Raw genomic sequence first — 55,703 nt, 5'->3', positions numbered from 1 at the left:
GCGCTCTTCGTCCGTGTCCTCAGGGAAGTTTTCGATCACGAACCATGGGTCGATGTCGAGCCTTGCGCGCGCCGCGCCTGGACGCAGATTGCCCAGATCAACGGCGTCCAGTGGGAGCATGTCCATGACAGCGTCCGGCGCAGCTGGCAATTGCATTGAGCGATCTGCCCTTCAAGGGGCCATCCGGACATTTCCCCGCGAGGCCGATTGCCGCTGCGACATTGCCGTGCTCCGCGCGGCTCAACGGGCCGTGTAGCCCCCGTCTATGACCAATCCGGCGCCCGTCATGAACTTCGACTCGTCCGATGCCAGGTACACGATGCCCCAGGCGATGTCGTCCGGTTCGCCCATGTGGCCCAGCGGGTGGAGTGCGCCGACCTCCTTCCGGGCGGCCGCCAGGTCCGTCGCGCCCGAGTCGCGCAGGTGGTGCTCGACCATGGGCGTCCAGATGTAGCCGGGGTGGACGGAATTGACGCGAATCCGATCGGCGGCATACAGCAGCGCATCGGTGCGGGTCATCAGCGTGACCGCGCCCTTGGACGCGTGATACGGGGGCACGTCCGGTGCGCCGACGAGGCCGTAGATCGACGAGAGATTGACGATGCTGCCAGCACCGGCGCGGCGCATGTGGCCGATGGCATGCTTGGTGCAGAAGAACACGCCCTTCACGTTGACGGCCTGCACGGCATCCCATTCGGCTTCGGTCAGCTCATGCGTGGGTTTGTTGGCGCCGGCGACCCCTGCGTTGTTCACGAGCACATCGAGCGAACCCCAAGTGTCCGCGACGCCGTCCAGGGCCTGTTTGACGCTGGCTTCGTTGGTGACATCCACGCGCCAGTACCGTGCGTCGGCGCCGCTCGAGCGCAATGTGTCGGCCAGCCTGCGCCCATCGTCGTCGCGAAGGTCGAACAGGGCGACGCGCGCGCCTTCTTCCGCGAACCGGCGTGCGGTCGCCGCGCCGATGCCGAGCGCCGCGCCCGTCACCACGCATGTCTTTCCCTTGAGCCGGTTCATGGTCGCGCTCCTGCGTGGGCGATGCGTCATTGGAGCCTGCTGGGAGCGTCACGATGTTGACGCAGGTCAATCGCGCACCAACCAGGGCCGCAACGCCGCGGCAGTTGCGAACGGCGCGAGCAACGCGACCAACCACCATGCGATTGCCGGCGGCGCGAAGTCGAGCCAGCGTGAGACAGGCGCGACACGCGTAGCCAGCACGAGCAGCAGGAGCGTCGCGATGGCAGCGATCCTGAATTGGCGGCTTCTGCCAACGACCGCGTCGAGCAGGGACTTGCCGGGCCGATAGGTCGCCATCAGCGCGATGTTGCCGGCGACCAGCACGGTGAAGTCGAGTGCGGCCACCTGCACGGTCGGAAAGCCGACCCGGCGCGCGAATTGGTCGATCGCCAGCAGCGGCGCGAACATGGCGAGCCCTTGCGCCGCGGTCGCCGCGAAATCGCGCAAGCCGAGGATGGGTTGCGAGGCAGGGCGAGGCGGTCGCCGCATCAGATCCGGACGAGCGGGCTCGGCTTCGAACACGATCGAGCACGCCGGATCGATGATCAACTCCATCAGCACCACGTGGATCGGGAACAGGACGGGCGGCACCCCAAGGAACACCGGCAACAGCGCCAGCAGGGTGATCGGCACGTGCACCGCCATGATGTAGCGCACGGCACGGCGGAGGTTGTCGTAGATGCGTCGGCCTTCGGCGACCGCGCGCACGAGCGAAGTGAAATCATCGTCGACGAGCACGATCGATGCGGCTTCGCGCGCGACGTCGGTGCCGCGCTTGCCCATCGCCACGCCAACGTGCGCCGCCGCCAGCGCGGGCGCATCGTTGATCCCGTCGCCGGTCATCGCGACAATTTCGCCTTGCTGCTGCAGCCGTTCGACCAGGCGCAACTTGTCCTCGGGCTTGACCCGCGCGAACACGTCCGTCCGCGCGATCCCGGCCTGCGCCGCGATGGCCTGCGCGGTGCCTTCGTGATCGCCCGTCAACATCACCACGCGCATTCCTGCCGCGCGCGCTTGCGCGACTGCATCGGGCGCGCCATCGCGCAGCGGATCGATGAAAGCCACCAATCCGCGCCATTGCAGGGCTGCGGCCTCCGGCATATCGGGTAGCGCCTCCACCGGCGCGGCGGCCACGCCCAACACGCGGAGCCCGCGTCCTGCCATTCGCTCCACGCGCGCGTCGATACCGACGGCGATTCGCTCCGGAAGTCGACAGGCCAGGGCGACCGCCTCCGGCGCGCCCTTGACGAACAGCATCGATCGGCCCGCGCGGCGCCATGCCATGCCAACGCTCCGTCGTGCCGCCGAAAACGGGTATTCGCGCAAGGGCGTCCACTCCGCGAGTTCCGCCGACAGCGATTCCCGCAAGGCCAAGTCCATCGGGTCCAGGGAATCCACGGGTGCGGCGAGCGCCGCGGCCTCCAGGATCTGCACCTGCGCGTCGGCGAAGTCGTCGCTGACCTCCGCGACGCGCATGCGGTTTTCGGTGAGCGTCCCGGTCTTGTCCGTGCACAACACGGTGACCGAACCGAGCGCTTCGATGGCGGCCGGGCGGCGCACCAGCACCGATCGACGCGACATGCGCCAAGCGCCAAGGGCCAGGTACACCGTCACGATCACGGGGAATTCTTCGGGAATGTTGGCGATGGCGAGCGTCACGCCACTCAACAACGCCTTGAGCGCGCCGGCGCCGCGCGCGTACATGGCCGTCGCCACGACCAGGCACGACAGCAGCGACAGCGACGCGAACAAGCGGACCAACCGCCGCAACTGCCGTTGCAGCGGCGTCGGCGGGGCGCGCACCTCGCGCAGCGCCACGCCGATCCTGCCGTATTCGGTGCGTGTGCCGGTGGCGGTGACCTCGGCTCGTCCGGTTCCGCGTACCACCAGGGTGCCGGCACGAAGACCACTTGCTTCGGTGGACCCACCGACCGACTTGGATATCGGCATCGATTCCCCGGTCAGCAACGACTCGTCGACCATCAAATCCGCAGCGCCGACGACCGTCGCGTCTGCGGCCAGGCGGTCGCCCGCGGTCACGAGCAGGACATCTCCCACGACGACATCGCGCGAGGGAATCACCATCGGGGCGCCGTCGCGAAGGACGCTGGCCGTCGGGCTGGCTTGTTCCCGGAGCGCGCGCAACGCATGTTCGGCGCGATATTCCTGCGCGATGGTCAACGCCACCACCGCCACGATCGACAGCAGCAACAGCACCGCATCGCGCGGTTCCCCGAGCGCGAGATAGATGGCGCCGGCGGCGATCAACAGCAGCAGCATGGGCTCGCGCAGAGCCTGGAACACGATGCGCAGCGGCGAGCGCTCCTCCGGATCGGGCAGGGCATTCGGCCCGTCGAGGGCGAGCCGGCGACGCGCTTGTTCGCCCGAAAGGCCGAGCTCCCGCACGTGGTTTCTCCCCCGGAGGATGCCACGTGAATCCGACGCCCAAACACGAGGCGAAGCGTTGACCTGGGTCAATCCGGATCAAATGCTTCGTTGACTTCGATCAACCTCGCTCGCCGGGGCCGCTGGAATGATCGAGGCTTGCCCGGGAGCGTGCGAGGGCTGCGTCGGCGCTGATCGTTACGCGCTGTTACAAATCGTTGCGGTGGTGACATCGGCGGATCGCCGGTCGCGTGCAGGATCGCGGCAACTGCCCCGGAGCTGCCGCGATGATCCCGCACGAACTGCCGGCCCCGCTGTCTTCGCTGCCCTTCACGCGCATCCACGTTCCGACGCGCGGCTGGGTCTTCCATGCCGGGCAACCGCATCCCGGCGTGTACTTCGTGCATGGGGGCTTCCTGAAGACTGTCGTCGGCAGCGAAGACGGACGCGAGCGCATTTGCTCGTTCGCGATGCACGGGCAATGGTTGGGCCTTGAGTCGCTGGGAAGTGCTTGCCACGTTTCCGACTGCATGGCGCTGGACGCGAGCGAAGTCTGGCTCCTGCCGCAATCTTCCATGGACGCGCCGATCGTTGCAGCGACGCTCGCAAGGCTGTGCGCGCAACAGTTGCGCGAACAACAGGCGTGGACGCTGGCGATCACGTCGCTTTGCGCCGAGCATCGCGTCATCGCGTTCCTGCACGAAGTCGGCAACCGTCACGCGCGCCTGGGCTGCAGCGCGCGCCGCTTCCGATTGCGCATGACGCGCGCGGAAATGGGGAACTTCCTGGGGTTGAAAATCGAAACGGTGACGCGCGCATTGACCAAGTTGCAGGCGTGCGGCGTGTTGTCCGTGGATCGCCGTGAAGTCACGCTGCTGGACCCGGCCGCGCGCGACACCGCGCAAAGGCCGCCGCGAGTTGCGCGAGATCGTAGGGCTTGTGCAGGATCTCGAATGCGGTCGAGCGGGCCTCCAGCCCGTGCGCATGCCCCGATGTGATCACCACGCCGATGCCGGGCCACTGTTGGTGAACGCGCGCGGCGAGATCGGCACCGTCCGCGCCACCGCCGAGCATCAGGTCGCTGAAGACGACGTCGTAACCGCCATCGGCGTCGGACAGTCGCGCGATGGCGGCATCGTGATCGGCCACGGCAACGACGTCATAGCCCAATGCGCGGACGAACGCGGATGCGATGGTCCGCACTTCCTCGTCGTCCTCGACGATCAGCGCCTTCCCGGAGTGCGCGACCTCGATGTCTGCATCCGCCGACCGGGCCAGCGTCGTCGCCTGGCTGGCGACTGGCAGGTAGAGGGACACGCGCGTGCCCGCGTCTGGCGCGCTGTCGATCGCCATGCCGCCGCCGCTTTGCTGGACGAAGCCATACACCATGCTCAGGCCCAGGCCGCTGCCGCGTCCCCCCTTCGTGGTGAAAAACGGTTCGACCGCGTGCGCCCTGACATCGGGCCGCATGCCCGCGCCGGTATCGGTCACCGAGTAGACGACGTAATGGCCTGGCAAGACGCCCGCCGGAACCCGGTCGGCGGCGCACCATTGTTCCTCGACGGAGAAGGTGATCGCACCGCCGTCGGGCATGGCATCGCGTGCGTTCAAGGCAAGGTTGACCAGGGCCGCGTCCAGTTGCGCGACGTCCGCGAACGCGTGGGGCAGCCCGTCGGGCACTTCGAGATTCAACGCGATATTGTGCGAGAGCGTGCGCTGCAACAGCGCCTTGATGTCGCCGAGCAATCGCGCCGCGTCGATCGGTGCGGGCCGCAATTGCTTGCGTCGGCCGAAGGACAGCAGCTTGTCCGTCAGGTCCGCACCGCGTCGAACCGCGCGCAGCGCGCTTTCGATCAATGCGTTCGCACCGGGATCGCCTTCCTGTTCGGCGGCCAGCAATTGCAGCGATCCGGACATGATCGTCAACAGGTTGTTGAAGTCGTGCGCGATGCCGCCGGTCAACTGGCCCAGCGAATCCAGGCGCTGCGCGTGCGCGAGTTGGGCCTCGGTTCGGGATCGCTGCAGGACCGCGGCGATGAGCGTCGCGCAGGACTGCAGGAGGTGTTGCGCGTCGTGGTCGAAGCGGGAAGGCTGCGGCGACCAGGCGATCAATGCGCCGGTCGAAGCGCCACGATCCACCAGCGGGGCCAGCGCCAGCGTGTTGCAATCGGGGATCGCGCGCATCAGGTCGACGGCGCGCGCGTCGCCGCTGTCCGTGCTGAAGACGCGGAACTCCTGCGTGACATAGCGTGCAGGCAATTGGGCAGGGATCGTGCGCACGACGTTGTCGGAGGTACTCGTCCAGCGTGGTCCGTCGGTTGCATCCCGTAACCAGAAGGCGACGTGCACGTCGCTCCCCATGGTTGTGGCGAGCCGCATGGGAAGCGCGTCGACGAAGGCGTCCGGCGATCGCGCTTCGAGCGCTTCCTGCCCGAGGTCGGCGATGACGCGGTCGTAGCGCGCGCGCTCCAGCGCCTGTTGCGCGCGCAAGGTTTCCGATATATCGCGCACCGACGCCAGGAATTGTTTTACGCCGGTCTGGGTGGGCAATGGCGCCAATGCGATTTCCACCGGGAACTGTTCGCCATCCCGCCGCTGGCCGACCAGCGCCATGCCGCCGGCGCCCATCGGCCGCACACGCGGCGCGTTTGCGTAAGCGGTGCGGTGGTCGCGATGCCGCGTCCTGACGGACTCGGGCATCAGCGCCTCGATGTCCAGTCCCACCAGGTTTCCGGTTGCGTGGCCGAACATGCGGTGCGCATTCGCGTTTGCGCGCAGGATCCGGCCGTGCGTATCGACGATGAGCAGTGCGTCGGGTAGTGCGTCGAACAGGCCGGTGTCCATCGCTCAGCCCGCGCGTGTCACCGGCGCCGCAAGCACGTAGCCGACGCCGCGGATCGACTTGATGATGCGCGGGTTCTCCGGATCGACCTCGATCTTCCGCCGCAACCGACCGACTTGCACGTCGATCGAGCGGTCGAAGGGGCCCGCGTCGTGCCCGTGGAGGAGTTGCACCAGCGAGTCGCGGGAGAAGACATGTCCCGGCTTGTCCGCGAGGGCCGCCAACAGATCGAATTCGCCGGAAGACAAGGGGATGTCTTCGCCATCGGCCCGCAGCAGCCGGCGCGTGCCACGCTCCAATCGAAGGGTGTCGATGCGAATCGCTTCGATACCCTGGTCCGGCATGTCGGCGGAAGTGCGCTGGATACGTCGCATGACCGATCGGATGCGCGCGAGCAGCTCGCGGAAGTCGAAGGGCTTGGTGACATAGTCGTCGGCCCCGAGCTCCAGCCCGACGACCCGTTCGACCGCGTCGCCGCGTCCGCTGACGATGATGACCGGGCCACCCCATTGCGCTTTCAATTTGCGCAGGATCGTGAGGCCGTCTTCACCAGGCAGGCCCAGGTCGAGCAACACGACGTTTACGAAGTCGCGCTCGATGGCGGCCATCGCCTCACCGCCATTGGCTGCCTGGGTGACGCGCAGTCCCTGGCCCGTGAGGTAGCGGTCGACGAGCGACGCAATCTCCGGGTCGTCCTCGATGACGAGCACGTGTGGGGATGTCGCATTGGAAACGGGTGCGTCGTGCACGTCGACTCCCGGAGCGTCCGGCCCGCGCCGGTCCGCCCGGGAGTCTACCCCTCAATCGATGGGCAACCGCCACGCCGATCCCCCCGGCGTGCTTCGGGAGGCTTCAATGGGAGTTGCGGCAGTGTGCGGCCTGCGCACGCCGCCTTGTGTTGACCTAAATCAACATCGCCGCGCGAACGTGCGCATCCAATGCGAACGACAGGCATGGACTTTCGACCGACATGCAGGACCTCCTCGTTCATGCGACCCACTATTCGCCCTGGAGCCACGCGACCGTCTTCGCTGCGCGGCTGGCTGCCCGACTGCAGGCGAATCTGACCGGGTTGTGGTGCGAACCACCGATACCCGCCGTCCTGGTCGGCGAAACGCCGCCGATGGTGATGCTGGAGCGGGAGGCGGAACGCAAACTGCGGAAGGCCCGTGCGCTGGCCACGCCCTTCCGCAACTGGACCTCGTCGAACGGCGTCGCCGACAGCGACTGGATCGCCTGCATGGCGACACCCTCGCGTGCGATTCGACACGTCAGCCAATGGCACGACCTGCTCGTGCTCGGAAGGGGGGCCGATACGCCGTGGGGCGAGGAAGGCGCGCTCGCGGACGTCATCGTCCATGTTCGCCGCCCCGCGTTGATCGTTCCCGAATCGCGCCGGCAGGACCCTCGACTGGATCGGATCGCAGTCGCATGGGATGGATCGACCGCGGCAATGCGCGCGCTGCATTCGGCGTTGCCATTGTTGCTTCGCGCGAGCCATGTCGTCTTCCTGCACGACGCCACGCCGGTGCAACCACCGCTCGGGCTGCCGGCATTCGACCTGGATCGATTCGCGAAGCGGCACCGCTTGCCGATCGAGCGTGCGATGTTCGCGACTGATCGCGACACGACGGGCGGGGCATTGCTGGGCGCGGCGATGGCGGCGAACGTCGATTTGCTGGTGATGGGAGCCTTTGGGCATTCGCGCGCGCGCGAATGGATCATCGGCGGCGTTTCCCGCCACATGCTCGGACACAGCCCGATTCCGTTGCTGATGCACCACTGATCGCCTTCACGCGATCCAGAAGATGGCCGGATGGGCGGTCGCGAACGAAAGCGCGTACGCCATTTCGCCCAGGCTCTGGGCGTGCAGGTCGAACAACGCCTCGCCCGACGCCACGGCATCGCCGATGCGCACGCGCAGGAATACGCCCGCGCGACGCGCGAGCGGTGCGCCGGCGAGCTTGGCGACTTTCGCGAGCCGGCGATTGTCGATGGCGCGCACGACCCCGGATCGTTGCGCCGATACCGTGCGCACGTGCTCGGCGACGCCAGGTTCGGTGAAGCCACCTTGCGCCTCGCAAATGGCCAGGAATTTCCGGTAGGCCGCGCCACTGTCGAGGAGATCGCGCGCCTGGTCGCTGGCCCCGGGCCCTTCGACGCCCGGTGCGAGTTCCAGCAGTGTGCTGGCCAACGCCAGGACGCGTTCGCGCAGGTCTGCAGGCGCGTCGGGCGCTCCTCGCAACACGGCGAGGACGTCCCGTGCTTCGAGCGATGGGCCGATTCCGCGCCCCACCGGCTGCGACCCGTCGGTGCGCACGATGCGCAACTCCAGGCCGAAGGCGGCCGCGGTCGCGCGCAATCGCCGTTCGATCGCGTCGGCATGCGCGTCCGATCGGATCTTCGCGGTGGGCCCGATGGGCATGTCGATCACCACGTGCGTCGCGCCGGCCGCGATCTTCTTGGACAGCACGCTCGCGACCAATTGGCCTTCGCTGTCGAAATCCAGGGGACGCTCGACGCGGATCAGGATGTCGTCCGCGGGGCTCAGGCGCACGCTGCCGCCCCAGACGATGCATCCCCCCTCGCGCTCGACCACGCGCTGCATCGCCGGCAGATCCAGGTCCACGGGCGCCATGACCTCCATCGTGTCCGCGGTCCCCGCAGGCGAGGTGATCGCGCGCGAGGATGTCTTGGGAATGCAGCGGCCCGCGGCGGCAAGGATCGCGACCACGAGCGGCGTGGTGCGGTTGCCGGGCAATCCGCCGACGCAATGCTTGTCCAGGATGACGTCGCGCTGCCACCGGATGCGTTGTCCCGCCTCGACCATGGCATGCGTCAGGGCGATCGTCTCGTCGTGATCGAGGTGATCCCCGGCGCACGCCGTCACGAATGCGGCGAGTTCGATGTCCGAGAGCCGCGCATTGACGGTGTCCTGCACGAGCGCGCGCATCGCGTCGATGGAAAGGCGGTGGCCGAAGACTTTCGCGCGCAGCGCCGATGCAGAAGCAGGCGGCTCGGCGTGCCGGATCTCCGCGACCGCGCCTTCGGGCGGCGCCAGTGCGTGCCAGGCCACTTCCGAGAGCGCCGCCACGTCGACATCGATTTGCGCGTCGATGACCACATTCAGGGTGGCGAGCAACTCCCGGCCGCCGCAACGGATGGACACGCGCGACAAGGCGCTGAAGCCCTCCGCGCGACACACGGGGCAGTCGCGATGCATGTAGACGACGGGCTGCTGGTACGTGTCGATCCACGCGCGCACCAGGCGCAGTGTCGATGGATGCGCAGCCATGCTTCGACACCTCCGATGACAGTGCAGGGAGGTTGCGGTGGCCCGATGCGGCGGTCGTTGACCTAAATCAATACGCCGGCACGGCAGGGGATCGATGCTGCATTGGAGGTAGCAAACCCCCGCGACGATCTCCGCCTGGACCTCACTCCGCGCGAACGCGAGCCTGCTCGGGCGAAACCGGCGCGCCCTCGTACGCGTCGATGCGCAGCCGCAGACCGACGCCCGGTTCGGTCAGCACCCACCGCGGCGCCGTCGCGTCGTCTCCCAGCTTTTGCCGCAGCTTCGCGACGAGGATGCGAAGGTAATGCGTGTCCTGCTCATACGTGGGTCCCCAGAGTTCGCGCAGCAAGCGCGACTGGGTGACGACGCCGCCGGCGTTGCGTGCCAACACGGCGAGCAGTGCATATTCCTTTGGAGTGAGCGTCACCGGTTCGTTGCCGAGCGTCACGATGCGGTTCGCCAGGTCGATGCGCAGGTAGCCATCGTCCAGGAACGAGCGTTGCACCAGCGGGTGCCTCGCACGCAGGTTCGCACGGATGCGCGCGAGCAATTCCTGGACGCCGAAAGGCTTGGTGACGTAATCGTCGGCGCCGCCGTCGAGAACCGCGACTTTCTCAGCCTCCTCCGCGCGCACGCTCAGCACGATGACGGGCGTCGAACTGTCGTGCCGGATGCAGGCGAGTACCTCCAGACCGTTCGCGTCGGGAAGGCCGATGTCGAGCAGTACCAATGCCGCGCCGCGCGATCGGAACGTCTCCAGCCCCTGGCGGGCGGTCGCTGCCGTATCCACGGTGTAGCCGTGCGAACGCAGCACCCGGGCGAGGAAGGCGCGCAGTTCGGGCTCGTCCTCGATGACGAGAATCTTGGCGGGGCGTTCGCTCATCGCGCGCCCAGCCCTGTCGCCTCCGTCGCCGGCAGTGTCAGCCGCAGGCGCGCACCCGTTGCGCCTTCCCGCGGCGCCTCGGCGACGACGTCGCCGCCATGTGCGCGCAGGATGCCGCGGCTGATCGCCAGGCCCAGTCCCGATCCACCGCGGCCGCGCGATTGCGGATCGTCGCTCACGAACACGCCGAAAACGTGTTCGCGCTTGTCCGCCGCGATGCCGGGGCCCGCGTCGACCACCTCGATCTCCGTGTTGACGGTCGCGTCCTGGCGGATGCGCAGCTGCACGGCAGCGTCGGTGGGGGAAAACTTCGCAGCGTTGTCGAGCACGTTCAACAAGGCTTGTTCGACGAGCGCGCCATGGACGCGGACGGGCTGCAGCGTCGAGTCGATGTCGATCGAAACCCTCGCACCTTCGCGATATCGGACAAGGCGCTCCACCGCCGATCCAACGAGCTCATCGATGCCGATCCAGTCGCGGACCAGTCGCGCGCTTCCACCAATCAGCAGGCGCGTGGCGTTGAACAGACCCTGGATGTACTCGTCCATGCGAACGCATTCGCGACGAATCGCGCGCAGATAAGCGTGTCGATCCTCATCGGCCAGATGCGCGAATCCGTCGTGCAGCACTTCGGAAGCGCCGAGGATCACCGAGAGCGGCCCGCGCAGATCGTGCGACACCGACGCCAGCAGCGCTGACGGCAGTGCAAGCGACTCCGCGACGTGGTGCGTCGCGGGCGCTTCGACCTGCATTCGGTTGTGCGTGACATCCATCCGCATGGGGCGTGGGTGTGTCCGGTTTTGGGGGCGCGGATTTTTTAACCACGAGCGACTGACCCGCAACGGAACGGCATGAATTTTTACGGCATTTTTACGCGGTTTCACGCGGCTTTTACTTCACCTTTCATGCCCGTTCGTGAAGACTGCGCGACCGTGCCGCGAACGACAGGGGATGTCATCGCGCGCATCACCACAGGGGCGCAACGCAATGCTCGCAACTCCCATCAGCTCCGGCATCGCCGGGCTGGATACCGTGCTTGCCGGGGGCTACACGCCCCGGAGGCTCTATCTCATCGAAGGGCTTCCCGGGTCGGGCAAGACGACCTTGTCGATGCAGTTCCTCATGGCCGGTCGCGATCGGGGCGAGCGCGTGCTGTATGTGTCGCTCTCGGAAACCGTGGCCGAACTGCGTGAGATGGCGGCCTCCCATGGTTGGTCGCTCGACGGCATCGACCTCTACGAGCCATTGGCCGGCGCGGACAGCATGGCGGCAGACGCGCAGTACACGATGTTCCATCCTTCCGAAGTGGAGCTTGGCGACACGACGCAACGCATCCTGCGGCACATCGAAGAAATACGGCCCGATCGACTGGTGTTCGATTCGCTGGGCGAGCTCCGCCTGCTGTCGGGCTCGCCCCTGCGATATCGCCGCCAGGTGCTGGCTCTGAAGCAGTACTTCTCCCAGCTTTCCTGCACGACGTTGTTGCTCGACGACATCGGCCCGGCAGAGCAGGGCATGCACGTGCACACCATCGTGCACGGGGTGCTTCGCCTGGAATCGGTGGACGCGGCGTTCGGCGGCGATCGGCGTCGCCTTCGCGTGGGCAAGTTCAGGGGCCGTCGCTTCATCGGCGGCTACCACGACTATCGCATCGAGACCGGCGGGCTCCTTGTGTTCCCACGACTGGTCGCATCGGACTATCGCCGCAAATTGCCGCAGGAACGCATCGCCACGGGAATGGAACAATTCGACGCGTTGCTTGGTGGCGGGTTGTCGCGCGGCACCAGCACGTTGCTGATCGGCGCGGCCGGGACAGGGAAATCGTCGCTTGCGACGTTGATCGCATGCGCGGCGGCCGATCGCGGCGAGAGAGCGGCGATCTTCGCCTTCGACGAAAGCGTGCGCGCCTTCGTCACGCGCTCGGAGGGATTGGGCTTCCCGTTGGCCGAACGCATGGATGAGGGCCTGATCAGGCTGCAGGCGGTCGACCCGGCAGAATTGTCGTCCGGCGAGTTCACGCAGGTGATTCGCTCGGCGGTGGAAGACGACGACGTGCGCGTCGTGGTGATCGACAGCCTCAACGGCTATCTCAACGCGATGCCCGGTGAGCAACACATGCTGTTGCAGTTGCACGATCTGTTGGCCTACCTCGGCTCGCTCGGCGTGATCACGCTCCTGATCAGCGCGCAGCTCGGGCTCATCGGCACGATGAGCAATCGCGTCGACGTGAGCTACCTGGCCGATGGCGTCGTCCTGCTGCGGTATTACGAGGCCGATGGCGAGGTGCGGCAAGCAATCTCGGTACTGAAGCAGCGCACCGGGTGGCACGAGCGCACGATCCGCCCCTTCAGGATGTCCTCGCACGGGTTCGAGATCGGCGCGCCGCTCCGCGAGCTCCGGGGCGTACTGACCGGCGTGCCGCAAGAGCGCACGCCGTCCCCGGATTCGCTGCGGAGTTGACCACCGTGCAGAGCGGCGAGGCCAGCTCGCGAACCGATGCCCCCGGCCTGCGCGTCCTGTTCTTGCTGCCGACGCCGCGCGACACGCAACTGGCCGCGCTGGTGCTGCGTGACGAAGGCATGGTCGCGTTCGAGTGTGGTGACGCAGATGCGTTGCAGGATGCACTCCGCGATCCGGCTGGCGCGGTGTTCATCGCCGAAGAATGGTTGGCGCACGGTGCCAACGCGATCCTGGCCGACGTACTGGCGCGTCAGCCGTCGTGGTCGGACTTGCCCGTGGTCGTGGTGGCGCGCACCAACAGCGATTCGGCGCATCTGGCGCGCCTGTTGGAATCCCTCGGCAACGCCTCGTTGCTCGAACGCCCCGCACGAGTCGCTGCCCTGACCAGCGCGGCGCGCACCGCATTGCGCGCGCGCCAACGGCAATACCAGATCCGTGCGCAACTCGAAGATCTGGAGAAAGCACGCACCGAACTCGACGCAGCCGCCAAGCGGAAGGATGAATTCCTCGCGATGCTCGGCCACGAATTGCGCAACCCCCTCGCGCCGATTCGCAACGCAATCGAGGTCCTGTTGCCCGGCGCCGAGCGCCCGAGGGATCGCTCGATGCTGTCCATGATGCGCCGCCAGGTCGACCACATGGTCCGGCTCGTTGAAGATCTGGTGGACGTCGCGCGGCTGACCCAGGGCACCATCGAGCTCCGCCTCCAGCCGACGTCGATTCCCGAGGTGCTGCACTCGGCGATCGCACTGAGCCGACCGCTGGTGGAATCGGGCGGCCACGCGCTCGACCTGGACGTGCCCGAGGAGGCGTTCGTTGCGATGGCCGATGCCACGCGCCTGACGCAGGTCTTCAGCAACCTGGTCAACAACGCGGCCAAGTATTCGGCGCCCAACGGGGCGATCCGCATCTCGTTGCGCCGCGAAGGCCGCGACGCGGTCGTGCGCGTCGCCGATCGCGGCATCGGGATCGAGAGAGGCATGCTGCCGAGGATCTTCGAGATGTTCACCCAGGGCCGGCACTTGCCGCAGCACTCGCGCGGCGGTCTCGGCATCGGGCTTACGCTCGTTCGCAGTCTTGTGCGCATGCATGACGGCGACATCGAGGTGCACAGCGACGGCCCCGGGCACGGATCGGAGTTTACGGTGCGCCTGCCGTTGTCTCGCAGCGCGGTCGCGGCCAGTCCATCGGCCGGCGCGGCGGATCTCGCCGTGCCGCGCGACATGCGCGTCGTGGTGGTCGACGACAACGTCGACGCGGCGGAAACGATGGGACTGCTGCTTGCCGCACTCGGTGTAGAGCATCGCGTCGCATTCAATGGCGCCGAAGCGTTGCGACGCGTCGAGGAGTCCATGCCACACGCAGTCCTGCTCGACCTGGGCATGCCGGGCATGGATGGGTTCGAGGTTGCGCGGCGTATCCGCGCGCGACACCCCGGTATCGCACTTGTCGCGTTGACGGGGTGGAGCCAGGTCGAGGACGTCGCGCGGACCCGCGCCGCGGGATTTTCGGAGCACCTGAGCAAGCCGGTCGGCCCTGAAACCCTGATCGCATTGCTGCGCCGGCTTGACGCGAAAATGACGTGAAAACGCGGATCCGCGATATGGCGCCCCGTCACGTTCGGGTGGGTAACATCCTGAGGATGCAGACCGAACCGCTCGCGCCGGCGCTCAGGATCGTCGAGATCGTGCAGAAGCTCGCGTCGTGCGACGCCGTGAGCGACGTGGTGCGCGTGTTGGCCGCGACAACGCGTCATCACGTCGGCGCAGACGGCGCGACGGTGGTGATGCGGGACGGCGATCGCGCCCGATATCTGCACGAAGATGCGATCGGCGTCTTGTGGCAGGGGCGCGACTTTCCGGCGGACGAGTGCATCTCCGGTTGGGCGATGAAGCACGATGAGCAGGTCGTCATTCCCGATATCCGCGAGGATGCCCGCATCCCGCAACGCCTCTATGAGGCGACGTTCGTCCGGAGTCTGGTGATGACGCCGATCGAATGCGCAGGCGAGGTGATCGGTGCCCTCGGGGCTTACTGGCGCGAGCCGCGCACGCCATCGGATGCGGAGTGCGCTGCACTGGACGCGATCGCCAACTCCGCCGCACTCGCCCTGGTCAACGTTCGCTTGCTCGCGGAGATCAAGTTGGACGCGCATCGCAAGGAACGTTTCCTCGACGGACTGGCGAACGAACTGGGTGCGCTCGTCGGTCCGTTGCGCACGTCCTTGCACACGCAACGCCACTCGACGGATGCCGCGGCGCTACGGCGCGCGGGCGAGGTGATCGCGCGCCAGCTCGCGGGCCACGCGCGACTGATCGATCACCTGCGCGATGGCAGCGCGCTGTTGTCTGGCAAGGAGGAGCCTTCGTTCTGGCCGATCGACCTGGCCGACCCCCTCAGCCGCGCGCTCGGCGCACGGTGTGCCGCGGCCGCTGCGGCAGAAATCGAACTCGACTTCCGGAAGCCGACGACACCGCTGCCGATCCTGGGCGACGAGCGGCGGCTCACGCAAGCCTTCGGCCATGTACTCGATAACAGCTTGCGCTTTACGCCGCCCGCGGGTCGGATCACCGTCGCGGCGTCCGTCATGGGTTCGTCGGTGGTCGTGGAAATCGAAGACAGCGGCGTCGGCATCGCGCCGGATGTTTTGCCGCGTCTGTTCGAGCCGTTCTATCGGCCGGAGCAAGAACCGGAAAGTAGCGCGTCGGGCCTCGGCCTCGGTCTCGGCCTGGTGGCACGCATCCTGCGCACGCACGGCGGCTCGGCGAGAATCGAAAGCGCTGGCGCAGGGCAGGGTGCGCGCGTGACGTTGCGCATTCCGTTGCTCGATCTGCGCGAGGATTCGGCCAGCCACGCGCGCCAGGCGGCTTCGTTCTGACGAAACCGCCCCCGGGCTTTCGAACGTCGTCAATCAGAACGGATTGACCTCGAAGTCGCCGATCGCGGCAACCACCCATCGCTGGTCCGCCACCGTCGCAAGATTCTTCGGCGTAGCGCCATTCCCCGACGGCCATTCCACGTTACGGCCCGTGGCGCTGTCGCGCCAAAGCACGTCCGACTTCCCGTCGCCCTCGAAATCGCCGATGCCGGCGACCTTCCAGCTCACCGCCATCGGCGGCAGCGCGATCGCGGCCTGCGAACGGCCGGCGGGCCAGATCACGTTGAGACCCGTCGACGTGTTGCGCCAGAGAATGTCGTCGCTCCCGTTGGCGTCGAAATCGCCCACGCCCGCGACCTGCCAGGTGAGCAGGGGCATGGCGGTCACCGCCAGCGGCGTCGTGGAATTGGCACGCTTCCAGATCGTGTTGCCGCCGGTCCGCGAGTTGCGCCACAGCACATCGTCGTAGCCGTCGCCGTCGAAGTCGCCGACACCGGCGATCTTCCATTCGGGATTCGAGGTGGTGAGCGGCGAATAGCGATTGACGCCATGGCGCCAGATCACGTTCTGACCCGTGGCCGAATCGCGCCACAACACATCGAACAAACCGGTGTTGGTATCGAAACGACCCGTACCCGCGAGCACCCAGGTGGTCTTCTCGAGCGTCGGCAGGCTGTAGGACGCGTCGTTCTGCGCCGACGCCCAACCGACGTTGCGGCCATCCTTGACGTTGCGCCAGAGCACGCTGTTGACGGCGTTCAAGCGCGACACGCCGACACCGACGATCTGCCAATCGAAGCTGGTCACGGCCGCGACGGCCTTGGTCTGCGTGCTGATGCCGCCTTTCCAGATGGTGCTGCCGCCGGTGGTGGTGTGGCGCCACAGGATGTCGGAGGTCGGGCGCTGCTGCGCCTGGGCCCCCAACGAGACACAGCCCAGCGTCAACGCAATCCAGCACGCACGATTGATCTTCACGACGATCGTCTCCGTTCGATTCCCGAGGGGTGACTGTCGCGTGAACGCGGCAGGGTTCCGGCAATTCTGCCAATTGCCGCGGCCAGGGAGATCGGCGGTCCGATGGCCGTTGCCATCGATTCAGAGAGCGTGGCCACGGGATCGACGCCACGCGTACGACACAAACGAAAAGCCCGCAACGCGTGCGGGCTTCGTCGAATCCTGGACATCACTGGTGGCCGGGGAGGGAATCGAACCCCCGACACGGGGATTTTCAATCCCTATTCTTGGGGTTCCACGACGTCCGGTACCGGTCCGTCATCTAAGTCGGCGCACTGAAAATACTGCTATTTTGCCTCCCAGTGCGTGCCAAGAGGATCCATGCAATCCTAATAGAAACGGGCACCGGACGGGCACCAGATGGGCGCAGGCAAGAGGGTAGGGGCTGCTGGCCGAGGTCGCTTGACGTCGCGCCGCGTGGCTACGCTGAAGGTCGGCGAGAGCGCGGCCGATCCGGCGGCTCGCGGGGCGGGCGTTTTGCAGGTCCGACGCCTGGCCAACGGCCCGACGTTCTACTACCGCTACACGGCACCTGACGGCGGGCGAGTGCGTCTCCCCCTGGGGACCGGCCTCGAACTAGCCGATGCGCGACGACTGGCTGATTCCCTTTCTCGACGTTACCAATCCGGAGAGCGGGACCTTCGGGCGGTGATTGACGCTGAGCGCCGGGAAGCGGCCCGCCAGCAGGAGGCTGAGGCTCGCGCGGCCGAAGTCGAAGCGGCGGCGAAGCGCGCCACTCTTGGAGCCGTGCTCACTGGATACGTCGCCCAACTCGAACGAGAGGGCAAGTCAAGCGCGACCGAGGTAAGGCGCGCGCTGTGGCGTCACGTCCACGATGCATGGCCGGTGCTGTGGTTAACCCCCGCCGGACAAATTACCGCGGATGACTTGTTGGCCGTAGTGGCAAAGCCTGCTGACGCGGGGAAGCTGCGGGAGGCGGCCAAGCTGCGTGCATACCTGCGGGCTGCCTACGCCGCGGCGATACGTGCGCGGCAGGACGCTAGGGCGCTTCCTGCACTACGCGAGCTTCGCGTCACTGCCAACCCCGCGCGCGACCTGGTGACTATTGAGGGCGCTTCGCAGGCACGCCAGCGCGCACTTTCGGTTGCGGAACTGCGCGCCTACTGGCGACGCCTGCAGGAGTTGCCTGACCCGGGAGGGGCGTTGCTCCGATTCCACCTCATCACAGGTGGGCAACGAATCGAACAGCTTGCGAGGCTGACGGTTCGCGATCTGGATTCCGACCTGCAAGTAGTGCGCTTGCGCGATACAAAAGGACGCCGACGCCAAGCACGCCCCCATGACGTCCCATTGATCGATCCCGCCATCGCTGCTCTTCGCGCGCTTCAAGGCGGAGCATTGGGGACGTTTTTGTTTACCGTTACCTCCGGCGAGGCTGGTGCCGTGTACGCCACGGTTCAACATCGTTTGCGCTCTGTAGTCGACGCGATGGTAGGGGCAGGCGAACTGGAAAAGGGGCCCTTCACCGTGGGCGACCTGAGGCGAACAGTGGAAACTCGACTTGCTGCCGAGGGGGTAGGCGCTGACGTCCGGGCACAACTGCAATCGCACGGTCTGAGCGGCGTGCAGGCGCGCCACTACGACCGCCATGACTACTTGAAAGAAAAGCGCGATGCGTTGGAAACGCTATATCGCTTGCTGATAGGCGCATCCGCAAAGGTGACACCAATTCGCAAGCACAAGGCATAACGAACTGCCGCGCCTAGCCCGACGGGGCGAACACGCCGTAACCCTGCGGCGCGGACGTTTCAAGGGGCGCGGGAGGGTGCGCTGGTGGGGAAAATTCGGCTAAAGCACGTTCGAAAATACGACGATGGCAGCATGGGGCCAGATTCATTCACAACTGGGTCTGCCAAATTGAGTCAGGAAAGCTGTCGATTGGTGGGCGACTTGACTTTGCTTACCCGACCTTTTGATCTCAAGGATGAAGCTGCAGATTTCGATGAGGTGGAAGCACTTATCGATGAGGCGCTCCAGTTGATTATTAAGCGTTTGGCCTGGATGAGTGGTCAGTTGGGAATTGCGGAGAGCCCATCCGGGGAGCTCCATTGGTTTCCGTGGTTCGAAGACAACAACGGCCTGTTGCGAAGACCGGCTCCTACTGAGCTACTGAACATGGAGGGCGAGTCGCGGCTTCTGTGGGACGCACTCGTGGATGAGAACGTTAACGCTGAGAAATCGACGCGGTTGTTAGCGGCGCTTGGCGTGTTCTGTTGCGAGCGAGCGTTAGACGCCGAGACCAGAAATCACACGGGGACGATTATTGAAATGTATTCGGCCGCCGGCGTGCTTCTAGGCCATGCGAACTATCTACTCGGATGCATGACCGAAAATGGGTTAGGGGATGCCCGGTACAAGCGGCCGATGCGGGAAGGTGCTCGTCGTCGCTGGGAATCTCACCCGACGCAGAAGGCTAAGGCGGAAATTCACGAGGAATGGAAGCTTTGGCAGAGTAACCGCAGCAAATATCGTTACCCACGCGACTTCCGCCGCGCAATGATGCTCAAGTTCCCGGAAACCGTTGATGGCACGCTCAAAAACTGGATGGGCGAGTGGGGAAAAAATCATGGCGGGTGACTGGATGCGCAGTCTGTTCCGTTATCAGGAGGCAGCGGAAAAGTTCTACGGTGGCGACGTGGAGACCTTGCGGCAAGCGTTGCTGCTAGGCGTAGTACGGGCGCGAGTGGAGCTGTGCGATAAGGGCTCGTGGGCCTGGTGGATCGACGGCGACGAGGAGGAATACAACCCGACAGCCGGCAATTCCCATGAAGCGCAATGGCAACCCGTTCGACCGGTTGGCACATATCAACTTACCGGCTGGTTCTATTTGGACCGCAGTAGTGCAAGCAAGATTGCTCACGGCCAATTGCTATCCGACCTATTGGTTTCGGTGAATGAAGAAGAAGAGCGCTTCCTTGGTCTGACATTTCGTGTGGAAAAGCACATCGACCTGAACGATCTATGGTTTGAGCCGAGCGTGCACCCGGACCGCGTCATCGGCGCCGAAGATGAGGCGTTGGATTACATGGCAGACAACATTCAGTCGCTGACCAGCGACCCGGGGACGATTGCGCGGTTTCAGGCAGCGGCGAATGTAGGGAGCGAAGGTTTCGACTTTGAATCGTTCAATGCGCTTCGGGCGCAATATGACGCTCTAAGCACGACGGCAGTCGCGAAAGCTGCTATGGACGCGGTACGCAAAGAACACCGCCACCAGAGCGCAAGAGGCGGCAAGGCCAAGGCCGCGAATGATCCCAAGGCCAAGGCAATGGCAGAGATTCGCGAAGAATGGGAACGACGTCGCCGGCCGGGAGCATCGTTCGCCCGGGAAATGCATGGCAAATTCGCAGGCATCCTTGAGAGCGAGGGATCGATTAAGAACGCCATTTCACGTTGGCGCAAGGAATCGTAATCCTGCTAGCAGAATGTCATCGTACTAGTAGCGTGACCCTGCTCCCTTAGCTCTGTCCTTCAATGCAACCGACACGGCGCGACGAGACCCGCTGCATACCGCAAGGGCTCGCGCTGTGGAGGGCAACGAATGACACGCATCCCCACGGCCGCGCCGGCAGCGGGCAATTTGATCCTTGAACGCTTGCCGCAAGTGAAAGCCCGCACCGGGCTATCCCGATCCGAACTCTACCGACGCATTGCCACTGGTGACTTCCCGCAACCGGTGAAGCTGGGCGAGCGCGCCAGCGCATGGAACGCGGCCGAGGTTGACCGCTGGATTGCCGGACGAATTGCAGTGCGCGACGCGAAGGCGGCCACATGACCCGGCCCAGTAAAGTCGCCCTGACCCCGGCACGTTTGGCGACCGACGGGAGTCAGGGCGAGGATGCAAAGGCGGCTAACCAATGCAGGGAGCAGCATAGGCCGCAGGACGTCGCGGCGCTATTCCTGGCCCGCGTGGCGTTGGATGCCGCACGGGCGCAACTAGACCTCTACGCGTTGACTACGGATGACCCGCTTCCGGGCCTCGTAGATGCAGCAGACCACCTTGACGCTGGAGCAACTGCCCTGTCCCAGTTGACCATTTTTGCGCCCCTTAAAAAGGGGCGCGGGCCTGAGGGTGTCGCATGATGCCCCCGCGCCTGACAGGAAGCCGTTGCCAATGCCCGACTTGTGGCGACTACTTCGGCAGCGTGCGGGGTTTCGACCGCCATCGTATTGGCGCGATCGGCTCGCCCGAACGTCGCTGCCTGAGCGCCGTGGAGCTGCTGCATGCTGGTTGGCGTCGCACGGCGCGAGGGTTCTTGCTGACACCTGATGCCAGACGTGCCGGGGCTAGCATTTCAAGCCCATGCGAGCCCCCACCCGCTACCGGGGTACAGGGGGTGATGCCATGAGCCGACGAAGCCGCGAACGGTTCAAGGGACGGCGCGACAACGGCTGGTTCTTTCGCATGCCTGTGGAAGTGTTGGACAGCCCCGCATATTGCGGGCTGTCCTTCAAAGCGCGCGCGTTGTTACTGGACCTGGGCGCGCAGTATCGGGGTAACAACAACGGCGACATGGCTGCGCCGTGGTCATGGATGAAGGCGCGTGGCTGGAAGTCGAAGCAGACACTGCGTCGCGCGGTGCTGGAATTGCTGGCGGCAGGGATGATCGAGCAAACGCGACAAGGCGGTCTGCATTGCCCGACGCTCTACGCGGTGACGTGGCTTGGCATTGACGAATGCGGCGGGAAGTTGGAGGTGCAAGCCACTTCCGTTCCGTCCGGTCGGTGGCGACGCCAAATTGTGAGAGAAGCGGCATGACCGCCAGAAACGCGAAGCCCACCCCGACCATCGGGGCACACTGCCCCGACCATGGGGACAAGGGCTTGGCTCATAGGTACGAGCATCGGGGCGCACTGCCCCGACCATCGGTCCTAAATCGCCTTCTTCGCCTGCATTTGCGCCCCGACCATCGGGCTCCTTCTAAGAATCTACCAAGCGGTACGCGCCTGCCGCGACCAATGTTCGCGCCATCCGCAATCCCAGTCTTCAACGAAATGAGGCCGCAATGACCAATGGCTACCTGAGCAAGGACCGCGCGTACCTGGCGAGCCTGCAACGCAAACGCAGGGCCAGTATCCGACGCTTGGACTACATGCCGGGCGCGGCGGCGCTCGCGATCATAGAAGCGAGGCGGGCGATGGAAAGGTCAGGCAGCGTTGCGGCGACCAATAGCGCCATCTTGGACGCCATCGTTTGCGACTGGGCGCGGCTGACCGGACTAAACAATCAAAAAATAGAGCGGTCCATGACTTCGAGCGCTCGCGCCGGAATTATCCGACGGAAACGCGCGGGCGCGTATGAGTTCGGAGAACGCTTAGAGCCTCGCGACACCGTACTGACATGCGCAGGAGCGCAAACGAGCGCGCTCGATATGTCGTCATGGGCTGACCGGTGGCTAGCTGAGAACAGGGAAAAGCAAGCCCGGCGGCGCGTAATTTGTGGTGCGAAGCGCCATCGGGATGGACAGCCGTGCAAGGCGCTAAGCGAGCCTGGCAAGAAGCGCTGCCGATTCCATGGGGGGAGCTCAACCGGGCCGAGAACTCCAGAGGGCAGAGCGCGGGCGCTGGCTAACCTGAGGAGGGGGAGGGGGGCTGAAAAGTCGGACGCATGCGGCCCGAAGACCGATTGCACCACGTCGTCCCCATAAACCGTGACAATTTTTCACTTTCAATGTCCGCTTTCGGCCAGAAGCGGACATTCGCCAGCAGGGAAGCGTCTATGGGCTTACAGCGCTACTGGCCCAAGGGGTACAGCAGTTGCGGCGTTACCGGACCAGCAATCACCCGTCGGTCCGCTCTTAGTCAACACGAGTGCGATCCGAGCGTGTCGAACAAGTGCTATCGCGCTGAAAGACGCTTAGGACTTTGGTGCGCTAAGTACCCGCATTAGCGGTTCGGTGTTGGTGACCTCCCAGTCGGCCACCAGCTTCCCGTCGCGCACTTCGTGGGTGATGGCAATCGGCAGGGTCACCACGCGGCCTGTTACCGGTTCACCGGATAGCGAACCGCGGTGAGTCCCCGTTCCAATCATGGTTAGCGAGACAAACATCCCGTCTGCAACGATACGAACAGGTGTGCTCTTCCAATCCGGGAATGCCTTGCGTGCAGCACTGTTACCTCGCTTGAACGCTTCCCACGAGAGCGGCTTGAAGCCGTCAGCGGAAACAACATAGTGCTTATAGTCGGGGCCAAGCATTGTCTCGGCTTGCGCATAATCACCACGGGCCACTGCGTCGTGAAATGCGAGGACGAGTTGTCGATTACCACCTGCCTGATCGGCTGTGGCTGCGACTGGGGTCTGCGTCGCGCAAGAGGACAGGAATAGGACCACTGCGGCGAATGCGAACATGACTTTCATCGTGATCTGCCCCTCGAGGTTGAGGTCCACTCTGCCATATCCCGGCGGTCGGAATAGCTAGCTTGTGGTGCCTGCGACGGCCGCTATCGGCCAAAAGCAGACACTATTAATGCGATCTCACGCAACCCGGCGGCGTCGCATGGACGGCTGGTGCCACGAACGGGCGAAGGTTTGAAGTTTTGTCGCGTCACGAACTTCGATGCGGCGATGATCGACCGAGATCAACCCCAATGCCTGCAATCGCGTGAAGCCTCGACTCACTGTCTCCGGCGCAAGGCTCAGGAAGCACGCAATATCCTCTCTCGTCATGGGTAACGTAATGCAAGCGCCCGCCTCGACGCGGTGCTGAGATCGCAGCATTAACTCATGCAGGAACAACGCGATTCGCGCAGCAGGTTGTCGCCGTCCGAGCATTTCCAAGTGTTCGATTTCGTTCCTTGTACAATTGCCGATGATGCGAAGAGTCCATTCCCGCATTCCTTTCTGCCCTAACGCGGTCCGCATGAACTGATCGATCGAAAGTTGACATACGCACGCATCGGCTAGCGCGATCGCCACGCATCGATGTCGAAGTTCGCTCCACCCATCCAATCCGATTACTTCCCCCGGCAGGTGGAACCCCACGATTCGTTCCATGCCGTCGAAGCCAGTCGACGCGGTTTTGAAGGCACCATCCAGAACCAGGTAAATCGCGCGAAGTGCGTCACCCGGGCGATACAAGAACTCTCCCTTTGCAAGGATGCGGCTGCGATGCGCGAAGCCCCCTCTTGGATCGCGAGGAAACCCATCCGAAGTAGCGCGGACCGCGATGGCGTCGCTCATCAATTTCCGCTCCCTCTCTGGGTTCCCCACTTTGGCTCTACCATTCGGGCGGCACATCGGAAAAAATTCGCCAGATGTCTCCGTAAAACTACGGAAACCGATTCCGGCGTGGCCGCGGTAGGGATGGCCGCTTTGGGCCGCTAGCAGTCATGCTGACGGCAGCTTTCGGCCAAAAGCAGCCAGTCGACTGGCAACGCAAGACCGATCCACGCCCTCACAACATGCGGCGAAGCGTTGCGTCATGCCGAACGAAGTGATGCCACAGCGCTGCAAGAACGTGAAGCCCGATGACGGCATAGAACAAGTTCCCGATCACCTCGTGTGCCTCTTCGAGCGTGTGCCCGGCCCTCGCGTCGAACGCCAACATCGGCGGCAGCGCCCAAGGCGTGAAAGGAATCGGCATTGCTTCGCCTTCGGCCCACAACGACAGCACGCCGAGGAGCGGCTGCACGACGACGAACAGCAAGAGCGCCGCATGGATCGTCACGGCGGCGATGCGCGCCGCGGGCCCGCTTTGGGACGCGGGCCGGGGCGCGCCGCGCCGCGCGAGGAAGTAGCCGGCCAGCCTCGGCAGAAACAGGGCCAACAGCATCAGGCCGGCGAGCACGTGCCATTGTCCGTCGCCGCCGGATTGCAACTCTTCGGCAGCCTCGCTAGTCAGGTACGCCACAAACACCAGCAGGACACTTGCCCAGTGCACCCATCGGACCAGCGTGGGATAGCGCGTCGTTTCCACGATCATCGTTCCGACTCCGTTGGCTTCGAGGTGAGAATCGCGCCACTCGTCATGGGCGTCCTTGACCCAGATCAGATCAACGGAACTTCAGACTGACCGTCGCGCAGCAATCCTTGCGCCGAAGCTCTAGCGTTGCGATAGATCGAGTGTCCGCTTTGGGTCGAAACCGGACACTCAGACTCGATGTCCGCCAATGGCCAGAAGTGGGCATTGCCTTGACTTCGACAACGGCCCTCGGGAGGATTGCGACTCTTCTGTTGCGCGCCGTTCCGGGGGGATCACCGTGCGTCATTCGCTGCAATGCGGGGCCGTTGTCTTGGGCGGTCTTCTATCGACCTGCGCGATTGCTGGATCACCGAACTACGAAGCGCAGGGACGGCGGCCCGCGAGCGGCCGGATCGAAACGCCAGGCTATGTCTTCGAATACGGCGCCCCGCCTGGCTTGAGCGCCTCGGCCGAATGGCACTACATGGTCGACGCGGACGAGCCCCGCACGATCGCGCTGTTGGCTGGCGTGAAAGGCATGGATTCCTATGCATTGAGCGTGACCTACAAGGGAGCCGTCGAAGCCGGCCAGTCCGCCCTCGATGTCGCAACGAAGATCCACCCGGGCGTGACCTTCGCCGCGAGTACGGTCAATCCTGCCTGCGTGACGACTGCGCCGAACAGCCCGATTGAACTCGACCGAACGATGGTCTCGTTCCATGCCATTTGCGTCGATGCCGCGGCGCATGCTGTTTATGAAATCGGATACTCCTGGAACTCCCTCTTCCTCCTTTCCAAAGGGTTGGCCACCCTCACCGAGGAATCTGGCGCTTGCGCATCACGGAAGCGGCAAGACCCTTCGGTGAGCTGCGAGGATTTCGTCGGAAGCTTCGTGACGGCGTACCGTGACGCACTGGGCGGCCTGACGTTCAGTCCGCGGAAATAAATGGTCGGGTGGACGAGCACGTAGCGCGTCGCCTGCTCGGTCATGCAACTGCACGAGTCCTCGCCCGCAAGAACAAGTCAGTGAGTCCGCTTTGGGTCGAGCGTAGTCACCAAGTGAGCAATGGCAGCTATCGGCCGTGAGCGGGCGCGCTCTCGACTATGGCCTCAAGTCATAGTCTTCTATGTACATGATGAACTCCAGCCATGCTTTCCATAGCTCGACGCATTCGCCAAGCCGCGTTTCGCTGAAAGCATAGTCAAAGCCGTTGCCAACCTTGACCGGACTGTCAATCTGATCTGCTTTTGCCAGTTGGATCAGGTCTGCGATACGGCCCCCGACCAAACCAGATGCGTCCACATAGCCGGCGGAAAGCGCTTCGCTTGCAAGGCGCTCCAGGTCAATTGCGGCAGCTCTCAAACGAAGTTTGTTCATGGGACCAAAGTACCAAGCGGACGGTTGACCATGTAGGGATGATAAGTCTCCCATTCCTGCAAGTGCGCTTGCCTCCATCGCGCTGGTGCGTGGGCGTGGTCCTCTCCGTTTAGAAGGCGAACGCTGCCGCATTGGGTCGTTAGCGGTCACCCGGTGACGAGTGGCAGCTTTCGGCCAGAAGCGGACACCGTCAGCCGCAACGTGAGCACGGGTAGACCGCGCACTAGCGGGCCAAGCAAGCCGGACGTGGGCGAGTGGACTGCGTTGCCGAAGAGCTCGAAGGCAAGTGCAAGCCGAGCCGGGAAATAAAGCATTCCCAGCGCCAACGCGAGTGCGACAAGCGCTGGTATCCTGGCTTTCATGGGCTTGCGCTTGTTCACGCTTTGTCGGAGTTACAAGTTGGACGAATCAAGGCAATCGGCGAAGGCTATCCGGCCTGAAGAAATTCCCGGGGAACCAGAAATAAATCGATCCGCAAATCAACCCGGCAAAGCCGCCCGCAAGTAATCCTGGCAGCGCGTCGGATGTGCGTTGCAGCACCGCCAGCCAGAATGCGCCGGTGGTCAGAGCTCCGACGATTCCGCAAAGAAGAGCGCCCGAGTAACGGCCGCCCAAGTTGCGGCCATGTATCCAGGCAGCCATCCCGGTTACAAGAGCTGGGACCGCGCCCAGAATGTACGAGATGAAAACCAAAAAATCCCAGTCTCCATGGGTGGCCGACGGATATTGAATGAGAAACCAGGCGAGACCGAACAACGGCCCGGCAAGTGCAAACAACAGCAGCGTTTTCGCGAGACTCGCGAGCATGTCAGGCGCCCCTAACCATTGCAGCGTGCATTGTGTAGACCATATCGAATCTCCACTTGGGTCTTTCGCTTGCCAACTACTTTCAGGCTCAAAAATTCCTTGACGCCCCATCGGTGAGGGACAGGAGATCGTCGAAGGGAATGTCGAGACGTCTTGCGCGGTTCGAATCCAGATCGTGGAGATAGACCTTCAGAACTCGACCGTCTTCTCCGAGCAGGTAGATTTGGCGTGCTTCCCCAGCAATCGCCGGCATCGCGTCGTTGAGGCCATTGACACCGGTTTTTGGTGCGGAGATGACCCGTAGGTAGTTGTCGGGTCCACGGACTTGATAGGAATCCAAGTCGTCTTCGCCCCATACCAGCTTCACGGTCCATGCGCCGCCCGAGCCGCTGAAGCGATACTCGTGATGCACGGGGTCGATGATCTCGAGAACCCGTTTGCCGCCGCACCGCGTTACACGTTGCACCACCATGCTTCGTCCGTCCCCGCTCACGGAAAACTGGAAAAGACCCTCACGCCAAACCGAGTGCCGAAGCGCGTTATGGGATGACTCCGAATACACGAAACCTGACATCACTCTCCCGCACCAGCCGGTGGCGGTGGGAGCTTCATCATCACCGGTCCACGCCTCGAGGCGCGGATGTCGACAACCAGTGGATGCCAGCGCAAGCAGCGCGATCAGGGCAACCTTCGTCGACATCATCCCCACATCTCCGCCGCTTCCGGCGCTTCCCGGTCACCCCACACGCTCAGGAAGTGACCGCCGAACAGACCGCCGTCGTCGAAATGCAGGGTGACGCCGCCATCGGCGTCGAACGCGAATGTCATCGGCGTCACCGCGCCGATGAATTCTTCGATCGTGAGCGCCGCGTCCTTGTCCTCCGCCCAGTCTTTCGCGTTGTCGAAGAACTCTGCGACAAGCATCTTGCGCGCCCGTCGCGCCCACTCGGTCGCGCCGGGCCAGAACGCCCGGCCAACCGCCAGGCTCGCCTCGAGCGCGTCATCTCTGCCGTCGAATGTCACCTGGAACGACATGCAGTCGATGCTGCATTCGCCGCGCAATTGCCCACGTCGCCGCAGCAAGGCACCGAACACTGGATCGATGCGCTCGGGCTGATCGGATTCGAGTTCCTGCATGTACTCGGTCTTCAGAGGCGGCTTCGAATACACGCTCTCAGTCAACCAACGCCACAGACCCATCCATCCCTCGATGCCCCGTTGCCCACGGCGCACATTATCGGCCCGCCACAGGCACTACAAGTCAGCGCGTCCTTTGGGTCGATGCCAGTCACTAGAAGCCGTCCCCTATTGGCCAGAGAACAGTCGCTTGCGCGACCATTCGATCGCAAGCGCGATGCACAGGGCGATTAGCGCCCAGTAGATAGTGAAGAAGGCGCCGTTTGCTTGCGTCGACGGCGCCCGGTCGAACATGTGCGTTACGGCGAATGCAAAACTTGGCACGAGGTTGAGCGAAGCCCAAGCGTTGCGCACCATCCAGTAATGGCCGAGCCAGTCGGGGCGAAGCCATCCCTCGACACCACCAAGCGAGCGCAACGATGGCAGCGATCATGACGAGAACGCGAAGCCGGACCGCGTGGACTGCAGGTTTCATGAGCAGTAGCGTATGCAGCCCGCAGGCGGCTAACAAGACATCGGCTAGCGACCTACGCAAATGTCCGCTTTGTCGAAAGCGGTCACTAGGAGTGAGGGTCGGTCACAGGGTGACTAGCTTGGGGCGGAATGTCCGCTTTCGACCCAAAGCGGACATTCGACCGATTTGAGCAACGTTGAATCACCGCCTCAAGCCCGCCAGTAGAACTACTGAGCTTGCTTCAGTAGGTTGTACGTTGTTCGCACCCATACGCGCCTCTAGGCTGGTTCTTACCTCTCGAAGCGCGCGAGCATTGGCCGAGATCCAGCCACGGTCTGCGCCAATCATGCCATCGCCCGGGCGGAGCGGACCGTGCCCGGCGGCGCGACGATCACGGAAGTACACGTGCGGCTCGTCGCGCGTGATGCGTTCTACTAGCTTGGCCCCTGCATGAGGCGAAAGGTAATGGCAACGAAAACTGAGTCGTTGAAAGTTGCGACCTCACCGGCGATCAGCACTCAAGTATGTCCATCGCGGAATTGGTCACGCGCGATGCCACCGGGACCGGACGCAAGTGTGAAGATTACGGAAGAGTACGCAAAGCTTGTCGCTCGGGACGTTTATTTCTGGGCCTGGCCCATGGTCAACATTTACAACCGGCGGCTCTTGTTTTCGAGGATAAAAGAACAGCGGTATTTGGGCACGTCGCCTCAGGCACCCGTTAACAAGTTCACGATGCTGACCGACTACGCCTCGGCCGAACAACGGAATGTCGCTTGTTCGAACCAGGACGTGGTCTACGGAATTGGTGCGTTGGGACTCGAGATCGAACCGGTGGTGATTCAAGTGCCCGACTTCGGAGATCGCTTTTGGGTCTACCAGATCGTCGATCTGCGTACGGATAGCTTCGTCCAACTTGGCAAGATGTATAACACGACGCCGGGATTCTACCTGCTCGTCGGTCCCGATTGGCAGGGCGAAACACCGAAAGGGATCGCGCAAGTTTTTCGTTCGTCGACCAACACGGGAATCGTAGGCCCGCGCATTGCGCAAAGCGATGACCCGGCGGACAAGAAAGCAATACAAGAGCCGCTAAAGCAGGTTGTGATGTACCCGCTCTCAGAATACGACGGAATGATTAAGAGCATTGATTGGAGCAAACTGCCGCGTGCGCCGTCCAAGACCACGAGCTCGGGCGAGACGAAGTGGGTAAAACCGGAAACCTTTTTCGACGTGCTTCCGGCCGTTCTCGCTGATGGCGCTCCGCTCCCGGGTGAAGAGGCTCGTTACGCGCAGGTGCTCGCCGTGTTGGAAGCTGCCAGGCAAAACCCCGCGCTGAAGGAAGCGATGACGCAGGCCGTGGTCGAAGTTCAAGAGAAAATCGTAGATCCGCTTTTGGAGTTCCGAAATTACGGCCAGAAGCTTCCCTACAACTGGAGCACCATCTCAAACGAATCCGCGTTCGGCACCGACTACTTCACACGCACGGCGGTTGCGAAGTCCAATATTCTCGTCAATTCGCCAAATGAGACGAAGTACTACTATCAGGACCTTGATGCAAAAGGCAGTCGGCTCAACGGCGCTAACCGGTATACGGTCAAGTTCGCCAAAGACCAAACACCACCCGCTCATGGTTTTTGGTCGCTGACGATGTATGACGACACGCACTTTTTCGTTCCGAACGAGATCGCCAGGTACTCGGTCGGCACCAAGAACACAGACTTGCAGTTCGATTCCGATGGCTCGCTGACTATCTATGTTCAGCCGGACGCGCCGTCTGACGCGAAGCAGCGCGCGAACTGGCTCCCGTCGCCCAGAGACGCAGATTTCACGCTTTACATACGCGCGTACTGGCCAAAGACTCCGGTGCTCGACGGCTCGTGGACCCCACCGCCGGTGGAGAAGAGCAAATAAGGAGAGGAGCAATGAATGCAAGAACGGCACCGGCGATCGGAGAACAAGAGATCAGCGACAGCTACATTTATTTGCTCGGACGCTTGGCGATCACGCGGCAGCAGCAGTTGGATTTTCAGTCAGGCTTTCAGTGGAACGAACTCGTGCACCAACCACCTGGCGGGGTGGATTGGCCGAACCCCAACCTGGATGTGGCGTATTCCGAGGCATGGGTGGCGGTGGATGAAAACTGCTACTTGCTTGTCACCGTGCCGAAGATCGAAGGGCGCTACTTCACCGTGCAGTTCATGAATGGTTGGGGTGAAACGCTCGCCAACATCAACGCGCGAATATTCTCCGACAAACCGCACGGCCAGTTCGCAGTCTGCTATGCGGGAAGTAATGTTTCGATCCCTGATGGCGCCCAGCGCATTGATGTCCCGGTCAAGTATTCTCGCGTGCTCCTGCGCGTCGAACTCGGCGCAAATTGGGATGACGCGGTCGCACTCCAGAAACAGTTCAAGTTCGAGGCGATCGGCACGCCGAAGCAGCTGCCGGAAATTCCCAAGACGGTGATGTTTGATATTGAGAAACCTCCGACCGTCGAAGCATTCGACTTTGCGAGGCTCGCCCTTGATACCGAGGCGGACATTAATCCCGGCATGGAAACGGTCGCGGCCAACGCGCGGACCATCGCCGAAGCGGTGAAGGACCCGGCAGAACGCGCCCGTGTAGATAAAATTATCCGTGATCGCGGGCTTAAAGATTATGCCAAGGGCGCGCACTTTTTGGGGCACGGGACAATGGAAAACCATTGGGTCCGCCCGAAGATATGCGGCAAGTATGAAGACGATTGGTTGGCGCGGACGTGCATCAGCATGGGCGGTATCTGGGCGAACACGCTCCACGAGGTGTTGTACTACAAGGGTCGCGAAGACAGCAACGGAGAGGTCCTCAACAGCGACAACCACTACACGCTGACGTTTCCCAAGAACGATCTCCCTTCGAAGTACGCGAAATACTTCTGGTCGGCGATCGCCGTGGACGCCAAGCACATGCGTGTGCTGCCGAATCCGCAGAACCGATTTCTGCTTAATAACCAATCAGATCTTGCTTACGGCAAAGACGGATCGTTGACGCTGCACTTTGCCCCCGAGAAGCCCGCGGATGTTAACGACGGAAACTGGCTGCCAACGCTCGGAGGCTTGATCTACTCGATAACTTTCCGTTTCTACGGCCCACGCGGCGGCGTTGCGGATGGAAGTTACTATCCGCCAGCGATTCAGAAGGCGAATTGAAAAAACAAGAAGGACATGGGCAACGCAAGCAGAAAACATGAGCCGCGCCGATTCCGGTAACAGAAGAAAATTTCAGCCAAGCCGGGAGCGGTCTGTATTTCGGTAACTCGATAAAGGCGGGCGTACCTGCGCACGGGCAGCACGCGAGGCACGGTCATGGTCGTCATCTTCACAACCTATGCGCCAGATCAGTTGCGGCCGTTAGCCACACTTGTGGCCACCGTCAGCCAAGTGTTTGGATCCGTTGAAATGTCCGCTATTGGCCGATAGCGGACATTGGGCGGGTGACCGCTTTCGACCCAAAGCGGACATCGCTGGATGCCTAACGATCCTTTCGAAAAACGTTCTTGTCCAATATTCCTACAAGAATCAAAGCGAACACGGCCAGCCGAGCTATTACATATCCGAATTGATATTCACTTGCGGAAGCCCCCGTCGCGGCGAGGATGAAGCGATTTATGGATTCGACTCCGAAAGCGGCCGCGAAGAAGAGAAAGAAGCGATCCTGCGTCGAACGCCAAAATCGCAGAAACAGCAATGCGGCCACTGCAGATCCCATCGAGATCATTCCAAGCAAAAACGCCTCCATATTCACCGCTCCTCGAAGATCAGGCCGTAGAGCAGCGCACTGATCGCCGCCAAGCTCAGGAGATGCCGCAACGGCCACAGTTGGACATCGGGCAGTACGAAAAAATCCACGATTAGAGCGATGTTGGCAAGCGTCAGCAGGAAGAAGCAAATGCCGCTCCACCACAGCATCCGAGATCGACTCTTTCGCCATGCGTTGAGAAGCATTGCAGAACAGGCCAGCGCAGCAAGTGCGCAAAGAGCATAGACAAGAAGCGCCATCAAGAATCCTTTCGAATGAGAAAGGCATCCGCAAACCGGCGGGCCTTCTTGTCGTTGGCAGCATGGATCAACCGAGTCACCTCGACCAAACGCCGGACGTATGCGTCCGCCAGTTCGTCGACCATTCGCGCCAGCTTTTCCGACTTCGGCAGGTACTGGACGTTTTCGCCAAGGTGCACCGCAAGTCCGACTGTCTGAAGGTCGTCAACAATCTGGACGGCTTGAGGGAGTGAAACATATAGCCGCGCGCCCAACTGTCCGATGGAACAGGCCGCATTTGTGGAACGCAGGAGCAACAAGGCTTCCAAGTGCGAAACGCTGGGGATCTTGGCAATGACGAATCGCCGGAGGTCTGGGGAGAGCGTCAGCATGCCTCGATGATCGAACAAGCGGCGGTCCACCGCAATACGGGCCACAAGACCGCTGTCGCGAATGTCGCGCTACGTCGCAGTTAGTTGCCATCGCGCCCCTGCTCAATCGCTCGGAGCGATCCTTTTGGGCTCGTCGGAGTTTTCTTTGCGACCTAGGGAGCCCCCGCATGGGATGTGACCTTGGACGGAATCCACTCTCGTTTGTTTTTGCGATCCTTGATGAGCGGCGGAGCGCTTCGGACAGATGGCCCCCTTGGTTCACATCCGGCATACGGAATTCGCGTAACTCTGACCGCGTAACAAGCGCCGGGGGGGGGGGCGGACAGCCAATGAATCAATTGCATGTGTATCGCCAGGACGACGGTCGTTATCTCCTGTCGCGCCTTTGGCCAATGGATGCATCCCTTGCGCCTTCCTCGACGTCCCTCTATCTGGGAACCACGGAGTGGCGTTTTTCCAACACAAGCTTGGGTGATGCAGTCGCAGAACAGATCGATGCACGAGGCTTTGCGTTGATTGATGGCAAGGATTTCCTGCTCGGGGGGAGAGGATCTACGAGCTTGCGCCTAATCAGGGGCGGTAGACCGGAGGCGTTCGCTGCGAAAATGAAAGGGTGATATTGTTCGGCAGCGCCACTCGTCCGGCGTAACGCATGGCTCTCGGGTCGTGCATCGGAAGGGTCTCGGTTTCGATCGAGCCCTTCTTTTTTGCCTCGGCGCCGGTCGCCTTTCCTAATCACGTCGGCCCATCTTCTCGACGAGGGCGAGCGCCAACCGAATCACCACGATGGCGACCGCAACTACACCCAGGTAGAGCGCGAGCGGGCGCACGATACTTTCCCAAAGATGCTGCATCCGAAACTCCGGTCATCGCTCTTCACCCCGCGTGCACACCTGGTGCATGCGCATGATGGACAATACCTCCAGCCGCGCCGTGAGTTCCCGGCAACCGTGAAGGACCACCGGCGCAGGTGATGCAAGGAGTGTCGTTCAGTCGCACGATTGTGCGACAGGGGAGTGTTCGCGTCGCCAACGTTTGGTCTTTAATGCTCGGATACCTGCGATTACAGCTACGATTTCTCCTGCCGCTTGCAGCCGCGATGGTGGTTGCGGCCTACGTGGCGCTTCCGCTGATCGACAGGCTCACGTTGCGGTGGTTCACGCGCGACATCAGCGCTCGTGCCGCGCTCGTGGCCAATGCCCTTCACGACTCGACGATCGACGCGTTGGCCTCACGCGATGCGCATCGCCTCGCGTTGCTTTTCGATCGAACGGCGCAGGACGAGCGTGTGTTCGGTATTGGGCTCTGCAGCCCGGATGGCGAAGTGTTCGCGCGCTCGAATGCATTTCCCGACGCGCTGTCGTGCGCGGACGCCAGGCAAGCCGCTGGGTTGGACGACCCGCGCATGACGCTTCCCGGCGGCGCGGTCCTGGTCACTCGCCACCCACTGGTCGCCGCGGGGAATTCTCTGACCGAAGGTGAGCCAGACTCGGAGATGATCCTTCTGCATGATCTGAGTTTCATCGAGCGTCGCAGCCTGGATACCCGGCGTTACTTGATCGCGTTTCTCGCAGCGCTCGGCCTTGTCGTGGCGATCATCACGATGCTCGTTGCGCAGATCAGCTGGCGGGGTTGGATCGCGGGCGCTCGTGCGTTGCTTCGTGGCGAGGTCGGCCCGATGGGTCCCATACCCATGCGTGCCGAGTTCGCGCCGCTTGCCCAGGAGCTTCGTAGCCGGGTTCGGCAGTTGGAGGATGAGTATCGACGCGCGCGAGGACCCGAGACAGGGTGGACGCCGGAGCGGCTGCGCGGCTTGCTGCACGTAGAACTGCGGGGCGACGAAATCATCGTCGTCTCCAACCGCGAGCCCTATATCCATGATCACGACCAGCACGGCGTGCACGTCCGTCGACCGGCGAGCGGCCTGGTTACTGCAATCGAACCTGTCATGCGGGCGTGTTCGGGAACGTGGATCGCGCATGGCAGCGGGTCCGCCGATCGCGATGTGGTCGATCTCGACGATCGCGTCGCCGTTCCGCCGGATCATCCGACGTATTCGCTTCGCCGCATCTGGCTGAGCCGGGAGGAAGAGCAGGGGTATTACTACGGTTTTGCCAATGAGGGTCTGTGGCCCCTATGCCATGTGGCGCATGTCCGCCCGGTGTTCCGCGAATCGGATTGGCAAGCCTATCGTGCGGTCAATCAAAGGTTCGCCGATGCTGTCGTCGAGGAGGCGCGCACCGAAGATCCCGTCGTGCTGGTGCAGGACTATCACTTGGCGCTCGTGCCCGCATTGGTTCGCGAAAAGCTGCCGCAAGCCACGATCCTGACGTTCTGGCATATCCCCTGGCCGAACCCAGAATCCTTCGGCATCTGTCCGTGGCGTCGCGAAATCCTGCTCGGATTGTTGGGCAGCACGATCCTGGGCTTCCACACGAAGTTCCACTGCAAGAACTTCCTCGAAACCGTCGATCGGTTCATCGAGGCCAGGATCGAGCACGAGCATTCAGTCGTGGCGGTCGCCGAGCGGGAGACCTTCGTCGAAAGCTATCCGATTTCGATCGAATGGCCGCACCCCACCGAAGGAGAATGGGCATCGCCCGCCGATTGCCGGCATGCCGTCATCGGGCGCCTCGGGCTGCCCGAGCACGCCATCATCGGGCTGGGCGTGGATCGATTCGACTACACCAAGGGCATCGTGGAGCGCCTGAACGCGGTCGAGCGCATGCTGGAGAAGCACCCGAACCTCCATGGCAGGTTCGTGTTCGTGCAGGTGGCCTCTCCGACGCGATCCTCTCTCGACGAATACCGCGCCTTCCAGCAGCAGGTCGAGCGTATTGCCTCCAGGATCAACGCGCGCTTCGGTTCCGGGCGTTATCAGCCGGTCGTGTTGCTTGCCGAACATCACGACCATGGGCAGTTGATCGAGCTCTACCGTGCGGCGGACATCTGCGTTGTCACCAGCCTCCACGATGGGATGAATCTGGTCTGCAAAGAGTTCGTTGCCTCCCGGGATGACGAGCAGGGCGTTCTGGTGCTGAGCCGTTTCGCCGGTGCTGCGCGCGAGATGCACGAGGCGTTGATCGTCAATCCCTACCATGTCGAGGAAACTGCCGATGCGATTTATCGTGCCGCGAGGATGTCGTCCGCAGAACAACGCGAACGCATGATCAGCCTTCGGCATACGGTGCGCGACTTCAATGTATTTCGCTGGGCAGGGCGGATGCTCAGCGATGCTGCACGCTGGCGCCTTCGCGCCCGCGTGGAAGAGCGCGTCCGGAAGCATGGCCTGCCCGAATTCGACGGGCGCTGATGCGCAACCATTGACCTATGCAGCCAACGCCGATCGAACTCGCGGCAGCCGCAATATTCGGACTCGCCGTCCTTCACACGTTCGCGGCGAAGCGCTTTGAGCGCCTCGCGCATCGGGTCCCCAACCATGCAGGGGTCTTCCATCTTCTCGGCGAAGTGGAAGTCGTCTTTGGTTTCTGGGCGATCGTCCTCATCACCATCATGGCCGCATCGGTGGGGCCAACCGAAGCGACAAGCTACGTTGAGTCGCGCAATTACACCGAACCGCTGTTCGTGTTCGCGATCATGGTGGTGGCGGGTTCCAAACCCATTCTCTACGTCGTGAGATCGATCGTGCATGCGATCGCCGATCGGCTGCCGTTGCAGTCCGGCGTGTCCACGACCTGGCTGGCACTTGCCGCCGTGCCTTTGCTGGGCTCTTTGATCACCGAACCGGCGGCGATGACGATTGCTGCATTGATGCTGGGCCCCGTCGCATTTCGCAGCGACGTGCCCGAGATGCCGAAGTACCTCGCGCTCGGCGCCCTGTTCGTCAACGTCTCGATCGGCGGCACTCTGAGCGCCTACGCGGCCCCACCGATCCTCATGGTTGCCAAGACATGGGACTGGGACACCGGATTCATGCTGACGAACTTCGGTTGGAAGGCCGCGCTGGCCGTGATCGTCAACGCGACGCTCGCGACCCTGGCACTGCGCAAGCACCTCCCGGACCAAACGAGGCGCGACGACGAGACTCTCCCTGTGTCCGTCATGCTCGTGCACTTGTGCCTGCTCGCAGGCATCGTTTTGAGCGCGCACCACGCCGTTGTCTTCATCGGGCTGCTGTTGCTGTTCTTGGGCTTCGCGCAGGCGTACGACCGCTACCAGAATCCCCTCATCCTCCGGGAAGCCCTGCTGGTCGGTTTTTTCCTTGCCGGCCTGGTCGTTCTGGGAGGCCTCCAACGCTGGTGGCTGCAGCCGACAATGGCCGCGCTGGACGACATATCGCTCTTCCTGGGGGCGATCGGACTCACCGCGATCACTGACAACGCGGCCCTGACGTACTTGGGCTCGATCTCCGGAATCGTGGGCGACGCGCGGTATTGGTTGGTTGCGGGTGCGGTCGCCGGTGGCGGCCTGACCGTCATCGCGAACGCGCCCAATCCCGCCGGAGCATCGCTCCTGAAGAAGGGGTTTTCCGACGAAACGATCAGTGCCACCGGATTGCTTGCCGGTGCGTTGCTACCGACAGGGTTGGCGGCACTCGCATTCGCGCTGCTGTGAAGCCGCCGCACAACGCAGAAAGCACCTTGTGTCATCGAGTTCGGATATTCACCCGGTGACCACGAAAGTGGCAGCTAGGGTCAAGTTGATATGCGCCCAGAATCGCCGCCACAGTGACGCACCGGGTCAGCCTCATCCGGGAAGGAATTATCGAGGTCGAATACTTCGGCACGACTTCGTACGTTGATCGGGCGCATGCGTTGGAGTCCTTGAACATCGACACGGGGCGACCCGGCACTAAAAGGGTCCTTGTCAATTTTCTCGGTGCCAACGTTGTCGGTGACGATGACGGGGCGCGTCTGGACTTCATTGCAAAAGCCATCACCCATCCACTGCTTGAGAATTGTTGCGTGGCCTTAGTTGGCATAGCGCACATCCATGCCCATCCTGCCGAAACAGCGGGAATTATTCGGCAAATTAAGGTGCGAGCTTTCCAGCGGCGAGACGACGCAATTTCGTGGCTGCTCGGGGCCTAAAGCGCTTACGTAGACTCGCGTCGGCGAATGCCCGCTTTTGGCCGAAAGCGGACATCTAACGCAGCGCTTTCCGCCTGGTCAGACCTCCGTCTGTTCGGCCATGCTCAGGGCGTCATCCACCTCAACGCCCAGATAGCGGACTGTGCTCTCGATCTTGGAGTGACCAAGCAATAACTGGACGGCGCGCAGGTTCTTGGTGCGTTGATAGATCAGGGATGCCTTCGTGCGCCGCATCGAGTGGGTCCCATAGCTCGGCTCACCCAGTCCGATGCTTCCTACCCAGCCTTTGACGATGCGAGCGTACTGCCGCGTCGAAAGGTGAGCGCCCTCGTGTTGGCGACTTGGGAATAGATAGGCATCCGGCGGAAGGCGGCGCGATGCGATCCACGCGGCAAGAGCGTCCCGAGTCGCAGGACTGATTTCGAATTGGACGGGGCGCTTGGTCTTGCGCTGGATCACTCGGGCTCGGGGCGCAATCTGAGACCCGTGGGTCACGTCGCGCACATGGAGGCCGACCAGGTCACAGGCCCTGAGCTTGCTGTCGATCGCCAGGTCGAAAAGGGCGAGCTTGCGCAAGTCTCCGGCCAGCTGAAGTCGGAACCGAATCGCCCAGATCTCCTTGAGCTTGAGCGGGGACTTCTGCCCGACGAGCTTGCCGCTATTCCAGGCAGGCCCTTTGCATTGCTGGTTCATGACGTCCTCCGTTCCCGGATCGGGAGGAGAACTTGGGCGCAAGACCAATAACTTTTCCGGAATATCCCACCGCATCGCGGGCGCGCGCGAGCGTGTATGACTTCGGTGTGGACGTCGGGGGCGGGCCCAGCCTTTTGCGAAGGGGCACCCAACGGGCACCGCCAGTGATCCGCACAAAGAAAAAGGGTTGCGCTTGCGCGCAACCCTTTGAAATCGCTGGTGGCCGGGGAGGGAATCGAACCCCCGACACGGGGATTTTCAATCCCCTGCTCTACCAACTGAGCTACCCGGCCAGCGAGCCGCGCATGTTACGGAAAGGGCGGGGGCAGGGCAAGCCGGATGGGCGCTGAATAGCGTGCGGGCGGGGTTGAACCGCATGCGTTCGTCGGGAGCAAGATGGATCGGGCGGTCCTGCGGTGGGGCCGCGATACCGGAGGTTCGAAGATGAAAGGCCAGGTGCTTTCCGCGATCGCGGCGGTCTCCGCGACCTTGGCGCTCGCCGCGTGTTCGTCGGGCATGACGCGCGCCGAACGTCTGTCGCTCTACCAAGCCAACGCCGGCGCGCCGGTGGCGAAGATCAATTACTTCTCGCCGCAGGGTTGGGAGGAAGTCGACGGCAACCACATCGTCGTGACCATGCGCCCGAAGGAAATCTACCTCATGACCCTGAGCGGCCCGTGCCTGGATTACGACAACGGCGCCGGGGCGATGCTCATCTCCACGCAGACCGGGGCGTGGGTGCAGGCGAAGTTCGATCGCGTGGCCTTCAGCGGCTCGTCCATGCATTGCCGCATCGAGGAAATTCGCCCCTTGAACATCGACGGCGTGCGCGCGCAGCGCAAGGCGATGGCGATCTGACGGATCAGGCGTCGGGCGCGACGTAGCCCACGGGCTTCTCCGCGCCCTCGCCGAAGAGGAACTTCTGCATTTCGACCTCGAGCATCGCGCGATGCTTGGGGTCCAGCGGGGACAGGCGGTTTTCGTTGATCAGCATGGTCTGGTGCGCGAGCCAGCGTTGCCAGGCCGGCTTGCCCACGTGTTCGAACACGCGCTTGCCCACCGGGCCGGGCCAGGGAATGAAATCGAGGCCGTCCGTTTCGATCTGGTCGACGACGCAGAACACGGTGCGTGGCATTTCAGGCTTCCAGTAGTTTGCGGACCGGCGCGGGCAGGCCGAGCGTGCCCAGCGATGCGCGCGGGATCCAGCGCAGGTCGCCATTATCGCTCGCCGCGGGCAGGGGCTGCGTGCCCCGCCACCGCAGCGGCTGGATGTGCAGGCGGTAATGCGTGAAGCCGTGCGCGACGGGCGCCAGCGCTTCGGAGGTTTCGAACTCGGCGGCGATGTGGTCGGCGAACCAGGCGCGCGCGGCGTCGCGATCGGCATGTTCGGGGAAGGACCACAGCGAGCCCCAGATGCCGGTGGCGGGGCGTCGCTGCAACAGGACGCGGCCTTGCGCGTCTTCGATCCACAACATCAGCGCGCTGCGTTCGGGCAGCGGTTTGCCGGGCTTCGGCGTGGGCAGCTCGGCCGTTCGGCCTTCGCGCAGGGCGACGCATGTGCCTTGCATCGGGCACAGCACGCATGCCGGATCGGCGCGCGTGCAGAGCGTGGCGCCGAGATCCATTTGCGCCTGGGTGTAGTCGGCCATGCGCGCATCGGGCAATTGCGCCTGCGCGATCGCCCACAATTGTTTTTCGACCGCGGGCAGGCCGGGATAGCCTTCGATGCCGTGCACGCGCGTCAGCACGCGCTTGACGTTGCCATCGAGGATCGGAAAGCGATCGCCCCACGCTTGCGACAGGATCGCGCCGGCGGTGCTGCGGCCGATGCCGGGCAGGGCGATCAGTGCGTCGAGATCGCGCGGCAGTTCGCCGTCGTGTCGATCGACGCAGGCTTGTGCCGCGGCATGCAGGTTGCGCGCGCGTGCGTAGTAGCCCAGGCCTGCCCACAAGGCGATGACGTCGTCGAGCGGCGCGGCCGCCAGTGCGCGCACATCGGGTAACGCAGCGACGAAACGTTCGAAGTACGGGATCACGACGCGCACCTGCGTCTGCTGCAGCATCACTTCCGACAACCACACCCGATACGGCGTGCGCGGATGCTGCCAGGGCAGGTCGTGTCGACCGGAGACATCGAACCACGCAAGCAGTCGGTCGGCGAACGATGCGGCCTGGGTCATGGCGCCACGGTATCGAGCGCGGGATCGTGCATGCGCACGTCGACGCCTTCCAGGAGCGCGCCGCCGATATCCAGCGTCGGTGTGGTGAGGCGGCCGCTCAAGGGCGGCAAGGGCGAACCCGGATCTGCATCGATCCACGCAAGGACCGCGGGCAACGCAAAGCGTGCATCGAACCGCGTCTCGTCGCGCGCCAGTTGCAGGCGTGCGACCGACGAGAAATCGAAGGGCCCCGCGTAATCGAGCACGACGGGCAAGGGTGCATTCGATTGTCCGATCGGCGGCGGCAATGCGGGCCATGCCTCCGGCCACGTCGCCAACTTGCCGGCCAAGTGCAACATCGCCTTGTCGGTGTACGCAAAGGCCACGCGTCCGTCGAGATTCGGAACGACGCCCTTGCCACGCAACGCGATCCCCGCCGGCGATAGCGAAACCGCGCCGCCTTCGACGCGCAGCGGACCGTTGAGTGCGAATGCAAACGGCAGGTCGAGGTCCTTCTGCGTGTAGCGCGCGACGATCGACGCACGCAGTGGTGCGATGCGAACGCCGTGGTCGTCCACGTGCAGCGGGCCCGACACGCGCAAGGTCGCGGGCATGCGGCGGCCGGGTTGCTCCAGCGTGATCGTGCCGTGCGCACCGAGGCCGGCGTCGTTCGCGGGTTTGCGCATCGAGATCGCGAGCGCGAAGGGCACGCGCGTCTGTGCGGCGACATATCGGCCCGACACATCGGCATCGACCGGCGTGTCCGGCATCACGCGCGGCACGTCGAGCGCGATCGCGTCGACCGACCAGCCCGCGCCCAGCACGCGTCCATCGCGAATGCGCAGGCCATCGGACAAGGTCGGCGTCTTCTGTTCGCTCGGCGGGCGCGAGGCGAGCCACGCCTGCAGCATGGGCAGATCGAGCACGGGTGCGTCGAGTTCGACGCGTTTGATCGCGAGGTCCGCGCCACGCGAGCGCACGGTCGACCACGGCACGGACACATCGATGCGCGCGGCGCGCAACAAGGGACGCGGCGCGCCGGGCGCGCGCGCCACGACGTCACGCAACACCAGGCGCGGACCACCGGCCAACCAGTATTCCGAAGCGCCGCTCGCAGTGATTTCGAGCCCCAGGGTCGAACTCAATTGCGAAACCACGAAGGACGCCACGCGTTGCGGCCGCGAGGCCCACCACGCGACGAGCGCGAGCAGCAGCGCCACCGCCGCGCAGGCCAGCAGCCAGCGGCGCGCGCGCGTCATCAGGTGCCGAGCGATTCCGGGAGCAGGGCGTCGACGAAGGCTTCGGCATCGAACACGCGCAGATCCTCCGGACGTTCGCCGATGCCCGCGTAGCGGATCGGAATGCCGAACTCGCGCGCGAGCGCGAACACCACGCCGCCCTTCGCGGTGCCATCGAGCTTGGTCACGACCAGGCCGGTGACGGTCACCGCCTGGTTGAATTGGCGCAGTTGCGAGAGTGCGTTCTGCCCCGTCGTACCGTCGATCACCATCAGCACTTCATGCGGCGCGGCCGCATCGACCTTCGCGATCACGCGGCGGATCTTGCCCAATTCGGCCATCAGGCCTTGCTGCGTGTGCAGGCGGCCGGCGGTATCGGCGATGAGGACATCGACACCGCGCGCCTTGGCCGCATTCAAGGCATCGAACGCGACCGAGGCCGCGTCCGCATTCTGTCCCTGCGAGACGACGGGCACGTCGTTGCGATCGCCCCAGGCCTGCAGTTGCGCGACGGCGGCGGCGCGGAAAGTGTCGCCCGCGGCGAGCATCAGGCTGCGGCCTTCGTCCTTGAAGCGACGCGCGAGCTTGCCGATCGTCGTGGTCTTGCCCACGCCGTTGACGCCGACGGTGAGCAGCACGAAGGGCTTGGCGCGCGGATCGATCACCAGCGGCTGCGCGACGGGCGCGAGCATCGCGATCAACTCCATGCGCAGCGAATGCAGTAATGCGCGGGCATCGGCGAATTCGCGGCGCTTCATGCGCTGGCGCAAGCCTTCGAGCAGTTGCGTCGTCGCGGCCACGCCGACGTCGGCGGTGAGCAACGCGGTTTCGATCTCGTCGAGCAGGTCGTCGTCGAGCTTGGGATTGCGCGAGAACAGGCCGCCGAGGCTTTTCGCGAACCCGCTGCCGCGCAGGCGTTCGCGCCAGCCGGGCTTGCCGGCGGGGGCGGGCGGGGCGCGCTCGACGAAGGGCGGCTCGACGACCGGTTCGAAGTTGCGGTCGATTTCGACGGGCGCAACGTCGGGTTCGCCGCCCGCCGGCGCGACCTCGGACGGCGCGTCGGGGCGCGGTGCGTCGGTCGGAAGGTCGGTCGAAGGCGGCGCGCCGTCGTCGGATTTCTTGCGTCGGAACCAGCGCATGCGGCCGCGGCATTCGATGTTGGACAATGGCCGGCATGGTAGCACCCACCCCCGGAACGCCCCGATGACGCGTCGCGACCCTTCCGCCGGCCAGGTCCGCATCATCGGCGGCCGTTGGCGCGGCACGAAGCTGCGCGTGCCCGATCGCCCGGGCCTGCGCCCGAGTTCGGATCGCGTGCGCGAAACGCTGTTCAACTGGTTGATGCCGATCCTGCCCGGCGCGCACGTGCTCGATTTGTTCGCCGGCACCGGCGCGCTCGGGTTCGAAGCGCTCTCGCGCGGTGCGGCGAGCGCGGTCCTGGTCGAACACGATCGCGAGGCGGTGGCCTGCCTGCGCGAGGCGGCCGCGCGTTTGCAGGGCGGCGATGCCGCGCAGATCGTGCAGGCCGACGCGATGGCCTGGCTGCATGCGCAGCCCGAAGTCAGTTTCGACCTGGCCTTCGTGGACCCGCCCTTCGACGCGAACCTGTGGGGCGGCGTGCTGCCGGTGCTGGTCCCGCGCCTGCGCGCCGGCGGCTGGTTGTACGTGGAGGCCCCCGCGGCCGACGACGCGCCGCCGCCGGAGGGCTGGCGCCTGCACCGCGAGGGCCGGACGCGCGAGGTGCGCTATGCGCTCTACCGGCGGGTTACACTCGCCGGCGACTCCTGAGCCGAAACCGCGCACGCAATGCCCGTGGCCTCCCGCATCGCGGTTTATCCCGGCACGTTCGATCCGATCACGAACGGGCACGTGGACCTCGTCGACCGCGCAGCGCCGCTGTTCGAGCGCCTGATCGTCGGCGTCGCGCAGAGCCCGGGCAAGGGTCCGGCCTTGCCGCTGGAGCTGCGCGTGGATTTGGCCAGGCAGGCGCTGTCGCGCCACCCGAACGTGGAAGTGCGCGGCTTTTCCGGCCTGCTCGCGCACTTCGTCACCGAGCTGGGCGCCGGCGTGCTGCTGCGCGGCCTGCGCGCGGTGTCGGATTTCGAATACGAGTTCCAGTTGGCGAGCATGAACCGGCACCTGATCCCGGGTGTCGAAACGCTCTTCCTCACGCCCGCCGAGCAATACGGTTTCATTTCTTCGTCGCTGGTACGCGAGATCTCCCGCCTCGGCGGCGATGTCTCGGGGTTCGTGCCGGCGGCGGTCGCCGCCGCGCTGCAAGCCGAATGGCAGCGCACTTCCGTCTGATCGATTGTTTAGTTCCGGGGGGTTTCACCATGCAACACAAGCTGCTCACGATGTCCCGCACCGCGCTGCTCGCGCTGCTCGCTGTCGTCGCCCTGGCGGCGTGCAAGAAGGAAGAAGCCCCGAAGGCCGTGGCCGCCGCGGTGGCCGTGCCCACCAACGGCGACCCGAACGCCTGGCAGGCCTACGCCAGCGACGTGGTCAAGAAGAACATGGACGGCGTCACCAGCGCGCCCTTCGTGTACTTCCTGCCGCAGGAAACCGACCCCGACTTCCAGGCGCAGTACGACGCGCAGATGGACAAGGTGAAGAGCGATCTGACCCGCGGCATCCTGGAAGGCAACATGCTCGCCTTCGTTTCGCCGGCCTCGGCGAAGATGGGCGACCTGGTCATCGCGGCGTTCACCGACGTGCCCGCCGATTCGATGAAGGGCGTCAAGGTGCTCTTCATCGGCCAGTCCGCGGACAACAGCCGCGTCGAGCCGGTGGTGGCCAAGTCGGGCGCCAAGTACGTGTTCGTCGAAGCGAAATAAGGTCTTTCCGGCGCGTGGCCGAACGTCGGCCACGCGCTCCGGTCCCCACCCCATGTCCCTCAAGATCAACGAGCTCTGCGTCAACTGCGACGTCTGCGAGCCGGTCTGCCCCAACAAGGCGATCTCCCAGGGCGAAACGATCTACGTGATCGATCCGGCGCGCTGCACCGAATGCGTCGGCCACTACGACGAACCGCAATGCGTGGTCGTCTGTCCGGTGGAATGCATCGATCCCGATGCCGCGCATCCCGAATCCAACGAGCAACTGCTCGCCAAACTCCTGCGCCTGCAGCAGGAAGACGGCACCACGGAGCCTCCTGCATGACACCAGCGTTGCGCCCGGTCATCCGGCACGCCTTCACTTTCTGCGCGACGTTGTTGTTGTGCGCGACCTTCACCGCCGCGGCCGCCGAGGCAGGCGCCGCGCGCCCGCAACATCCGCCGGGCGCCGTCGTCGCGAGTGCGCAGGCGCTGGCCACCGACGCCGGTCTCGAAGCGATCCGCAAGGGCGGCAATGCCTTCGACGCCGCGGTCGCCACGTCCGCCGTGCTCTCGGTGGTCGAACCGATTTCCTCCGGCATCGGCGGCGGCGGGTTCTTCCTTCTGCACGATGCGAAGACCAATCGCGATGTGTTCGTCGATGCGCGCGAAACCGCGCCCGAATCGGCGACGCCCGAAGCCTACCTCGACAAGCAGGGCGAGCTCGACGTCGACCGCGCCGAGAACGGCCCGTGGTCGGCCGGCATCCCGGGGTTGCCCGCGGCGCTGGTGCATATCGCGTCGAAGTACGGCCGCCTTCCGCTGCGCACGACGCTCGCGCCGGCGATCCGCCTGGCGCGCGAAGGCTTCGAGGTGTATCCGCGCCTGGAACGCGGTTACGGCAGCCGCCGCGAAGTGATGGAGCGTTACGCCGGTACGCGCGCGGTGTTCCTCGCCGATGGCTCGCCGCCCAAGGCCGGCGAAATCCTCAAGCAGCCCGATCTGGCGCACACCCTCGAATTGCTCGCCGAAAAAGGCCGCGACGGTTTCTACAAGGGCGAAGTCGCCGAAAAGTTGTTGAAGGGCGTCGCCGAAGAAGGCGGGAAGTGGACCGCCGCCGAACTGGCGAGCTACCACGTGCGCGAGCGCGAGCCGCTGCGCTTCAAGTATCGCGGTTGGGACGTCGTCACCGCGCCGCCGCCGTCCTCCGGTGGCGTCGCGCTTGCGCAGATGCTGCAGATCCTCGAAGGCTGGGATCTTGCCAAGCTCGATGAGGCGCATCGCGTGCATGTCACCGTCGAGGCGATGCGCCGCGCGTTCCGCGATCGCACGATCTACCTGGGCGATCCCGATTTCGTCACCGTGCCGATGGCGCGCCTGATGGATCGCAACTATGCCGCGGGCCTGCGCGCCTCGATCCATCCGGAGAAGGCGACGCCGAGCGCGCTGATCTCCGGGCAGCCGGCGCCGCTGGAAGACGACGAGACCACGCACTTCGCGATCATCGACGCCGAAGGCAATCGCGTGAGCACGACGCAGACGGTCAACCTGTTGTATGGCTCGGGCATGATCGCGCCGGGCACGGGCGTGCTGCTCAACGACGAAATGGACGATTTCGCGCTGCGCCCGGGCACGCCGAACGCGTTCGGCGTGATGGGCTTCGCAGCCAATGCGCCGAAGGCCGGCAAGCGCATGCTCAGCTCGATGACGCCGACTTTCCTGGACAACGGCGAGAAGGCCATCGCCATCGGCGCGCCCGGCGGCAGCCGCATCATCACCGAGGTGCTGCTCGGCATCCTCGGTTACGACGCGGGCCTGACACCGCAGGCCGTCGCCGCGCTCCCGCGCTTCCACCATCAGTGGATGCCGGACGTGATCTCGGCGGAGAAGGGCGCGTTGTCGGCCGAAGCGGTGAAGGCGCTCGAAGCGATGGGCCACACCGTCAACGCCGCCGAACCGACCTGGGGCAACCTGCAGACGGTTCAGTGGGATCGCCGCACGAATACGCTGTCGGGCGGAAGCGACCCGCGCAATCCGGTCGGCAAGGCCGACGTCCAGTTGAGCGGCACGAAGGGCAAATGAGCGAGCAACCGCCGAAGAAGCCCGCGATCCAGCACGTGCCCGCGATCCTTACGGGCGCGGCGGCGCTGATCGCGTCGCTGACCGCGGTGTACGTCAATGTGCGCGGCGATCGCAATCCGCCGCAAGCGCCCGCGGCCGCCGTCGCTTCCGCGACGCCGCGCGTTGAAGCGCAAGCAACCCCGGCGCGCGAAACACCCAAGCCCGTCGATCGCTACACTGTCACCGTCGACCGCATCGCCGTCGAACACGATGGCTCGCCGGGCACCACCGATTGGCGCTTCACCGTGGAAGCGGACGACGACGCGTTGTTCGCCTTCCAGCAGGACGACCTGGACGACACCGGCGGCCGCAACGTCGCCGTGCCGAAGGACGCCTCGGGCGTGCTGCGGCTGGAAGGCCGCCCGGGCGCGCGCATCGTTATCAAGGGCTGGCGCGGGCGCCTGTTCGGCCTGGGCCGGGCGCCGGATGCGACAGGCGAGGGCCGCCTGTCGGCCGGCGGCGCGATCGGCGCGATCAAAGTGGCCGCAACACAACCGCAGGACGGCACGTTCGTCTTCCACTTGTCCGCCGATCCGGTGCGCTAGCGGTCCGTTAACCACGGCTGCGCTTACAATCGGCCGCATGAAGCTCTGGTCGATCCTCGGCAACTCGCAGAAGCTCGATGGCGGCGCGATGTTCGGCAATGCGCCGCGCGCGTTGTGGTCCCGCTGGTCGGCGCCCGACGAAGCCAATCGCATCGCATTGGCCTGCCGCGCGCTGCTCGCCAGCCCGCTCAACGGCAAGACGGTCCTGTTCGAAACCGGCATCGGTGCGTTCTTCGATCCGAAGATGCGCGAGCGCTACGGCGTCGTCGAAGACCGCCACGTGTTGCTCGAATCCCTGCATGCGGCGGGCTTCGAACACGAGGACGTCGATGTCGTCGTGCTGTCGCACCTGCATTTCGACCACGCCGGCGGCCTGCTCGCGCCCTGGGCCGAAGGCCGGGCGCCGGAATTGTTGTTCCCCAATGCGACCTACGTCGTCAGCAAGGAATGTTGGGAGCGCGCGAACCATCCGCACGCGCGCGACCGCGCGTCCTTCATTCCCGAGTTGCAGGCGCTGCTGGAAAACAGCGGGCGCCTGGAACTGGTCACGGGCGCGCATACGCCGGCGCTCGGCAAGAGCGTGCGCTTCCACTACAGCGACGGCCACACGCCCGGTTTGATGCTGTCGGAAATCATCGGGCCGGATGCGAGCAACGGGGAAGCGCACGGCGGCGTCGTGTTCTGCGCCGACCTCATCCCCGGACGCCCGTGGGTGCATGTACCGATCACGATGGGTTACGACCGCAACGCCGAACTGCTGATCGACGAAAAGCGCGAATTCCTGGAAGACAAGCTCGCGCGCAACGTGCATCTGTTCTTCACCCACGATCCGGAGTGCGCGCTCGCGCAGGTCGTGCGCGACGCCACGGGCCGCTTCGGCACCACGCACGAAGTGGCCGAACTGCACGCGCGGGCACTGGCCGCATGAGTCCCGCACTGCGGGGGATCCTGGCGCTGCTGATGTTGCTGGCGGCGGGTTGGGTGCACGCGCAGGAAGGCGATCCGGTTTCCGATGAAGTGGTGCGCGACCGTGAGTTCGGCGTCAGCGCGCGGCACTTCGGCCTGGAGCGGCGCGTGGAGATGTACCAGTGGCGCGCGAAGGACGGCGGCTACGAACGCGTCTGGAGCGAAACGCCGATCGATTCGAGCGGTTACGCGCCCGGCCACGAGAACCCGGACTTTCCCATGCGCGGGCGCCGCTGGACCGCGCAGCGCGTGACGCTCGACGACAAACCGGTCGATCGCAGCGTCATCGAACAATACGGTCAGTGGCGTTCGTTCCGTCCGAATTTTTCGGCGTTGCCCGGGAATCTCGCCGCCACGTTCCAACCCGAAGGCGATGGGTTGGGCAGCGCGGAAAATCCACTGGATCCGCAGATCGGCGACCTGCGCATCGGTTGGCGCGAATTGACCTTGCCGCCGCTGCGGGGACGCGTGTCGCTCGAACGCGGCACATGGTTCCCGATCGCCGGCGATCCGCTCGATGCACGCAACGATCCGCCCTTGCCGCAACTGGCGCCGACCGTGGCGACGATGCCGCTGCCGACGACGACGCTGTTGTTCGCCGCGCTGCATGCGCTGATGTTGATGGGGCTCACGGCGCAGGTGTCGCGTTGGCGCGGGAAGGCGCAGGTCGGCATCGGTGCCGGACAGAGCGACGAATTGCGGCGCTGGGTCCGCGTGCATGGCAACTTCACCGAATACGTGCCGCTGGCCTTGTTGCTGCTCGCGCTGCTCGAAATCGCGGGCATCGGCCGCCAGTGGATCTTCACCGGCGGCGCGCTGTTGTTGCTCGGCCGCGTGCTGCACGCGTGGGGCCTGGGCCGCCACGCGGGCACGTCGATGGGCCGATTCCTCGGCATGGTGCTGACGATGGTGGTGCTGGGCAGCGCGGCGGTTGCCGCGCTGTGGGTCACGATGCGCTGAGCGGGTCGAACAGCGTCACGCGCGCTTGCTGTTCGTCGATGATCTGGAGGATCTGCGGCGCGATGGGACGGGGGTCCCCGTAATCCTTGATTTGCACGACCTCTATCTCCCCGGTCGCGTCGTAAGCCGCGCTGATTTCCAAGCGTTCAGCGGAATGGACGCGGGTTCCCAGGAACTCTTCCTTGAACGTCGCATCGAACGCTTCGACAAGGGCGTCGACGAACGCTTGCGGAATACGCTCGCTGGATTCGAATTCCCACCACCCCTCGGCCGTCAGTCGTCGGGAACTGCCAGCGGGGATCAGGAAGAGCGCGCGATAACGGCCCCTCATTCCGACGGTCCCCAAACACGCACCGGAATCTTGTCCAGGCCTGCGCGCTTGGCCGCGTCCGTACGGTGGTGACCATCCTGGATTTCCAGCCGTCCTTGCGCATTACGCGCCGCATCGACGGGGTATCTGTCGTCGTAGCCGCCTTGTTTCATGTCATTGGCCATGCGGTTTACCTGACTGCCGTTCAAGGTGGCCCTCGGCTCGGTCGGGATCAAGTTCCTCGGATTCGTTTGGACCAGCGTCGGAGCCGGCTGCGAGGGGGCAGCGACCTCGTTACCGGATTGGGCCTTCGCCTCGGCCTTGCCGGGCGACGGTTTTGGAACTGCTGGCGTGGGCGCAGCCTGCTTCGGCGGCCCCTTGATCAACGCGCGGATCAGATTGACCCCGCCCTTGATCATCTCCTTCGCTTGCCGCCCATCCGGATCGGCGAATCGATACGGGTTGTCGTTGGCGTAGTGGTAGCGGTTGAAGTCCTCGCCCGTCGATGCGCTGGCCTGGACGGGATCCACACTGACGAAGCGGGCATGCACAGGCCCGATCGCGATGCATGCAATCAACAACCAACACGCCGGTCCCTTTCGAAGTTGCATCCGATCTGCTCCATTGCGAACCGATGCATTGGATCAGAGGCGGTCAGTGACTCCGCAAAGCAAAACGCCCCGCGTAGGCGGGGCGTTTGCAATGCTGAAGATCGGAATCTTCGACGTAATCAGGCCGCCGCAGCCTGCGCCTGTCGCGGACCTTCCACCAACGCGCGCTTGACCATCGACACCAGCAGGTCGATCTCTTCGCTGTCGACCATGAAGTGCGGGGTGAAGCGCAGCGAGTTCGCGCCGCCATGGATCACGCCCATGCCGTGTTCGCGCAGCCATTCTTCGGTCGAGCCCACGCCGTAGCCCTTGAACTGCGGGGCCAGTTCGCACGAGAACAGCAGGCCGGTGCCCTGGACCTTGGTGATCAGGCCGCCGAGTTCCGCCTTCAGCGCTTCGAGCTTGGCGATGGCTTCCTTGCCGCGTTCGCGGATGTTGGTGCGGATCGCCGGCGTGAACTGTTCGAGCACGGCGACCGCCACGTCGAGCGCGCGCGGGTTGGTGGTCATCGTGTTGCCGTAGGTGCCGGCGCGATACAGCTTCTCGGCGCGCTCGGTCACGGCGAGCACCGACAGCGGGTACTGCGCGGCGTTGAGCGCCTTGGAATAGGTTTCCATGTCCGGCGCTTCCAGGCCTTCGAAGCCCGGGTAGTCGACGATCGACAGCACGCCGTTCGCGCGCAGGCCGGCCTGGATGGAGTCGACCAGGAACATCGAACCGTGCGACTTGGTGAGCTCGCGCGCGGCGGCGTAGAACGCCGGCGGCACGCTGCGGCCCGGGTCGCCTTCGCCCATCACCGGCTCCAGGAACATCGCCTCGATGAACCAGTTGTTGGCATCGGCGTCGGCGAAGATCTGCTTGAGCTGGTCGATGTCGTAGGGCTCGACGGTCAGCAGCGTGTCTTCGCCGCGGAAGCTCGCCAGGTGCTGCAGGTAGGTCTTGCGCGAGGAATCCGAATACAGCGCCGGGCGCTCGGTGCGGCCGTGGAAGCTGCCCTTGACCACGATGCGCTTGATGGCGCGGCCGGCGTACTTCGCGCCCGGATCGGTCATCAGCTTGGTGTTGACGTCCGCGATGCGCGCGGCGAGCGAAACGCTTTCCGAACCGGAGTTCAGGCACAGGAACTTGGTATACGGGCTGCCGCCGCGCGTGTGGCCGATTTCCTTGCGCATCGCGCGGTCGAAGCGCAGCTGCGAAAGATTCGGCGTCATGATGTTGGCCATCGCCTGCGGGCGGGCCATCGCTTCGATCACAGCGTCCGGCGTGTGGCCCAGGCCGAGCATGCCGTAGCCGCCCGAATCGTGGAGGACCGCGCCCTTGAGCGTGACCACCCACGGGCCGCGCGCGGCGAGGGCGACGTAGGGGTTCACCGCATCCATCGAATAGAAATTGACGTAGCCGCCCTGCACGGCGCGGATCTGCGCGTCTTCGTCCAGGTCCAGCAGGTCGGCGAACTCGGCGCGCACGCGCGCGTATTCGGCGGCGGCGGCGGCGATGGCCTGCGCGAGTTCGGGGTGGTTCGCGGACAGGCGCAGCAGCGTGGCGTCGTCGAGACCTTGCGTCCGACGCTTGCCGCCGTGGGCGCGCAGGGGGGCGAGGGGAGCGAGCAAAGCGTTGGCGTTCATGGCACGAACCTCGGGAAAATCTTGACGGTGGGAACCCTCCAAAACAAAAACGCGGCGGGGGCCGCGCAGTGCGTGTTTCCGAGGGATTTCAAAAGCTTGCGCGAGTCTACCACCGCCCCGACCCCGATATAACCCCCGCCGGCCGCTACACTAGGCGGCCTTGTTCGACGGCCCCGTGGCCACCCGCCTTGAAGCGCTCCGACTTCCATTACGACCTGCCGCAGGCGCTGATCGCCCAGGCACCGCTGCCCGAACGCTCCGCCAGCCGCCTGCTGGTCGTCGCGCCCGCGCCCGCACCGCTGCAGGACCGCGGCGTTCGGGACCTGCCGGACCTGCTGCGCGCCGGCGACCTGCTGGTCTTCAACGACACCCGCGTGATTCCCGCGCGCCTGTTCGGCCAGAAGGCCAGCGGCGGGCGCGTGGAAATCCTCATCGAACGGCTGCTGCCGGCCGAGGAGGCCCGCGCCCAGGTCGGCGCCAGCAAATCGCCGAAGGCCGGTTCGCGCATCGCGCTCGATGCCGGCGGCGAAGCCGAAGTCCTGGGCCGCGAAGGCGAGTTCTATCGCCTGCGCTTCCATGTCGATGGGCCGTTCGAAGATTGGTTGCAGCACGCCGGCCGCTTGCCGTTGCCGCCGTACATCCAGCGCGATGCCGATGCCGACGACGATGCGCGTTACCAGACCGTCTTCGCGAAGGAAACCGGCGCCGTCGCCGCGCCCACCGCGGGCCTGCATTTCGACAACGCGCTGTTGGAGGCGTTGCGCGCGAAGGGCATCGGATTCGGCCACGTCACCCTGCATGTCGGTGCGGGCACGTTCCAGCCGGTGCGCGTCGACGATCTTGCCGACCATCGCATGCATTCGGAATGGCTCAACGTCGGCGCGCCATTGGTCGAACGGATCCGCGCCACGCGCGCGAACGGTGGCCGCGTGATCGCGGTCGGCACGACGGTGGTGCGCGCACTCGAATCGGCGCTGGTCGATGGCGCGTTGCAGCCGTTTTCCGGCGAAACCTCGATCTTCATCCTGCCGGGCTATCGCATCCGTAGTGTCGATGCGTTGCTCACCAACTTCCATCTGCCGGAGAGCACCTTGCTCATGCTGGTGTCCGCGTTCGCCGGCAAGGCGCGCATCTTCGAGGCCTATGCGCATGCGATCGCGCAGGGCTACCGCTTCTTCTCCTACGGCGACGCGATGCTGTTGTGGCCCTCGAGCGAGGCCGGCGCATGAGCCGCATGTGTTTCGAATTCCTCGGCCAGAACGGCGGCGCACGCCGCGGCCGCCTGCATTTCCCGCGCGGTACGGTGGAAACGCCTGCATTCATGCCGGTGGGCACCTATGGCTCGGTCAAGGGCGTGTTTCCCGAAGACGTCCGCGCGTTGGGCGCCGAAATCATTCTCGGCAACACCTTCCATCTGTATCTGCGGCCCGGGCTGGAAGTGATCGAAGCGCACGGCGGCCTGCATGGCTTCGCGCGCTGGGACGGGCCGATCCTCACCGATTCCGGCGGTTTCCAAGTCTTCTCGCTCGCGCATCGCCGCAAGATCACCGAGAAGGGCGTGACCTTCGCCGCGCCGACCGACGGCTCGACCGTGTTCCTCGGGCCGGAGGAAAGCATGCGCATCCAGCGCGTGCTCGATTCGGACATCGTGATGATCTTCGACGAATGCACGCCGTACCCGGCGACGCATGAAGTGGCGCAGGCCTCGATGCAACTGAGCCTGCGCTGGGCCGAGCGCTCGAAGCGGGCGCATGAAGGCAACGATGCCGCGCTGTTCGGCATCGTGCAGGGCGGGGTGCACCACGACCTGCGCAGCGCATCGGCCGCGGGCTTGCGGGACATCGGTTTCGACGGTTACGCGATCGGCGGCCTGGCCGTCGGCGAACCCGAGCACGAACGCAACGCGATGCTCGACCACACCTGCCCGCAGCTGCCCGACGATCGCCCGCGCTACCTGATGGGCGTGGGGCGGCCGGAGGACCTGGTCGAAGCGGTGGCGCGCGGCGTGGACATGTTCGACTGCGTGATGCCCACGCGGAACGCCCGCAACGGCCACTACTTCACCAGCACCGGGACCGTGCGCATCCGCAACGCGAAATACGAGAAGGACATCCGGCCGATCGAGGAGGGCTGCGGTTGCCCCACGTGCTCGGGCGGCTATACGCGGGCCTACCTGCGCCACCTGGACCGCTGCAACGAGATGCTGGCGCCCATGCTCGGGACCCTCCACAACCTCTGGTACTACGAAAAGCTGATGGCGGACATGCGTTCGGCCATCGAACGGGGAACCTTCGCGGCATTCAGGGAGTCTTTCCACGCCGCCCGCGCCGACCAGCCCGGGGTGCAGCCCACCCACGTGGCATAATCGCCCGCCTTTTCACATTGCCGGACCCAGCTCAATGGACCTGCTCGACCTATTGATCGCCCCCGCCCACGCCCAGGCCGCCACGCCGGCCGCCGGCGGGAGCATGTGGCAGACGCTTTTGCTGCCCGTCGTCTTCATCGGCCTGATGTACTTCCTGATGATCCGCCCGCAGATGAAGCGCCAGAAGGAACACCGCGGGATGCTCGACAAGCTCAATCGCGGCGACGAGGTGATCACCAGCGGCGGCATCGCCGGCACGGTCACCGAGCTGGGCGACAACTTCGTCACCGTCGAAGTGGCCAACGGCGTGCAGCTGCGCGTGCAGCGCGGCGCCATCGCCAACGTGCTTCCCAAGGGCACGCTGAAGTCGGCTTGATTCCTTAGGTTTTTCCGAAGTCTTTTTCACGAAACGCAAGTTGCGGCGGCCTTGAAGGTCGCCGCGGGGTCGCCCGATGCTCGAATACGCGCGCTGGAAATACGTCGTCATCCTGCTGGTCCTGGTGCTGAGCACGCTGTACGCGCTGCCCAACATCTATCCGCAGGATCCCTCGGTGCAGGTCACCGCCAACCGCGGTTCGACCGTGGATGCGACCACCAAGTCCCGCATCGAGGGCACGCTGAAGAAGATCGGCGTGACCCCGAAGACGGTGGAGCTCACCAAGGACGGCAACCTGCTGGTTCGCCTGCGCGATCCGAACGTGCAGATCAAGGCGGCCGACGCGGTCCGCGAAGCCATGGGCAGCGACTATGTCGTGGCGCTCAACCTGGCCTCGACGGTGCCGGAGTGGCTGCAGAAGATCGGCGCGCATCCGATGCTGCTCGGCCTGGACCTCCAGGGCGGCGTGCACTTCCTGATGCAGGTCGACCAGCAGGCCGCGCTGGCCAAGCGCTTCGAAGCCACGGCTGAAGACGTGCGCGTGGCGCTGCGCGAAGGCGGCGTGGCGTACACCTCGGTCGAACGCCGCCCCGACAACAGCATCATCGCCACGCTCGCTTCCAACGCCGATCCGGCGAAGGCCCGCACGCTGCTCGCCAAGCAATTGCCGTCGCTGCAGCAACTCGACAGCCCGCTGCCGAACCAGGTCATCGTGCGCATCCCGCAGGCGGAACTGGACAAGGTGGCCACCGACGCCATCGAGCAGAACGTCAGCACGCTGCGCAACCGCATCAACGAGCTCGGCGTGGCCGAGCCGATCATCCAGCGCCAGGGCACCGACCGCGTGGTCGTGCAGTTGCCGGGCGTGCAGGACACCGCCGAAGCCAAGCGCATCCTCGGCGCCACCGCGACGCTGGAATTCCGCGGCGTGCACGAAGGCAGCATCGAAGATGCGATGAAAGGCAACGTCCCGCCGGACGCGCGCCT

At 64.5% G+C, this 55,703-nt stretch carries 56 protein-coding genes, 1 tRNA gene and 2 pseudogenes (2 of these 59 cut by a window edge); 31 read left to right on the top strand and 28 right to left on the bottom strand.

Annotation, left to right across the window (positions count from 1 at the left end; all coding sequences use genetic code 11):
* A protein-coding gene (locus AB4059_RS04940) for a hypothetical protein (RefSeq protein WP_498977133.1) crosses the window boundary here: on the top strand, positions 1–159 show its 3' portion. Its footprint begins 48 nt before the window's first position; only the last 159 of its 207 coding nucleotides appear in the window; its start codon lies off the left edge, out of view; it ends in the stop codon at positions 157–159.
* 81 nt (positions 160–240) lie between these two features.
* Here the strand turns inward: AB4059_RS04940 and AB4059_RS04935 are convergent, their stop codons facing one another.
* Both AB4059_RS04935 and AB4059_RS04930 read right to left on the bottom strand, forming a co-directional pair.
* Positions 241–1,014 carry an SDR family NAD(P)-dependent oxidoreductase gene (locus tag AB4059_RS04935; protein WP_498977131.1) on the bottom strand — a complete coding sequence of 258 codons (774 nt, stop codon included), beginning with the start codon at positions 1,012–1,014 and terminating at the stop codon, positions 241–243.
* Positions 1,015–1,080: 66 nt separating this feature from the next.
* Positions 1,081–3,420, bottom strand: coding sequence for a cation-translocating P-type ATPase (locus AB4059_RS04930; protein ID WP_498977129.1), 2,340 nt, complete (start codon positions 3,418–3,420; stop codon positions 1,081–1,083).
* Positions 3,421–3,686: 266 nt separating this feature from the next.
* On the opposite strand from AB4059_RS04930, the pseudogene AB4059_RS04925 reads away from it, so the two are divergent.
* Positions 3,687–4,235, top strand: a pseudogene (locus tag AB4059_RS04925) (Crp/Fnr family transcriptional regulator); the annotation flags it as partial.
* A 31-nt stretch (positions 4,236–4,266) separates the two neighbouring features.
* Here the strand turns inward: AB4059_RS04925 and AB4059_RS04920 are convergent.
* Together AB4059_RS04920 and AB4059_RS04915 are read right to left on the bottom strand one after the other, a co-directional pair.
* Positions 4,267–6,243: a PAS domain S-box protein gene (locus AB4059_RS04920; protein WP_498977127.1), complete on the bottom strand. Its 1,977-nt coding sequence runs from the start codon at positions 6,241–6,243 to the stop codon at positions 4,267–4,269.
* A 3-nt stretch (positions 6,244–6,246) separates the two neighbouring features.
* The gene (locus AB4059_RS04915) at positions 6,247–6,990 is read right to left on the bottom strand and encodes a response regulator (protein WP_498977125.1); all 744 of its coding nucleotides are present in this window, start codon (positions 6,988–6,990) and stop codon (positions 6,247–6,249) included.
* Between the two features lie 221 nt (positions 6,991–7,211).
* Here AB4059_RS04915 and AB4059_RS04910 point away from each other — a divergent pair, with 221 nt between their 5' ends.
* Positions 7,212–8,027 (top strand): universal stress protein, encoded by an 816-nt coding sequence (locus tag AB4059_RS04910; protein ID WP_498977123.1) that lies wholly within the window; start codon positions 7,212–7,214, stop codon positions 8,025–8,027.
* A gap of 6 nt (positions 8,028–8,033) precedes the next feature.
* On the opposite strand, the gene AB4059_RS04905 is transcribed toward AB4059_RS04910, so the two are convergent.
* The 3 genes from AB4059_RS04905 to AB4059_RS04895 all read right to left on the bottom strand — a co-directional run bounded on the left by AB4059_RS04905 (position 8,034) and on the right by AB4059_RS04895 (position 11,198).
* Positions 8,034–9,536: a thymidine phosphorylase family protein gene (locus AB4059_RS04905; protein WP_498977121.1), complete on the bottom strand. Its 1,503-nt coding sequence runs from the start codon at positions 9,534–9,536 to the stop codon at positions 8,034–8,036.
* A gap of 142 nt (positions 9,537–9,678) precedes the next feature.
* Positions 9,679–10,419, bottom strand: a complete 741-nt coding sequence (locus tag AB4059_RS04900; protein WP_498977119.1) for a response regulator — start codon at positions 10,417–10,419, stop codon at positions 9,679–9,681.
* Positions 10,416–11,198 (bottom strand): sensor histidine kinase, encoded by a 783-nt coding sequence (locus AB4059_RS04895; RefSeq protein WP_498977117.1) that lies wholly within the window; start codon positions 11,196–11,198, stop codon positions 10,416–10,418. The genes AB4059_RS04900 and AB4059_RS04895 overlap by 4 nt, the downstream gene beginning before the upstream one ends.
* Before the next feature lie 208 nt (positions 11,199–11,406).
* On the opposite strand from AB4059_RS04895, the gene AB4059_RS04890 reads away from it, so the two are divergent.
* The 3 genes from AB4059_RS04890 to AB4059_RS04880 all read left to right on the top strand — a co-directional run bounded on the left by AB4059_RS04890 (position 11,407) and on the right by AB4059_RS04880 (position 15,757).
* Positions 11,407–12,879 carry an ATPase domain-containing protein gene (locus AB4059_RS04890; protein WP_498977115.1) on the top strand — a complete coding sequence of 491 codons (1,473 nt, stop codon included), beginning with the start codon at positions 11,407–11,409 and terminating at the stop codon, positions 12,877–12,879.
* 119 nt (positions 12,880–12,998) lie between these two features.
* Positions 12,999–14,465: a hybrid sensor histidine kinase/response regulator gene (locus AB4059_RS04885; protein WP_498977840.1), complete on the top strand. Its 1,467-nt coding sequence runs from the start codon at positions 12,999–13,001 to the stop codon at positions 14,463–14,465.
* On the top strand, positions 14,462–15,757 hold the full coding sequence (locus tag AB4059_RS04880; RefSeq protein WP_498977113.1) for a sensor histidine kinase: 1,296 nt from the start codon (positions 14,462–14,464) through the stop codon (positions 15,755–15,757). The genes AB4059_RS04885 and AB4059_RS04880 overlap by 4 nt, the downstream gene beginning before the upstream one ends.
* A 33-nt stretch (positions 15,758–15,790) precedes the next feature.
* Here the strand turns inward: AB4059_RS04880 and AB4059_RS04875 are convergent, their stop codons facing one another.
* On the bottom strand, positions 15,791–16,732 hold the full coding sequence (locus AB4059_RS04875) for an FG-GAP repeat domain-containing protein (RefSeq protein ID WP_498977111.1): 942 nt from the start codon (positions 16,730–16,732) through the stop codon (positions 15,791–15,793).
* A 456-nt stretch (positions 16,733–17,188) separates the two neighbouring features.
* Between AB4059_RS04875 and AB4059_RS04870 the strand changes: the two genes are divergently transcribed.
* From AB4059_RS04870 to AB4059_RS04845, 6 genes are all read left to right on the top strand, one after another.
* Positions 17,189–18,481 carry a site-specific integrase gene (locus AB4059_RS04870; protein ID WP_498977109.1) on the top strand — a complete coding sequence of 431 codons (1,293 nt, stop codon included), beginning with the start codon at positions 17,189–17,191 and terminating at the stop codon, positions 18,479–18,481.
* 192 nt (positions 18,482–18,673) lie between these two features.
* The gene (locus AB4059_RS04865) at positions 18,674–19,369 is read left to right on the top strand and encodes a hypothetical protein (RefSeq protein ID WP_498977107.1); all 696 of its coding nucleotides are present in this window, start codon (positions 18,674–18,676) and stop codon (positions 19,367–19,369) included.
* On the top strand, positions 19,317–20,204 hold the full coding sequence (locus AB4059_RS04860) for a hypothetical protein (protein ID WP_498977106.1): 888 nt from the start codon (positions 19,317–19,319) through the stop codon (positions 20,202–20,204). The genes AB4059_RS04865 and AB4059_RS04860 overlap by 53 nt, the downstream gene beginning before the upstream one ends.
* 129 nt (positions 20,205–20,333) lie before the next feature.
* A complete protein-coding gene (locus AB4059_RS04855; RefSeq protein WP_498977104.1) occupies positions 20,334–20,567 on the top strand; it encodes a helix-turn-helix transcriptional regulator in 234 nt (77 codons plus the stop codon).
* A 570-nt stretch (positions 20,568–21,137) separates the two neighbouring features.
* Complete coding sequence (locus AB4059_RS04850) at positions 21,138–21,551, top strand: hypothetical protein (RefSeq protein WP_498977102.1); 414 nt, start codon at positions 21,138–21,140, stop codon at positions 21,549–21,551.
* A gap of 247 nt (positions 21,552–21,798) precedes the next feature.
* Positions 21,799–22,440 carry an HGGxSTG domain-containing protein gene (locus AB4059_RS04845; RefSeq protein ID WP_498977100.1) on the top strand — a complete coding sequence of 214 codons (642 nt, stop codon included), beginning with the start codon at positions 21,799–21,801 and terminating at the stop codon, positions 22,438–22,440.
* A gap of 209 nt (positions 22,441–22,649) precedes the next feature.
* On the opposite strand, the gene AB4059_RS04840 is transcribed toward AB4059_RS04845, so the two are convergent.
* The 3 genes from AB4059_RS04840 to AB4059_RS04830 all read right to left on the bottom strand — a co-directional run bounded on the left by AB4059_RS04840 (position 22,650) and on the right by AB4059_RS04830 (position 24,714).
* Positions 22,650–23,180 (bottom strand): ester cyclase, encoded by a 531-nt coding sequence (locus tag AB4059_RS04840; protein ID WP_498977098.1) that lies wholly within the window; start codon positions 23,178–23,180, stop codon positions 22,650–22,652.
* A gap of 87 nt (positions 23,181–23,267) precedes the next feature.
* Positions 23,268–23,972 (bottom strand): Crp/Fnr family transcriptional regulator, encoded by a 705-nt coding sequence (locus AB4059_RS04835; RefSeq protein WP_498977096.1) that lies wholly within the window; start codon positions 23,970–23,972, stop codon positions 23,268–23,270.
* 214 nt (positions 23,973–24,186) lie between these two features.
* On the bottom strand, positions 24,187–24,714 hold the full coding sequence (locus AB4059_RS04830; protein WP_498977094.1) for a cytochrome b: 528 nt from the start codon (positions 24,712–24,714) through the stop codon (positions 24,187–24,189).
* Between the two features lie 277 nt (positions 24,715–24,991).
* Here AB4059_RS04830 and AB4059_RS04825 point away from each other — a divergent pair, with 277 nt between their 5' ends.
* Positions 24,992–25,639, top strand: a complete 648-nt coding sequence (locus tag AB4059_RS04825; RefSeq protein WP_498977092.1) for a hypothetical protein — start codon at positions 24,992–24,994, stop codon at positions 25,637–25,639.
* Between the two features lie 156 nt (positions 25,640–25,795).
* On the opposite strand, the gene AB4059_RS04820 is transcribed toward AB4059_RS04825, so the two are convergent.
* From AB4059_RS04820 to AB4059_RS04800, 5 genes are all read right to left on the bottom strand, one after another.
* Entirely contained in the window at positions 25,796–26,071 is a 276-nt protein-coding gene (locus AB4059_RS04820) for a hypothetical protein (protein ID WP_498977090.1), read from the bottom strand.
* A gap of 408 nt (positions 26,072–26,479) precedes the next feature.
* Positions 26,480–26,878, bottom strand: a complete 399-nt coding sequence (locus tag AB4059_RS04815; RefSeq protein ID WP_498977088.1) for a hypothetical protein — start codon at positions 26,876–26,878, stop codon at positions 26,480–26,482.
* Between the two features lie 88 nt (positions 26,879–26,966).
* Positions 26,967–27,581: a hypothetical protein gene (locus AB4059_RS04810; protein WP_498977086.1), complete on the bottom strand. Its 615-nt coding sequence runs from the start codon at positions 27,579–27,581 to the stop codon at positions 26,967–26,969.
* Positions 27,578–28,078: a DUF2262 domain-containing protein gene (locus AB4059_RS04805; RefSeq protein WP_498977084.1), complete on the bottom strand. Its 501-nt coding sequence runs from the start codon at positions 28,076–28,078 to the stop codon at positions 27,578–27,580. The genes AB4059_RS04810 and AB4059_RS04805 overlap by 4 nt, the downstream gene beginning before the upstream one ends.
* A 105-nt stretch (positions 28,079–28,183) precedes the next feature.
* The gene (locus AB4059_RS04800; protein ID WP_498977082.1) at positions 28,184–28,432 is read right to left on the bottom strand and encodes a hypothetical protein; all 249 of its coding nucleotides are present in this window, start codon (positions 28,430–28,432) and stop codon (positions 28,184–28,186) included.
* Between the two features lie 487 nt (positions 28,433–28,919).
* Between AB4059_RS04800 and AB4059_RS04795 the strand changes: the two genes are divergently transcribed.
* Positions 28,920–30,383: a DUF1254 domain-containing protein gene (locus AB4059_RS04795; protein WP_498977080.1), complete on the top strand. Its 1,464-nt coding sequence runs from the start codon at positions 28,920–28,922 to the stop codon at positions 30,381–30,383.
* Between the two features lie 11 nt (positions 30,384–30,394).
* Entirely contained in the window at positions 30,395–31,660 is a 1,266-nt protein-coding gene (locus AB4059_RS04790; RefSeq protein ID WP_498977078.1) for a DUF1214 domain-containing protein, read from the top strand.
* Positions 31,661–31,982: 322 nt separating this feature from the next.
* On the opposite strand, the gene AB4059_RS04785 is transcribed toward AB4059_RS04790, so the two are convergent.
* Genes AB4059_RS04785 through AB4059_RS04775 form a run of 3 tightly spaced genes read right to left on the bottom strand, consistent with a single transcriptional unit; the run spans position 31,983 to position 32,880 of the window.
* The gene (locus AB4059_RS04785; protein ID WP_498977076.1) at positions 31,983–32,249 is read right to left on the bottom strand and encodes a DUF5985 family protein; all 267 of its coding nucleotides are present in this window, start codon (positions 32,247–32,249) and stop codon (positions 31,983–31,985) included.
* Positions 32,250–32,251: 2 nt separating this feature from the next.
* Positions 32,252–32,509, bottom strand: coding sequence for a DUF5985 family protein (locus AB4059_RS04780; RefSeq protein WP_498977074.1), 258 nt, complete (start codon positions 32,507–32,509; stop codon positions 32,252–32,254).
* On the bottom strand, positions 32,509–32,880 hold the full coding sequence (locus AB4059_RS04775) for a hypothetical protein (protein WP_498977072.1): 372 nt from the start codon (positions 32,878–32,880) through the stop codon (positions 32,509–32,511). Before AB4059_RS04775 ends, AB4059_RS04780 begins: the two co-directional genes overlap by 1 nt.
* Positions 32,881–33,925: 1,045 nt before the next feature.
* On the opposite strand from AB4059_RS04775, the gene AB4059_RS04770 reads away from it, so the two are divergent.
* The 3 genes from AB4059_RS04770 (at position 33,926) to AB4059_RS04760 (ending at position 37,931) form a co-directional block, all read left to right on the top strand.
* Positions 33,926–36,193, top strand: coding sequence for an alpha,alpha-trehalose-phosphate synthase (UDP-forming) (locus AB4059_RS04770; RefSeq protein ID WP_498977070.1), 2,268 nt, complete (start codon positions 33,926–33,928; stop codon positions 36,191–36,193).
* A gap of 17 nt (positions 36,194–36,210) precedes the next feature.
* Positions 36,211–37,455, top strand: coding sequence for a putative Na+/H+ antiporter (locus AB4059_RS04765; RefSeq protein WP_498977068.1), 1,245 nt, complete (start codon positions 36,211–36,213; stop codon positions 37,453–37,455).
* A gap of 113 nt (positions 37,456–37,568) precedes the next feature.
* Complete coding sequence (locus AB4059_RS04760) at positions 37,569–37,931, top strand: hypothetical protein (RefSeq protein ID WP_498977066.1); 363 nt, start codon at positions 37,569–37,571, stop codon at positions 37,929–37,931.
* A 78-nt stretch (positions 37,932–38,009) separates the two neighbouring features.
* On the opposite strand, the gene AB4059_RS04755 is transcribed toward AB4059_RS04760, so the two are convergent.
* Together AB4059_RS04755 and AB4059_RS04750 are read right to left on the bottom strand one after the other, a co-directional pair.
* The gene (locus tag AB4059_RS04755) at positions 38,010–38,624 is read right to left on the bottom strand and encodes a tyrosine-type recombinase/integrase (RefSeq protein WP_498977064.1); all 615 of its coding nucleotides are present in this window, start codon (positions 38,622–38,624) and stop codon (positions 38,010–38,012) included.
* A gap of 217 nt (positions 38,625–38,841) precedes the next feature.
* Positions 38,842–38,917: transfer RNA gene (locus AB4059_RS04750), tRNA-Phe, on the bottom strand.
* 151 nt (positions 38,918–39,068) lie between these two features.
* Between AB4059_RS04750 and AB4059_RS04745 the strand changes: the two genes are divergently transcribed.
* Positions 39,069–39,482, top strand: a complete 414-nt coding sequence (locus AB4059_RS04745; RefSeq protein ID WP_498977062.1) for a DUF6491 family protein — start codon at positions 39,069–39,071, stop codon at positions 39,480–39,482.
* 4 nt (positions 39,483–39,486) lie between these two features.
* Here the strand turns inward: AB4059_RS04745 and AB4059_RS04740 are convergent, their stop codons facing one another.
* From AB4059_RS04740 to ftsY, 4 genes and pseudogenes are all read right to left on the bottom strand, one after another.
* On the bottom strand, positions 39,487–39,759 hold the full coding sequence (locus AB4059_RS04740) for an oxidative damage protection protein (RefSeq protein WP_498977060.1): 273 nt from the start codon (positions 39,757–39,759) through the stop codon (positions 39,487–39,489).
* A gap of 1 nt (position 39,760) precedes the next feature.
* Positions 39,761–40,804 (bottom strand): A/G-specific adenine glycosylase, encoded by a 1,044-nt coding sequence (gene mutY / locus AB4059_RS04735; RefSeq protein ID WP_498977058.1) that lies wholly within the window; start codon positions 40,802–40,804, stop codon positions 39,761–39,763.
* The gene (locus AB4059_RS04730) at positions 40,801–42,042 is read right to left on the bottom strand and encodes an AsmA family protein (protein ID WP_498977056.1); all 1,242 of its coding nucleotides are present in this window, start codon (positions 42,040–42,042) and stop codon (positions 40,801–40,803) included. Before AB4059_RS04730 ends, mutY begins: the two co-directional genes overlap by 4 nt.
* Positions 42,042–42,974: pseudogene (ftsY, locus tag AB4059_RS04725) on the bottom strand (signal recognition particle-docking protein FtsY); the annotation flags it as partial. The gene AB4059_RS04730 and the pseudogene ftsY, both read right to left, overlap by 1 nt.
* Positions 42,975–43,224: 250 nt before the next feature.
* Here ftsY and rsmD point away from each other — a divergent pair.
* Genes rsmD through AB4059_RS04685 form a run of 8 tightly spaced genes read left to right on the top strand, consistent with a single transcriptional unit; the run spans position 43,225 to position 49,429 of the window.
* Positions 43,225–43,809 carry a 16S rRNA (guanine(966)-N(2))-methyltransferase RsmD gene (gene rsmD, locus AB4059_RS04720; RefSeq protein WP_498977054.1) on the top strand — a complete coding sequence of 195 codons (585 nt, stop codon included), beginning with the start codon at positions 43,225–43,227 and terminating at the stop codon, positions 43,807–43,809.
* A gap of 18 nt (positions 43,810–43,827) precedes the next feature.
* Positions 43,828–44,328 carry a pantetheine-phosphate adenylyltransferase gene (gene coaD, locus AB4059_RS04715; RefSeq protein WP_498977052.1) on the top strand — a complete coding sequence of 167 codons (501 nt, stop codon included), beginning with the start codon at positions 43,828–43,830 and terminating at the stop codon, positions 44,326–44,328.
* Positions 44,329–44,357: 29 nt separating this feature from the next.
* Positions 44,358–44,858, top strand: coding sequence for a hypothetical protein (locus tag AB4059_RS04710; RefSeq protein ID WP_498977050.1), 501 nt, complete (start codon positions 44,358–44,360; stop codon positions 44,856–44,858).
* 52 nt (positions 44,859–44,910) lie between these two features.
* A complete protein-coding gene (locus tag AB4059_RS04705) occupies positions 44,911–45,183 on the top strand; it encodes a YfhL family 4Fe-4S dicluster ferredoxin (RefSeq protein WP_156643005.1) in 273 nt (90 codons plus the stop codon).
* The gene (ggt, locus tag AB4059_RS04700; protein WP_498977048.1) at positions 45,180–46,919 is read left to right on the top strand and encodes a gamma-glutamyltransferase; all 1,740 of its coding nucleotides are present in this window, start codon (positions 45,180–45,182) and stop codon (positions 46,917–46,919) included. Before AB4059_RS04705 ends, ggt begins: the two co-directional genes overlap by 4 nt.
* Positions 46,916–47,503, top strand: a complete 588-nt coding sequence (locus AB4059_RS04695; RefSeq protein WP_498977045.1) for a hypothetical protein — start codon at positions 46,916–46,918, stop codon at positions 47,501–47,503. The genes ggt and AB4059_RS04695 overlap by 4 nt, the downstream gene beginning before the upstream one ends.
* Positions 47,504–47,540: 37 nt before the next feature.
* Positions 47,541–48,431: an MBL fold metallo-hydrolase gene (locus AB4059_RS04690; protein WP_498977043.1), complete on the top strand. Its 891-nt coding sequence runs from the start codon at positions 47,541–47,543 to the stop codon at positions 48,429–48,431.
* On the top strand, positions 48,428–49,429 hold the full coding sequence (locus AB4059_RS04685; protein WP_498977041.1) for a TMEM43 family protein: 1,002 nt from the start codon (positions 48,428–48,430) through the stop codon (positions 49,427–49,429). The genes AB4059_RS04690 and AB4059_RS04685 overlap by 4 nt, the downstream gene beginning before the upstream one ends.
* Here the strand turns inward: AB4059_RS04685 and AB4059_RS04680 are convergent.
* From AB4059_RS04680 to AB4059_RS04670, 3 genes are all read right to left on the bottom strand, one after another.
* Positions 49,416–49,760, bottom strand: a complete 345-nt coding sequence (locus AB4059_RS04680) for a hypothetical protein (protein ID WP_498977039.1) — start codon at positions 49,758–49,760, stop codon at positions 49,416–49,418. The two genes, AB4059_RS04685 and AB4059_RS04680, sit on opposite strands and share 14 nt — an antisense overlap.
* Entirely contained in the window at positions 49,757–50,350 is a 594-nt protein-coding gene (locus AB4059_RS04675; protein ID WP_498977037.1) for a ParB/RepB/Spo0J family partition protein, read from the bottom strand. The genes AB4059_RS04680 and AB4059_RS04675 overlap by 4 nt, the downstream gene beginning before the upstream one ends.
* Positions 50,351–50,469: 119 nt before the next feature.
* Positions 50,470–51,975: an aminotransferase class III-fold pyridoxal phosphate-dependent enzyme gene (locus AB4059_RS04670; protein WP_498977035.1), complete on the bottom strand. Its 1,506-nt coding sequence runs from the start codon at positions 51,973–51,975 to the stop codon at positions 50,470–50,472.
* A 188-nt stretch (positions 51,976–52,163) separates the two neighbouring features.
* Here AB4059_RS04670 and queA point away from each other — a divergent pair, with 188 nt between their 5' ends.
* The 4 genes from queA to secD form a co-directional block, all read left to right on the top strand.
* Positions 52,164–53,204, top strand: coding sequence for a tRNA preQ1(34) S-adenosylmethionine ribosyltransferase-isomerase QueA (gene queA / locus AB4059_RS04665; protein WP_498977033.1), 1,041 nt, complete (start codon positions 52,164–52,166; stop codon positions 53,202–53,204).
* Positions 53,201–54,340: a tRNA guanosine(34) transglycosylase Tgt gene (gene tgt / locus AB4059_RS04660; protein ID WP_498977031.1), complete on the top strand. Its 1,140-nt coding sequence runs from the start codon at positions 53,201–53,203 to the stop codon at positions 54,338–54,340. Before queA ends, tgt begins: the two co-directional genes overlap by 4 nt.
* 34 nt (positions 54,341–54,374) lie before the next feature.
* Entirely contained in the window at positions 54,375–54,716 is a 342-nt protein-coding gene (yajC, locus tag AB4059_RS04655; RefSeq protein ID WP_498960314.1) for a preprotein translocase subunit YajC, read from the top strand.
* A gap of 76 nt (positions 54,717–54,792) precedes the next feature.
* Positions 54,793–55,703, top strand: partial view of a protein translocase subunit SecD gene (secD, locus tag AB4059_RS04650; protein WP_498977029.1) — the beginning only. 958 nt of this gene lie beyond the right edge of the window; 911 of the gene's 1,869 nt are visible here — the first part of the coding sequence; its start codon is at positions 54,793–54,795; the stop codon falls past the right edge of the window.

It is taken from the genome of Lysobacter sp. 2RAF19 (genome assembly GCF_052115395.1).
Classification (GTDB): domain Bacteria; phylum Pseudomonadota; class Gammaproteobacteria; order Xanthomonadales; family Xanthomonadaceae; genus Noviluteimonas.
The sequence above is the reverse complement of the archived record's forward strand: the minus strand, read 5'-3'. Positions and strand labels throughout refer to the sequence as shown.

Bases quoted from the DNA above. Each gene is read 5' to 3' on its own strand.
- AB4059_RS04935 (WP_498977131.1), bottom strand. From the start codon at position 1,014: ATGAACCGGCTCAAGGGAAAGACATGCGTGGTGACGGGCGCGGCGCTC.
- AB4059_RS04920 (WP_498977127.1), bottom strand. From the start codon at position 6,243: ATGGACACCGGCCTGTTCGACGCACTACCCGACGCACTGCTCATCGTC.
- AB4059_RS04910 (WP_498977123.1), top strand. From the start codon at position 7,212: ATGCAGGACCTCCTCGTTCATGCGACCCACTATTCGCCCTGGAGCCAC.
- AB4059_RS04905 (WP_498977121.1), bottom strand. From the start codon at position 9,536: ATGGCTGCGCATCCATCGACACTGCGCCTGGTGCGCGCGTGGATCGAC.
- AB4059_RS04900 (WP_498977119.1), bottom strand. From the start codon at position 10,419: ATGAGCGAACGCCCCGCCAAGATTCTCGTCATCGAGGACGAGCCCGAA.
- AB4059_RS04895 (WP_498977117.1), bottom strand. From the start codon at position 11,198: ATGCGGATGGATGTCACGCACAACCGAATGCAGGTCGAAGCGCCCGCG.
- AB4059_RS04890 (WP_498977115.1), top strand. From the start codon at position 11,407: ATGCTCGCAACTCCCATCAGCTCCGGCATCGCCGGGCTGGATACCGTG.
- AB4059_RS04885 (WP_498977840.1), top strand. From the start codon at position 12,999: ATGGTCGCGTTCGAGTGTGGTGACGCAGATGCGTTGCAGGATGCACTC.
- AB4059_RS04860 (WP_498977106.1), top strand. From the start codon at position 19,317: ATGGCACGCTCAAAAACTGGATGGGCGAGTGGGGAAAAAATCATGGCG.
- AB4059_RS04855 (WP_498977104.1), top strand. From the start codon at position 20,334: ATGACACGCATCCCCACGGCCGCGCCGGCAGCGGGCAATTTGATCCTT.
- AB4059_RS04850 (WP_498977102.1), top strand. From the start codon at position 21,138: ATGAGCCGACGAAGCCGCGAACGGTTCAAGGGACGGCGCGACAACGGC.
- AB4059_RS04845 (WP_498977100.1), top strand. From the start codon at position 21,799: ATGACCAATGGCTACCTGAGCAAGGACCGCGCGTACCTGGCGAGCCTG.
- AB4059_RS04835 (WP_498977096.1), bottom strand. From the start codon at position 23,972: ATGAGCGACGCCATCGCGGTCCGCGCTACTTCGGATGGGTTTCCTCGC.
- AB4059_RS04830 (WP_498977094.1), bottom strand. From the start codon at position 24,714: ATGATCGTGGAAACGACGCGCTATCCCACGCTGGTCCGATGGGTGCAC.
- AB4059_RS04820 (WP_498977090.1), bottom strand. From the start codon at position 26,071: ATGAACAAACTTCGTTTGAGAGCTGCCGCAATTGACCTGGAGCGCCTT.
- AB4059_RS04815 (WP_498977088.1), bottom strand. From the start codon at position 26,878: ATGCTCGCGAGTCTCGCGAAAACGCTGCTGTTGTTTGCACTTGCCGGG.
- AB4059_RS04810 (WP_498977086.1), bottom strand. From the start codon at position 27,581: ATGATGTCGACGAAGGTTGCCCTGATCGCGCTGCTTGCGCTGGCATCC.
- AB4059_RS04805 (WP_498977084.1), bottom strand. From the start codon at position 28,078: ATGGGTCTGTGGCGTTGGTTGACTGAGAGCGTGTATTCGAAGCCGCCT.
- AB4059_RS04795 (WP_498977080.1), top strand. From the start codon at position 28,920: ATGAGGCGAAAGGTAATGGCAACGAAAACTGAGTCGTTGAAAGTTGCG.
- AB4059_RS04790 (WP_498977078.1), top strand. From the start codon at position 30,395: ATGAATGCAAGAACGGCACCGGCGATCGGAGAACAAGAGATCAGCGAC.
- AB4059_RS04785 (WP_498977076.1), bottom strand. From the start codon at position 32,249: ATGGAGGCGTTTTTGCTTGGAATGATCTCGATGGGATCTGCAGTGGCC.
- AB4059_RS04780 (WP_498977074.1), bottom strand. From the start codon at position 32,509: ATGGCGCTTCTTGTCTATGCTCTTTGCGCACTTGCTGCGCTGGCCTGT.
- AB4059_RS04775 (WP_498977072.1), bottom strand. From the start codon at position 32,880: ATGCTGACGCTCTCCCCAGACCTCCGGCGATTCGTCATTGCCAAGATC.
- AB4059_RS04770 (WP_498977070.1), top strand. From the start codon at position 33,926: ATGCTCGGATACCTGCGATTACAGCTACGATTTCTCCTGCCGCTTGCA.
- AB4059_RS04765 (WP_498977068.1), top strand. From the start codon at position 36,211: ATGCAGCCAACGCCGATCGAACTCGCGGCAGCCGCAATATTCGGACTC.
- AB4059_RS04755 (WP_498977064.1), bottom strand. From the start codon at position 38,624: ATGAACCAGCAATGCAAAGGGCCTGCCTGGAATAGCGGCAAGCTCGTC.
- AB4059_RS04745 (WP_498977062.1), top strand. From the start codon at position 39,069: ATGAAAGGCCAGGTGCTTTCCGCGATCGCGGCGGTCTCCGCGACCTTG.
- AB4059_RS04740 (WP_498977060.1), bottom strand. From the start codon at position 39,759: ATGCCACGCACCGTGTTCTGCGTCGTCGACCAGATCGAAACGGACGGC.
- mutY (WP_498977058.1), bottom strand. From the start codon at position 40,804: ATGACCCAGGCCGCATCGTTCGCCGACCGACTGCTTGCGTGGTTCGAT.
- AB4059_RS04730 (WP_498977056.1), bottom strand. From the start codon at position 42,042: ATGACGCGCGCGCGCCGCTGGCTGCTGGCCTGCGCGGCGGTGGCGCTG.
- rsmD (WP_498977054.1), top strand. From the start codon at position 43,225: ATGACGCGTCGCGACCCTTCCGCCGGCCAGGTCCGCATCATCGGCGGC.
- coaD (WP_498977052.1), top strand. From the start codon at position 43,828: ATGCCCGTGGCCTCCCGCATCGCGGTTTATCCCGGCACGTTCGATCCG.
- AB4059_RS04710 (WP_498977050.1), top strand. From the start codon at position 44,358: ATGCAACACAAGCTGCTCACGATGTCCCGCACCGCGCTGCTCGCGCTG.
- AB4059_RS04705 (WP_156643005.1), top strand. From the start codon at position 44,911: ATGTCCCTCAAGATCAACGAGCTCTGCGTCAACTGCGACGTCTGCGAG.
- ggt (WP_498977048.1), top strand. From the start codon at position 45,180: ATGACACCAGCGTTGCGCCCGGTCATCCGGCACGCCTTCACTTTCTGC.
- AB4059_RS04695 (WP_498977045.1), top strand. From the start codon at position 46,916: ATGAGCGAGCAACCGCCGAAGAAGCCCGCGATCCAGCACGTGCCCGCG.
- AB4059_RS04690 (WP_498977043.1), top strand. From the start codon at position 47,541: ATGAAGCTCTGGTCGATCCTCGGCAACTCGCAGAAGCTCGATGGCGGC.
- AB4059_RS04685 (WP_498977041.1), top strand. From the start codon at position 48,428: ATGAGTCCCGCACTGCGGGGGATCCTGGCGCTGCTGATGTTGCTGGCG.
- AB4059_RS04680 (WP_498977039.1), bottom strand. From the start codon at position 49,760: ATGAGGGGCCGTTATCGCGCGCTCTTCCTGATCCCCGCTGGCAGTTCC.
- AB4059_RS04675 (WP_498977037.1), bottom strand. From the start codon at position 50,350: ATGCAACTTCGAAAGGGACCGGCGTGTTGGTTGTTGATTGCATGCATC.
- AB4059_RS04670 (WP_498977035.1), bottom strand. From the start codon at position 51,975: ATGAACGCCAACGCTTTGCTCGCTCCCCTCGCCCCCCTGCGCGCCCAC.
- tgt (WP_498977031.1), top strand. From the start codon at position 53,201: ATGAGCCGCATGTGTTTCGAATTCCTCGGCCAGAACGGCGGCGCACGC.
- yajC (WP_498960314.1), top strand. From the start codon at position 54,375: ATGGACCTGCTCGACCTATTGATCGCCCCCGCCCACGCCCAGGCCGCC.